The following is a 54462-nucleotide window of genomic DNA, read 5'->3' as shown; positions in this document are numbered from 1 at the left end:
TCGTCGGCCATCTGGGCGCGGGCGCGAGAAAGGTCTGCATCGTCGCGGCGCTGGTTGACGGTCCAGGCGTCGCCGGCATGGGGCGTCGCGGCGTGGCTGTGGGCAAGCGGGAGGGCACCGTCGCGGCGCGTGTAGATCGGCCGGATTTCGAGGCCGTCATCGCTGCGGGAGATGAGCGTCGCGTCGAAGTCTGCGCCCTTCAGCGCCTTCTCCGCCAGCTTGCGCCATCCTGCCTCGTCGACGGGCGCAAAGCCAGCGTCCTTCAAGATACTCGCGTCCATCCCGTCGCGTACTCCGTTTTCCGGCATTTCTATCCATCCGGGATACAGCGTAAAGCGCCACTTTGGTAGAGTGGCCCATCGGCGACAGCGTTTTGGAAATTGTGGCGCGCAAGCCTGGGGTCAGCCGCAATTGCCACAATTGGGGCAGGGTTATGGACCTAACTGGCCTTTCGTTAGTTAGTGATTCAGTCTCTCGCCCCATTCTAGGCTTCCGCCCAACGGATTTCGACGCACCCCATGACCGATACCGCGCTTTCCCGCCGCCGCTTCCTGCAGTTCTCCGGGCTCGCCATGGCGAGCGGCCTTGCCGGCTGCACCTCTTCGATGAACACCGATCGTTTCCGCGAGGAGACGCGTCCCTATTTCCGCAATCCTGCGCTGGAAGGCCGGCCCGAGATCATCGCCGATGGGCGCGGCCCGATCAGCATTTATGGCCAGACACCGTCCGGCCTGATGCCGGATTCGTCGCGCTACGCCTCGATCTACGGCCAGGTTTACGATGGTGGCTACCAGGTGCCCGCCATCCCCTACCAGCAGATCGATGCGCGCTACTACCGGCAGGAGGTCGAGAGCCCGTTCGCCGAGCAGCCGGGCACGATCATCGTCGATACCGGCAACCGCTTCCTCTATCTCATCCAGTCGAACGGCACCGCCATGCGCTATGGTGTGGGCATCGGCCGGCAGGGTTTTGCCTGGTCGGGCCGCGGCGTCATCCAGTGGAAACAGGCCTGGCCGAAATGGACGCCGCCGGACGAAATGGTCGCGCGCCAGCCGGAGCTGGTGAAATACTCCGCCGCCAATGGCGGCATGCCCGGCGGCCTCAGCAACCCGCTCGGCGCCCGCGCGCTCTACATCTTCCAGAATGGCCAGGACACGCTCTATCGCCTGCACGGCTCGCCGGAATGGAAGTCGATCGGCAAGGCCGTCTCCTCCGGTTGCGTGCGCATGCTCAACCAGGACGTCATGGATCTCTATGACCGCGTGAAGGGCAAGGCGCCGATCCTCGTCATCTGATTTCGCGTCGGGGAACGGAAATGTCCCCCTCATCCGGCTGCCGCCACCTTCTCCCCGCTGGGGAGAAGGGGACTACCGCTTTGCCTCGTTTCCCTTCTCCCCAGCGGGGAGAAGGTCCCGGCAGGGGGATGAGGGGGCTTCATAGGCGGCTTGGACGTCAGGCCCCCAGCAGGTCTGCCATGATACGCAGATGGTCGGCCTGCAGCGGCTTTTCGAAGTAGCTCTTGACGAAGCTGTACTGCATCGCCCGCTCGCGGTCCTTGCCGAGATGGGAACTCGTCAGCATGGCGACGACGGGGGCGTGCACCTCGAATTCCTCGGCATAGCGGTCGAGGAACTCGAACCCGTTCATCACAGGCATGTTGATGTCGAGGATGATGGCGTTCGGCGTCTCGCGGTGCAGGATATCGAGCGCCTCCGCGCCGTCGAACGCCTTGATGATGCGGATCGACGGGTCGAACTTGCGGATCGTGTATTCGCAGATGAACTGATCGTTCTCGTCGTCGTCGACGATCAGGATCGAGTGGATCTTCATGGCAATTCCCCATCGGGCAGTTCGATGATGAACCGGCTGCCCTTATCTCTTGCTTCATAAAGTGCGGTGCCGCCGAGGGCCTCCACGCTTTTTTTCAATATGTAGAGGCCGAGCCCGCTGCCGAAAGACCGGTTGGGGTGCAGCCGTTTGAACATCTTGAACAACAAATGGCGGCTTGCGGGCGGAACGCCCAGGCCGTTGTCTTCCACCGACAGCCGCATCCTGCCGGCATAGCGGAAGGCGCGGACATCGATCGCCGGAGCGGCCTCCTTCGGATCATGATACTTGACCGCGTTGGACAGCATGTTGCCGACGATGACCTGGAATTTCGACGGCTTGCTGACGATTGTCAATTCTTCCGGCACGTGATTTTCGATGCGGATCCGCTTGAAATCCTCCAGGTGCGACAGGGCATCGATGGATTCGGAGACGAGCGCGCGCAGGTCGATGACTGCGTCGTCCTCGTCCATCAGCCGGTTGCGCGTGATGGTGATGATGTTCTGGATCAGGTGGTCGAGCCGGCTGAAATTCTTCTCCATGCGCTGCATCGTCTGGCCAAGCGCAGTCAGTTCGCCTTCTTCCAGCATGTCGCGTGAAATGGTCAGCAAGCCCATGGACGAGGCGATCGGCGAGCGCAGGTCGTGCGATGTGCGGTAGGCGAATTCCTCGAGTTCGGCATTCGCCTCGATCAGCGCCTGCTCATTCGCCTTGCGCTCGGAAATGTCGCGCACGATGCCGCTGTAGATGATGCCGCCGGCAAGCTCCAGCCGGGCGATGGCGAGGTCGAGCGCAAAGATCGATCCGTCCTTGCGCCGCCCTTCCGCCTCCCGGCCGATGCCGATGACCTTCGCCTCGCCGGTGCGGTGATAGTTGGCAAGGTAGCCGTCATGGGAGCTGTGATAGGGTTCCGGCATCAGCATCTTGATGTTGCGGCCGTTCATCTCGTCGGGCGGGTAACCGAAGATGCGCGTGCAGGCGGGGTTGACGGAAAGGATGACGCCGCGCTGGTCGATGGTGATGATGCCGTCCACCGCGTTGTCGATGATGGCGCCGAGCCGGCCCCGGCTTTCCGCAAGGTCCGCCGCCATGCGGCTGGCGCGGCGGGAGGAGAAATACAGATGGGCGATCAGCCCGCCATAGAGGGCGCCGGAAATCAGGACGAGCGACGACAGGGTGGAGCGCGCATTGTTGCCGCTGTTGGAGAAGGTGATGCCGAACGAGGCTTCGTAGCGCGCCAACTCGTAGTAGGACATGCCGAGGAGGATGAGATAGGTGAGCAGCCCCAGGATGCCGGCAAGCGTCAGCCGCTGGAACCCGGTCGCCTCGGTGCCGACGAAGACGATGGCAATGGCAAGCGCCACGAAGCAGCTGGCGCTCTGGAACGACATGCGGGTGAAGCGGATCCAGTCATGGGCAAAATCGAGCGCGATCGCATAACCGGTGAGCGCTGCTGCCGCGACGATGAAGGTGGTAAAGCCCAGCGCGACCTGCACCATGCTGTTCTTCTGGCTGAGCGCGCGCAAGGTGAGCGCGCTGCTGACGAGCATGAAACAGAGTGCGGTATTGGGCGCGATGCGGCCCGGCAGGCTGGTGCCGATATCGACGAAGGGCGTGTTGAGCAGCGTGTCGATGCCGGCATCGATGCCGAACAGGTGCTGGGACAGCGCCAGCGCGCCATAGACGAAGACCGGCCCCATCATCAGCGCCGGCAGACGCCGGAAACCGCGCGTGGCAAGCAGGAGCGCCGCGCCTATGACGGTAACGGCGAGCGCCGCATTGAATTTCATGCCGAAAAGTGACGGATACTGCTCCGCCAGGTCGACGGGTTTCGAAAGCCAGAGCGTCATCATGGCAACGCCCACGGCGATGCACCAAAGGCTCGCCGCGACGTTCGCCTTTTGCCAGGACCAGTGCAGTGTCAATCGTGCCCCCTCGGCGGTTCCGTTCCGCCGGAGCGCATCTTAGCGCGAAGGTTGAATCGCGAACAGGTCCCGTAGGGTGAGGTTACGGTAAAATCCACCTTTTCAGGCGGCGTCGTCCCGCGCCTGGTCGGCTTCGAGCTGCTCGGTCAGCATGTGGAGGTCGCTGGTCAGCGCCTGCAGGGCATCGATCGAACAGCCCGTCGCCTTGCCGATCGCCATGCGTATGGCGACGGCGTCTTGCTTCATCGCGTGGCCCTTGTCGGTGAGCGTGATGAGCACCTGCCGCTCGTCGTTCCTGTCGCGGGCTCGGTGGATGTAGCCGGCCGCCTCGAGGCGCTTGAGGAGAGGGGAGAGTGTGCCGGAATCGAGCCCGAGTTTTTCCCCGAGCGCCTTCACCGTGCGGCCGTCCTCCTCCCAAAGCGTCATGAGCGCGATATATTGCGGATAGGTCAGGCCATAGGGGTCGAGCAGGGGCTTGTAGGTACGGTTCAGCGCATGCGCCGCCGCATAGACGGCGAAACAAAGCTGCTGGTCGAGCGCCAGCATGCCCTTTGGAATATCCCCTGTCTCGGCTTCGTCACTTTTGTCGATCATGCTGGCATTGTCGCAGAAAAAGAAAAAATTGCAATTTGCAAAATCATATTGCGCGCAATCTAATTTCGCGCTATCTAGTTTCCATCATCAACGACGACAGCCAGGAAGGAACCATCCCATGCCCATTCTCTACAGAACCAAAGCATCCTCCACCGGTGGCCGCGCCGGCCACGGCGCCACCGAAGACGGCACCGTCGACGTCACGCTGACGGTCCCGAAGGAACTCGGCGGCGACGGCGCGACCGGCGCAAACCCGGAAAAGCTCTTTGCGGTCGGTTACTCCGCCTGCTTCCTCGGCGCGCTGAAGTTCGTCGCCGGCAAGGAAAAGGTAAAGATCCCGGATGACGCCAAGGTCACCGCGACGGTCGGCATCGGCCCGCGTGAGGATGGCGGCGGTTTCGGCCTCGAAGCCTCGCTCGAAATCTCCGTGCCCGGCGTCGACAAGGCCGTGGTCGAAGACCTCGCCAAGAAGGCGCATGTCGTCTGCCCCTACAGCAACGCCACCCGCGGCAACCTCGACGTCAAGACGACCGTCGTCTGATCATCCAGCCGATAGAACTGAAAAGGCCGCCCGGAGTGCATCCGGGTGGCCTTTTTGCGTTCACGCCTATTTTGTGCTTCTGCCGCCCCTCATCCGGTCCTTCGGGCCACCTTCTCCCCGAGGGGAGAAGGGAATGAGGCGTTTGTGGCTTCCTCCCCTTCGCCAACGGGAGAACGTGCCGGCAGGCGGATGAGGGGGCTCAAACGCCTGTACGAGGGTTGTCAAAACTCCTCCCAGTTCTCAGTCTTCAGCGCCGCATTGCCAGCAAAGCGGGGGCGGGCTTGCGCCATCCGTTGCGGTGTCGGCTGCACCTGGCGGGCGGGCTGGCCGAGCGTGAAGCGGTCGATCAACGTGCGCAACCGGTCGGCCTGCGTCACCAGCGTGGCCGACGCCGCATTGGTCTCCTCGACCATGGCGGCGTTCTGCTGGGTCGTCTGGTCCATCTGGTTGACGGCGGTGTTGATCTCCGAGAGCCCGACGGATTGTTCGCGGGCGGAAACGGCGATGGCCTCCATGTGCTGGTTGATCGTCGCGACATGGCCGCCGATGGCTTGCAGCGCTTCGCCGGTCTCGCTGACCAGCTTCACGCCATTGCGCACCTCCGCTTCCGAATTGCGGATCAGTCCCTTGATCTCGCGGGCCGCCTGGGCGGAGCGCTGGGCAAGTTCGCGCACCTCCTGCGCAACGACCGCAAAACCCTTGCCGGCCTCGCCGGCGCGCGCCGCTTCCACGCCCGCGTTCAGGGCAAGCAGGTTGGTCTGGAAGGCGATTTCGTCGATCACGCCGATAATGCTGGAAATCTGGCTCGACGATTGCTCGATACGTTGCATGGCGTTGACGGCATTGGCGACGACCGCGCCGGAATGGACCGTGGAACCATTGGCTTCGGCCGCCACCGCGCGGGCCTCCTCCGCCCGGCGTGTCGAGTTCGCCACGTTGGCGGTGATTTCGTCGAGTGCGGCGGCAGTCTCCTCCAGCGAGGCGGCCTGCTGCTCGGTGCGCTTGGAAAGCGCGTCTGCACCGATGCTGATTTCCCGCGTGCCGGTGTCCATCTCGTCGGCGGACTGGGCAACGGCGCGCAATGTCTCTCCGAGCTGGCCGACCGCCGAATTGAGGTCGCTGCGCAATTGTTCGAAATCCGCCGCGAAGGGGTCGTTTAGCTGGAAATTGAGGTCGCCGGCCGAAAGTCGGCGCAGACCGACGGCAAGGCCCGATGTGGCCTGCTGCACCCGCGACTGTGCGGCCGCTTCCGCTTCCTCCTGGAGGCGCACGCGGTCGGCTTCGGCCTGAAGGCGCGCGGCCTCGGCCTGCTGCTCGAGCGTGCGCTTGTCGATGGCTGCCTGCCGGAAGATCTCGACCGCGCCGGCAATGCTGCCGATCTCGTCCTTGCGGGCGCGGAACGGCACGGAAAAATCCGTCACGCCGCCGGCAAGACGCTGCATCACCGCGGTGATGGCATTCAGCGGGCGCGAGACGCCGGCGAAGATGATCCAGAAGGAGAGGCCGGCAAGGGCAAGGGCGACCGCGCCAAAGGCGGCAAGGAGGATGTGATAATCATGCTCCTGCGTCTCTGCGGCGGCGAACTCTTCCTGGCCGACACGGATCTGCAGGTCGATCAGCGCCGCCACATAGGTGCCGATCGGGTCGATCGTCGGGTAGAGCCGGGTTTCGACATAGGCGTCGAGCGCGGCCTGGTCCTTCTCCTGCATGATGACCAGTAGGTCGTTGATGCTGCCGGCCTGTTTTTGCATCTCGGTGGTCATCTGTCCGGAAAGCGCGCGCTCCTCGTCGGTCAGGTAGGTCGCGGCATAGGCATCCCACAGTTTCTGGATGGTCGCCACCGCGTCCGTGTTCAGCTTGTGGCCTTCTTCCCAGGAAAGTGCACCGCTGCGCACCTTGTGCGCGGTATCGACGATGTTGACCGCATAAAGGTCGCCGACCTTCTTGAGGTTTGCCGCCGGAACCAGCCGGTCGACGACGATGGTGCTCATCGAGGCGGACATGGCGTTGAGAACGAGATATGTGGAAAAAATGGCGCTGGCGAGAAGCAGCGTCAGGATGAGCGTCACCGCACCGAGTTTCGTCGAAATTTTCATGGCAAGGCCTTGCTGTTCGGACTCCTGGATGGTGTCTGAACAGTAGAGTTATTTTATTTAGCTGTTATTAAAATTAGAATTATCTAATTATGGTTGAGTTGGGCAAGTCAGGTCGCTCAGCCGGTGTGGCGACGCCGGATTTGCGCTCTGCTGTACCCTGTTCCATGCGGAACAGCGCGGTGCGGGGCGATGTGGGAAAGTCTGATCACTGGATGAGAGAGGTTCATCCCCAACCAGAGATCAGGAGAGACCCCATGCGCAAGTTCATCGTTTCCGCCACCGTTGCCCTCGTCGCCGCCGTGTCCTTCGCCGCCCCTTCGCAGGCCGGCTATTACAGCTACGGCTACGAGCCCTACTGCTTCATCAAGAAGGTGAAGTCCTACGACTACTATGGCAACGTCATCATCAAGAAGATCAAGGTCTGCAAGTAAGCTGCAGCGTTACTGACCTCCCCGAGGCCCTGGATGTACCCTGCATCCGGGGTTTTGCCGTTCTGGTCATGCCGTGCGGCGTGGATCCTCGGGTCGAGCCCGAGGATGACGGAGGGGAGGGCATGGTGTGGATCAATTCAACGGCGCGGCAGGGGGTGCCGTCTCCAGCGGCTTCTCACCCCACTTCTTTCGTCATCCTCGGGCTTGACCCGAGGATCCACTTCGTTCGTTCGCGTCAGCGCCGCAAGCTGCCGAGAATGCCGCGCACCAGCGCGCGGCCAAGCGAGGAGGCGACGGTGCGGGCGACCGATTTCATCGCAGCTTCCGTCACCGTCTCGCGCTGGTAACCGGCGCGGGGCTTGGGCTGCTTGGGAGCAGGCTGTGCGGCCGGCTCGTCGTCGCCGAAGCCGGGCAGGGTCCAGCGGCTGCCGCCGGCGGGTTTTTCCTCGGGCTGGGCGTCCGCCTGTTCCTGGGCGGCGGCGGAATCGGCGGCCTTCTTGGCGCGCGCCATGAGGATTTCGTAGGCGGATTCGCGGTCGAAATCCTCGTCATAGAGGCCGGCGACCGGGCTGACCTTCATGATGTCCTGCCGCTCGGCCTCCGTCACGGGGCCGAGGCGGGAGGCTGGCGGGCGCACTAGCGTACGCTCGACCATCGAGGGCGCACCCTTGCCTTCGAGCGTGGAGACCAGCGCTTCGCCGGTGCCGAGCTGCGTGATGACGTCGGCGCAGTTGAATTCCGGGTTGGGGCGGAACGTGTCGGCGGCCGTCTTCACCGCCTTCTGCTCGCGCGGCGTATACGCGCGCAACGCATGCTGCACGCGGTTGCCGAGCTGGGCAAGCACGGTTTCCGGCACGTCGAGCGGGTTCTGCGTGACGAAATAGACGCCGACACCCTTGGAGCGGATGAGGCGCACGACCTGCTCGACACGCTCGGTCAGCACCTTTGGCGCGTCGTTGAACAGGAGGTGCGCCTCGTCGAAGAAGAACACCAGCTTCGGCTTGTCCGGGTCGCCCACTTCCGGCAGCACCTCGAACAGTTCGGAGAGCATCCACAGCAGGAAGGTGCCGTAGAGGCGCGGGTTCATCATCAGCTTGTCGGCGGCGAGCACCGAGATCGCGCCGCGCCCGTCATTGGTCGTGCGCATGATGTCGGAAATCTTCAGCGCCGGCTCGCCGAAAAACTGTTCGGCGCCCTGCTGTTCGAGGATCAGCAGCTCGCGCTGGATCGAGCCGACGGAGGCTTTCGAGACGAAGCCGAACTGGTTGGACAGCGTCGAGGCATTCTCGCCCATATAGTTGAGCAGCGCCTGGAAATCCTTGAGGTCGAGCAGTGGCAGGCCGCCCTGGTCGGCGATCTTGAAGGCGATGTTGATGACGCCTTCCTGCGCATCGGTGGCGTTCATCAGGCGCGACAGCAGCAGCGGTCCCATCTCGGAGATGGTGGTGCGCACCCGGTGACCCTTCTCGCCATAGAGATCCCAGAAGATCACCGGGAATTCCTGGAACTCGTAGGGTGTCAGTCCGATCTGGTCGGCGCGCTTCTGGAGAAAGTCCTTCGGCTCGCCGATCGCGCCGATGCCGGAAAGGTCGCCCTTCACGTCGGCGCAGAACACCGGCACGCCGGCATTGGAAAAGCCTTCGGCCAGCACCTGCAGCGTCACCGTCTTGCCGGTGCCGGTCGCACCCGTCACGAGCCCGTGGCGGTTGCCGAACTTCAGGTCGAGATATTCCGGCTTGTTGTTGGTATCGTCCGGCTTGCGGCTGGTGCCGATGTAGAGTTTGCCGTCCTGAAGAATCGATTCCGTCACGTTGAAACTCCCTGAAGCCGATCTGCCGCGATTCGGGGCCGAGCGTCGCTTCGACCATGTTTTCATTGAATCGTCTCAAGCAGGTTATAAGGATAGTCCGGCACGGGAACAACACGCTTTCAAGGGCCGCGGCCCGGCTGTCGAAGACGCGCAAAGCCGGCTTGAGTTTGCCGGTGAATTCAATTACCTTGACGTTAACGTCAATTCCTTCGGAGGATTTTCCATGAACGATCTCGTCACCCGCGTTGCCGATGCCGTCGGCATCGAGCCGGCTCTTGCTGAAAAGGCCATCGGCATGATGCTCGGCTTCCTGCAGCGCGAAGCCGCTGACGGCCCGGTCGCCCGCATGATCGAAGCCATTCCCGGCGCCTCCGAACTCGTTGCCCAGTACAATGGCGAAGGCCAAGGCGGCGGCGGCCTGCTTGGCGGCCTGATGAGCGCCATCGGCGGCGGCGGCGTCATGGGTCTCGGCCAGCAGTTGATGAGCCAGGGCCTCGGCATGGGCGAAATCACCGGCCTCGCCAAGGAAACCATGGCGGTCGCCCGCGAACATGCCGGCGCCGACGTGGTCGACGAAGTCGTCGCCTCCGTTCCCGGCCTCAGCCAGTTCGTCTGAGATTAGCCTTTGCCATCCCGCGTCCGCGCGGGATGGCCTCCTCACGCCTTTGCGTGAGACTTCAGCCATTTGCGCAGGCGTCCGCGCGCATTGGCATAGGGCGATGACGTGTTGAACTGGATCATCCGGCCCATCGTCCATTTTTCATACCAGGGGCGGCCGTAAAGTGCCGCATCGTCTCGCCGGCCAACGGCCGCGACGATTGTCTCGTTCGCCGCATCGAGCCGCGCGACGAGTTCCGGATAGGGCATGCCTTCACAATCGCGGTAGAATTTCCGGGCGAGCTTTCCAAGTTCGTTCCACTTGAAGCCCGTTTCGGGAAAATCGATCGGCTGGCCGGCCGCGTCACGGTCCAGCCATTTCAGCACCAGCTCGTTCCAGCCGACAAGGTAGGCGACGAGATCGAAGGGGCTCATCAGCGTGCCCTTCGCGTGGCCCTCCATCGTCCGCTCGCGCACAAAATCCGCGTGGACATCGTCCAGCGTTTTGCGGAACTTGCCGAACTCCAGGGCGATTGCTGCCAGCAGCTCGTCCTTGTTCTGCGGAACGGCCATGCGCCTTTAGCGCCTCTGCACAAAGACCAGCAGGGCCGTGAAGGCGGCAAGGCCGAGCCCGACCGAGAGCGGCCCGGCCTGCGGTCCGCCGGCCTCCATGATGGCGCCGGTGAGGCCCGAGCCGGTGGCGCTGCCCGCCGCATAGACCAGTGCGAAGGCGGCAGAGCCGGCGACGAGCATGGCGCCGCTGTAGCGCTCGCCAAGCATGGTCAGCGCGCAGGTATACAGTGAGAAGACGGCCACGCCCATCAAGGCGAAGATACCCAGGATCGCGGCTTCCGACGTCATCGACGGCAGAATGAGATAGCTCACGGCGGCAACGCCGACGGCGGCGAGCGCCACGCGCTCACGCGGCAGCTTGTCGAGCAGCACGCCGATGAAGGGCTGGGCGAGCGCCGTCGGCAAGGCGAGCACCGTCACGCTGATGGCGGCAAAGGCCTCGCTATAGCCCATCTTCACGAAGTAGACCGGCATGGCGGAGATCGCGGCGATATCGGCAAAGCCGAAGACGAAGACCATGCCGACCAGGATGGGCGCCGCCTTGAAGAAGCGGAAGACATCGGCCGTCGAGGAGGGTTCGGGCACCGTCTTGGTCGAGAACATCAGCATGGCCGTCGCGAAGGCGACGATCGCGAGATAGACGGCGGTCAGCGCAAAGCCGAGCCCGCCCGCGCTGCCGAACAGCGGAATGGCAAGCGGTCCGGCGGCAAAACCCGCACAGATGCCCATGCCGTAGAGGCCGGAGACACGGCCGCGCAGGCGATCCGGGCAGGCGGCGTTGAGCCAGGCTTCGCCGAGCATGAAGATCATGCTGGCAAAGAAGCCGAGCAGGAAGCGGGCAGCACCCCATATGGCAAAGGAAGACGAGGCCGCGAAGGTGGCGAGACACAGCGAGCAGATGACGAGGCTGAAGATAATGAGCCGGTCGGGCCGCCAGCGCGCGGTAAGGCTTCCGACGAGCAGCGTCGAGGCACCCATGCCGCCGGCATAGGCGATCGCGTTGAGACCGATCATCGAGGAGGAAAAGCCACGCGCCTCCAGCGTCAGCGAGACGAGCGGATAGGTTAGCCCCTGCGCCACCGAAAAGGCTGTCGCGCCGAGAACGACGGCGGCAATGGCCGGCCAGTCCGGCGAAAGGACGGTTGACGACGAGGACTGCATGAAGGGCTCCCTGCCGCAAGCGGGGCGGCGCGACACCCATACATGTCCGGCAGCATTTTGGAAAGCTGGCCTCGCCTTTCGGCAAGGTCGGGGCGATCGCATAGGAGGCAAGGCGTTGCCTTTTTCCCCTTCTTCCACGCGGGGAGAAGGTGGCCCGAAGGGTCGGATGAGGGGGCTCGCACGCCGCCTCCCGCCTCCGCCTTATCCCGCGTCGCGACCTTCTCCCCGCGGGGGAGAAGGGGCAGGAGGCACCCTCCAAATGCCATAGGCGAGTGCCGAGGCATGCTCGGCGGGCCGCAGGGCGCCCCGCCCGATGTTCAGGCTGCCTGGTCCCAGGCGGGTGCCAAGCCATCCGGGCTGACGATGCGGCCGTCCGGGCGGGCGAGCTTGTGGATGCGCATCATCTCGTCCGGGGTGAGCACGAAGTCGAAGAGGGCGAGGTTTTCGGCAAGCCGTGCTTCCGTCGCCGTCTTGGTGAGCGCCACCACGTCCGGCTGCTGGATCAGCCAGCGCAGCGCGACCTGCGCCGCAGACTTGCCATGCGCCGCGCCGATTTCCGTCAGCACCGGATCCTTCGGCACCTTGCCGTCGGCCATCGCATAGTAGGCGGTGAGCGCCATGCCGTAGGTCTCGGCGGCTTCCAGCACCTTCATCTGGTCGAGATAGGGGTGGTACTCGACCTGGTTGGTGGCGAGCGGCGCGGCGCTGAGACGCACGGCCTCCGCCATCAGGTCCGTGTTGAAGTTGCTGACGCCGATATGCCTTGCAAGGCCACGCTCGCGCACGGCGTTGAGTTCGGCGATCTGCACTTCTAGCGGTACCGCGTCGTCCGGCCAGTGCAGCAGGAGAAGATCGACATGGTCGGTCTTCAGCTTGCGCAAGCTCTCTTCGACGGATGCGGCGAAGGCATTTTTGGCATAGTTCGCGACCCAGACCTTGGTGGTGAGAAAGATTTTGTCGCGGGCGACGCCGGAGGCCTGGATGGCCGCGCCGACGGCGGCCTCGTTTTCATAGATCTGGGCGGTGTCGACATGGGTGAAGCCTTGGGCGAGCGCCTTCGGCAGGATGGCGAGGACGTCGACTTCCGGCATACGGAACGTGCCGAAGCCGAGCTGGGGAATGTGGGCGCCATTGGCGTTGACGGTTTTCATTGGATGTCTCCTTTTGGATTGATGGCCCGCCGGAGCTGAAGGGGTAGCGCCCCGGCGGACGAAGGTTTCAGGCCGGCTGGCAGGCGGCGTCCGGTGCGCTGCGTTCGCGGCGGTCGAGGGCGCCGCTCACCAGCGTCAGGCCAAGGGCCGCAGCGACGAGGATGGCGCCGACCCAGGGCGTTGCACCGAGGCCGAGTGGCGAGGCGACGACCAGCCCGCCGATCCACGCACCTGCGGCGATGCCGAGGTTGAAGGCGGCGATGTTGAGCGCCGAGGCAACGTCCACGCCGGCCGGGCGGTGGCGCTTGGCCATCTCCACGACATAGAGCTGGAGGCCGGGCACGGTGGCGAAGGACAGGAAGCCAAGCGCGGCGAGCGTGATCAGCACAAGCACCGGCGAGGGGGCGGTGAAGGTGAGAAGCACCAGCACAGCAGCCTGCAGGGCAAAGAGCACGGCCAGCGCCTTGACCGGTTCGCGGTTCGCCACCTTGCCGCCGACGATGTTGCCGAAGGCGATCGCCGCACCATAGAGCACCAGCACGAGGCTGACCGTATTGGCGCTGAGGCCGGTGATGTCCTGCAGGAGCGGCGACAGGAAGGTGAAGGTCACGAAGGTGCCGCCATAGCCGAGCGCCGTCATGGCGAAGACGATGAGCAGGCGGCCGGAGCCGAGCACGCGCACCTGTTCCATCAGGCCCGCCGGCTTTTCGCGGTTGAGGTTCGACGGCAGCAACAGGGCGATGGCGGCGAAGGCGATGAGGCCGAGACTGGCAACGGCCCAGAAGGTGGCACGCCAGCCGAACGTCTGGCCGATGAACGTGCCGAGCGGCACGCCGGTGACGATGGCGACGGTGAGCCCCATGAACATCATGGCGATGGCCGAGGCCCGGCGATCGGGGGCCACGAGATCGGCCGCGATGGTGGCACCGACGGAGAAGAAGACGCCGTGCGCGAAGGCCGACAGCACGCGGCCGACGAGCAGCATGCCGTAGCTTGGTGCCAGTGCGGCCAGCACGTTGCCGGCGATGAACAGCGCCATGAGGCCGACGAGCAGCGGCTTGCGGCCGAGCCTGCCGGTGAGCGCCGTCAGGATGGGCGCGCCGAAGGTGACGCCGAGCGCGTAGACGGAGACGATGAGGCCGGCAAGCGGCAGGGTGATGTCGAGGTCGGTCGCGACGGTCGGCAACAGGCCGACGATCACGAATTCGGTGGTGCCGATCGCGTAGGCCGCGACGGTAAGCGCAAAGAGAGCGAGAGGCATGGCAGGATCCTTGGCCTCCCGGCTTGGGATCCGGGCGGCTTGGCTTGGTTGCGATGTTGGTTCGGAGCGGAATATGGGGCAGGACCACTTGCGCGTTAATCCGGCGAAGTGGATAAGCATATATGAATTGAATTCAAAGGTGCTGTATGGACAACCGGGCCGGTGAAATGGAGGTCTTCGTGCTGGCGGCGGAGCTGAAGAGTTTTTCGGCCGCCGGCCGCAAGCTGCACCTGTCGCCATCAGCGGTGAGCAAGCTCGTCACCCGCATCGAGGACCGGCTCGGCGCGCGGCTCTTGGTTCGCACCACACGCCGGCTGGAACTGACGCCGGAGGGCGAGGTCTATCTCGGCAGGGCGCGGCGCATCCTGTCGGATATTGCCGAGACGGAGCGCATCGTGGCGGAGGGTTCCCGCGTCGTGCCGCGCGGGCCGCTCAGGGTCAATGCCTCGGTCGGCTTTGGCGAGCGCTGCATTCTCCCGCTCGTGCCGGCCTTCCTCGCGCGCTATCCGGATATCGAGCTGGACCTGACGCTGACGGACGGTGTCATCGACGTGATCGGCGAACGCACCGACGTCGCCATCCGCTCCGGCCCCTTGCGCGATTCCTCGCTGAAGGCGCGAAAACTGCTGGAAAGCCGCAAGGTCGTCATCGCCGCACCGGATTATCTCGCACGGCATGGCACGCCGCAGCACCCGGCCGATCTCGCCGCCCACAACTGCCTGCGCTTCAACTTCCGCCGCAGCATGGACGACTGGCCGTTTCTTGCAAGTGATGGGCAGACGACCGAAGCCTACGAGATCACCGGCAACATGCTGGTCTCCAGCGGCGCCATCCTGCGCCAGCTCTGCGTGGATGGCCTTGGCCTCGGCCGCATCGGGCGCTTCCACGTCGAGCCGGACATCGCCGCCGGAACGCTGGTGCCCGTGCTGGAGGATTTCAATCCGGGCGACATCGAGACCGTGCACGCCGTCTTCGCCGGACACGAGCATCTGGCCGCGCGCATAAGGGCATTCATCGACTTTCTGGCGGAAAAGATTTGAGCGCACTCAGGCTTTTTGACCGCGACTGCTGTCTATCCAGAAGTGCGGACAACCACGACGCCTTCGTGTTCAGGTCGACCGCTTCTCACGGCGTTAATTCGAAAAAAAATGCTCCATTGCGCTTGCCTTGCAGGCATGGGTCATTCCGATAACGGCGGCGTCTCGGCGCGTAACATCCGACTTCCCCCATAGTGCTTTCCCAGTCTTGCGATTTGGAGACGTTATTGACCGGAGAGTAGAGGGCAGGCTGTGATTCAAGCAGCCGATTACCAGTGCACGCACCGCTTTCAATCCGCATTCGCCCCCGCGCGCGTTAAGGAGGCCTCGCTTTATTTCACTAAGCTTTTGATCAACACCCCTCAAAAGAAAGAGATTCTCTTCTTTTGAAAAACCGCTCGAGGACAGCAACCTGCTTAGATTGGCGCGCTCTGCTGAAAATTGGATTTTTTGGCAAGCATCGATAGCGCGGGCAGACCATGCACTGGAGAGGAGAATGATGCCGGCAGCAATCGTGAATTTCTGGAAGTAGGAATTTGACATCTAAATTACTGTTCGAAGTGCGAATACTTCAAGCTCTGGTGGATTTGGAAGTCTGCTCGAAACCGATGAAGGATTTCGGCACCCAAATATGTGTTCGCGTAGCCGAGATATTCACGCCTTCACCGCCACGATGAACAGCCGTGGGAACCGCAACAGCCGCCGTCCATCGGCCATCGGCGCATAGGCCTTGGCGATGCGGCTTTCGTAGTCGGCGAGGAAGCCGTCGCGCTGTTCTGCCGGGATGCGCTCGACATAGGGACGCAGGCCTGTGCTTTTCACCCATTCGACGATCGCTGCCGCATCCGCCATCGGGTGGTTGTAGGCGGTGTGCCAGACGTCGACGCGCGCCGCCTTGGGGCCGAGCGCGTCCATATAGGCAGCCGGTGCGGGCAGCGGTTTGCGGCGCGGCGTGCCGTCGGCGAAGGCGGGGCGCCACGGGCCGGCCATCGCGCTTTCCTCCATCAGCAGATGTGACGGTTCGGAAAGATTGTCCGGCATCTGCACGGCGAGCACACCGCCGGGACGCAGGCTGTCCATCAGCTTCACCAGCACCGTCACATGGTCGGGAAGCCATTGAAACACGGCATTGGCGTAGAGCAGGGCGGCCGGCTCGGGCGCCTGCCATTTCGCCAAGTCGCACTCGACGAAATCCACGCCCGGCAGGCGGTTTCGCGCGGCCTTCAGCATGTCGCTCGCATTGTCGACGCCCTTGACGCCGCGGCCCGGGAACCGCTCCACCAGCAGCTCCGTGGAATTGCCCGGTCCGCAGCCGAGGTCATAGACCGTCCCGGCCGGAAGATCGGCCGGCACCTGCGCCAGCAGGTCGCGGGCAGGGCGCGTGCGTTCGTCTTCGAATTTCAGATATTGCGCGGCAGACCAGGCCATGGATTTTCCTCAGAGGCTGTCGAGCGAGGGCAGGATCAGCGCCGGGCCGAGGTCGAAATATTCGTCCGGCATATTGCTGCGGTTGATCCAGACGGTGCGGAAGCCGAATTTCGTGGCCCCCGCAATGTCCCAGCGATTGGAGGACTGGAAGGAGACGGCGTTCGGATAGAGCCGGTAGTTGGTCGTCACGAGGTCGTAGACGGCGGGCGCCGTCTTGTAGGTCTTCAGCGCGTCGACGGAAAAGATGTCGTCGATGACGGTGTCGAGCGCGGCGTTCTTCACGGCGGAGGCCAGCATGGCGGGCGAGCCGTTGGAGAGGATGGCGATATGCGCGCCCCGCTGCTTCAACGCCTTCAGGACAGCCGGCACTTCCGGGTAGCAGTCGAGCTTCCAGTAGGCGTCGAGCAATTTCTGGCGCAGCGCAGGGTCGACGCCGCCGATGCGCTGGAAGGTGAAGTCGAGCGCCTGTTCGGTGAGCTGCCAGAAGTCGGCATAGGCGCCCATCAGCGCGCGCGTCCAGGAATATTCGAGCTGCTTGGCGCGCCAGACTTCCGAGAAAAGCTGGTAGTTCGGCCCGACATCGCCCGCATGGCGGCGCACTGCCGCATGCACGTCGAACAGCGTGCCGTAAGCGTCAAAGACATAGGCGGCGTGGGACATGGGCGGCGATTCCTTTCGGGCATTGTCAAGCGAGATTGACGGCTATCGCGCAAGGAATGTCAATCACATAGCACGGCCGGCGGCCCGCCCTCAGAACCGCGTGATCACGCTGATGCCGAGGTCGGTCGCCTTGTCCATCGCCATCAGCGCCGGCACCGCCTCGTCGAGGCTGATATGGCGGCCGATCAGTTTTTGCGGGGCGAGCTTGCCGCTTTCGATCATTGCCAGCATGGCGTCGTAGCGCCAGGCCTGCATGCCGTGGCTGCCGTAGATTTCCAGTTCATGGCCGATGACCTGCGCCATGGGGATCTGCGGCGTCGCATGGTCGGCGAGCATCAGCCCGACCTGCACATGCCGGCCGCGGCGGCGCAGGTTCTTGATCGAGTTGAAGCAGGTGACGGGCGAGCCCAGCGCATCGACGGAGGCATGCGCCCCACCGCCGGTAATATCGCGCACGGCCTCGGCGACATCCGCGACCTCGCGGGCATTGACGGTGGCGACCGCGCCCATCTTCTTCGCAAAATCCAGTTTTTCGGCGGAAATGTCGATGGCGATCGGGTTGGCGCCGAGGGCTGCGGCAATCATGATTGCGGAAAGGCCTACGCCACCGCAGCCATGCACCGCCACCCATTCGCCGCCCGTCACCCGCGCTTGGTCGACCACCGCGCGGAAGGAGGTGGCGAAGCGACAGCCGAGGCTGGCGGCGGTGGCATAGTCGATCGCCTCCGGCAGATGTACGAGATTGTGGTCGGCATAGTCGATCGCGACATATTCCGCGAAGGAGCCCCAATGGGTGAAGCCCGGCTGGAACTGTTCCTCGCAGATCTGCTGGTTGCCCGAACGGCACTCGCCGCAATGGCCGCAGCCGGAGACGAACGGCACCGTCACGCGCTGGCCTTCGCGAAACCGGCGCACCTCCTTGCCGACGGAAAGCACCGTGCCGGCCAGTTCATGTCCCGGCACATGCGGCAGGCGGATATCCGGGTCGTGCCCCATCCAGCCGTGCCAGTCGCTGCGGCAAAGCCCCGTCGCCTCCACCTTGATCACCACGCCGCCCGGCGTCGGGGTCGGGTCGGGCAGGGTCCGGATTTCCGGTGTCACCTCGAAGGCTTCGTAATACATCGCGCGCATGCTGTTTCTCCCTTTGTATCTGTATCGCATGCACCCCACGGCCCCTCAACCATGCGACCCATGATAAGGCCTGATACACCCATTCAACATCTTGAATGGACAAGCGGCGCCGGCTGTCGGAAGGCATTTCTGGCTTGACCAGCCGCAATGGTCGGGCCTTGATGGGCGAAAAGGAGTATAAAAATGCCAGTCGATACCTCACCACGCACGACGACCTGGACCTTCGTGGACGGCGAATGGATTTCGGGCAACCCGCCGCTCATCGGCCCCACCTCGCATGCCATGTGGCTCGGCTCGACCGTGTTCGACGGCGCCCGCTGGTTCGACGGCATCGCCCCGGACCTCGATTTGCATTGCCAGCGCGTCAACCGCTCTGCCGAGGCACTCGGCCTCAAGGCGACGATGAAGGCGGAAGAAATCGAGGCGCTCGCCTGGGAAGGTGTTGCAAAATTCGACGGCAAGACGGCGATCTACATCAAGCCGATGTACTGGGCCGAGCACGGTTCCGCCACCAGCGTCGTCGCACCGGACGCGGAATCGACCCGCTTCGCGCTCTGCCTGTTCGAGGCGTCGATGGGCGACCCGAAGGCCGCTTCGTCGATCACCGTCTCGCCCTTCCGCCGCCCGACGGTGGAATGCATGCCGACGGACGCCAAGGCCGGCTGCCTCTACCCGAACAATGCCCGCATGCTGGTGGAGGCGAAGAAGCGCGGCTTCGACAACGCGCTAGTGCGCGACATGCTGGGCAATGTCGCCGAGACCGCCTCGTCCAACATCTTCATGGTCAAGGATGGCGTCGTCTTCACCCCCGCCGCCAACCGCACCTTCCTCGCCGGCATCACCCGCATGCGCGTCATCGGCCTGTTGAGGGATGCCGGTTTCGAGGTGGTCGAGACCACGCTGACAGTCGCCGATTTCGAGACGGCCGACGAGATCTTCACCTCGGGCAACTATTCCAAGGTCGTGCCCGTGACACGCCTCGACGATCGCGACCTCCAGCCCGGCCCGATCACCGCCAAGGCGCGCGACCTCTATTTCGACTGGGCGCATTCCAACGGGGATGCCTGAGCACGGAATGCATGGATGACAAGAGCCGGTCGAGAGGTCGGCTTTTGCGTTAAGGGCATCGCCTTGGACGTACGTCTGGCGCACCACCTTTCCGCCGTCATCCTCGGGCTTGACCCGAGGATCCACCTCCACCGCACACGCTGTCCATGTGGCATGGATCCTCGGGTCAAGCCCGAGGATGACGACGGAGAGGGGTGCGTGCCATCGTTAGAGAACAGGCACCCTGTAAAGCGCAGCCTCACTCCTGACCGGCTGCATCCTCCGTCTTGTTGTCGCCCGTCGCGGCCTTCTCCTTGGCGATCGCCTCGCGTTCGCTTTCACGCACCACATGCAGGAATTCCGCGGCAATCGGCGGCGACACCTGCACCGTCTTCTTCTGCTTGTCGTAGATGCAGACATAGGTGATCTGGCTCTTCGATTCCGGCGACAGCCCCTCGATGGCGGCGATGCCGAAGGATTCGGTGCCGGTCGGCTCGACGAAGACGTTGGGCGTGCCGAGCGCCTCCGGCAGGCTCGCCAGGCAGCTCTTTTCCACATCGGCGCGGAATTCCTCCCAGGCATCCGGCGAGGAGGCGTGGGCCGCCGGGGCGGCGAGCGAAAGGGCAAGGCAGGCGAGGGGGATGGCGCGCATGGGAGGCTCCGTGTTGCGAGGGTGTCGGACAAAATGTCTCGAATCGGATTTCGTTCCGCTTCGTCATTGATCTGACACGCAAAACCGGAATGATTTTGTCGCCTGTCAGGAAAATTTGGAACCCGGGCGGTTGCCTCTTCCGGTTGCCGCTCCTATGTTCCGCTCACGGATTTCCTTGAAAAAAATTCCGTCGCCGGAGCAGTTCCAGCAAAGCGAAACAGTTTTGCGTGTTGCGAATTGCGCCTAAACAATGAGGAGACATCACGATGGCTTTCGAACTTCCGCCGCTTCCCTATGATTACGATGCGCTTTCGCCCTTCATGTCGCGCGAAACGCTCGAATATCACCACGACAAGCACCACAAGGCCTATGTCGACAACGGCAACAAGCTGGCGGAAGAAGCCGGCCTGGCGGATCTGTCGCTCGAAGAGATCGTCAAGAAGTCCTACGGCACCAACCAGGGCCTCTTCAACAATGCCGGCCAGCACTACAACCACGTCCATTTCTGGAAGTGGCTGAAGAAGGACGGCGGCGGCAAGAGCCTGCCGGGCGTCCTGCAGAAGGCGGTCGATTCCGATCTCGGCGGCTACGACAAGTTCAAGGCAGACTTCATCGCTGCCGGCACCACGCAGTTCGGCTCCGGCTGGGCCTGGCTCTCCGTCAAGGACGGGAAGCTCGCCATCTCGAAGACCCCGAACGGCGAAAACCCGCTGGTACACGGCGCAGAGCCGATCCTCGGCGTCGACGTGTGGGAACACTCCTACTACATCGACTACCGCAACGCCCGCCCGAAGTACCTCGAAACCTTCGTCGACAGCCTGATCAACTGGGACTACGTCCTGGAGCGCTACGAAGCCGCTACGAAGTAAGCTTTTTTGCTTGCTTGAGTTTGCGAAACCCCGGTCGGCAACGGCCGGGGTTTTCGTTGTCCTGTGCAAGGCCGATGGAATGTGTTAGTTTGTACACAACGCAGCACAGGTGATGGATATGAGCAGCACGACGATGACCATCCGTGTCAGCGCGGATCTCAAGGAAAAGCTCGACAGGCTCGCGGTGGATACGCGGCGCAGCCGCTCGTTCCTCGCAGCCGAAGCCGTTTCAGCCTACGTCGCCAAGGAACTTGCGATCGTCGAGGGCATAAACGAGGGGCTGGAGGACATTCGCAACGGGCGAACGGTTTCGCACGGCGATGCCATGTCGGACCTGTCCTCCATCATAGACGTGGCTGAACGCGCTCGGTCATGAAACGACCCGTCCGGTGGTCCCGCGCCGCCCTTGAGGACCTGAAACAACAGATACGCCATATCGCCCGCGACAATCCCGCCGCCGCGCGCTCGGTCGCCGAGCGGATTGATGCCCTGGTTGTTGCGCTCGGGAACCGCCCAATCGGGCGGCCGGGTCGGGTTGGGGGAACCTACGAGAAGTCGGTGGTTGGACTTCCCTACATTATCGCCTACTGCATCGAGACGGTCGAAGGGAACGAGACATTGTTCATTCTCCGGGTCCTTCACACGGCGCGCGATTGGCCGCCTGACGAGTGGCCGGGCTAGAGGCGTGCTGCTTGCGCGTTCTCCGCCCAGCCTGAAATCCACATCTGCCGCAACCGATCCCCTTCGCCGTGGAAATGCGCCCCCGTCGCCGCGCAGACGGCCACCCGGTCGGCGCGGAAATTGCGCATTGCCTCGCGCAATTCGCACCAGCCGACGATGTTGGCCGTCTCCGAATAGTAGATGAGGGCGATGGGGCGGATCGCGCGCTCGGTGGCGCGGCCGTATTCGTCACGGTAGTCGATGAGAAGCTTTTCCTCGTCGCGGATGGCGCGGCGCACGGTCGCGAGGTCGATGCCCTCCGGCTGGCGCGGCGTCGTGCCCCAGGCGTGCAAGGCGCGGGCGGAAAGCGTCTGGCGCAGCGGCGGTGGCACCGCGCCGGCGATCTTGTCGCCGACCCTGCGGGCGGCGGCCTGTAGTTCGGTGTCGCCGGTGCGCTCCAGAAGCGCGAGCGCAAGGACGATGGCTTCGGTCTCCTCGATGGAAAACATCAGCGGCGGCAGGTCGAAGCCTGGGCGCAGGATATAGCCGATGCCACGCTCGCCCTCGACCGGCACGCGCATGGCCTGCAGGGCTCCGATATCGCGATAGATTGAACGCACCGTCACCTCCAGCCGCTCGGCGATGTCAGCCGCCGTGACCGGGTTGCGGGCGAGCCGCAGGATCTGGATGATCTCGAACAGCCGCGAGGCCTTGCGCATGGCTTTCCTCCATCACAACTGACACAGCCCTGTCAGTTGGCCTTCGCTATACCACACCTCAAGCGCTTGAAACAAAAGGTGGCATAAGGCTGCGGCGCAAGGAAAGACACGGGCAACTGACATGACCTACAGCGAAAACCTCTGGCTCTTCTTCCTGCTTGTCTCGGGCATCATCATCGTGCCGGGCATGGACATGGTCTTCGTGCTGGCGAGTTCGCTCTCCGGCGGGCGCAAGGCCGGGCTCTCGGCGACCTTCGGCATCATGGCCGGCGGGCTGATCCACACGCTCTATGCAGCGCTTGGCGTCGGCATGCTGCTACATTTCGCGCCCAAACTCTTCAACGTGCTGCTCGTCCTGGGGGCTGTCTATGTCGCCTATATCGGCTGGCGCCTTTTCCGCTCGTCGATCGTCGTCGATGCCGTCGACAGCCTCGACCGGCGCGGGCTTGTCACCCGGTTTCGCCAGGGCGCGCTGACCAGCCTGATGAACCCCAAGGCCTATCTTTTCATGCTCGCCGTCTTCCCGCAGTTCCTGCGCCCGGAATTCGGCCCGCTCTGGCGCCAGACGATCGTCATGCTGCTGATGATCTGGGTCACGCAGCTCGCCGTCTATGGCGGACTGGCGCTCGCGGCGGCCCGCAGCCGCGACGCCTTGATCGGCAACCCCGCCGCCACCCGCTTCATCGGCCGCGCCGCCGGCGTGCTCCTGGTGGCAATCGCCGTGGTTACGGTGTGGAAGGGGTGGGGGAGCGTGTAAGACGCGGCAGGGCACCCTCCTGGTGGAGAAGTACAAGCCATGCCAGCAGAATGACGAGCGGCGCGATCGGCCAACCGACAATGCCCAGTATGGGCATCAGCAGCGGCATGGAAACAAGAACGATCAGCCCGATGCGTTGCGCTGGTGAAAACCGGCCGTGATCAACCCAGAGCACGGCCGCGACGGCAAGCGCGACGATGTCGTAGCTGAGAAGGTAGGGCACGACGAGCGGCGTCGCGAAGACGGTACTCGCAGCGCGCGCCGGGCCGCGGGCAAGGCGCGGGAGGCTGAAGCCATAGAGCGCCAGCACCGCCAGGGCGAACGGAACATGGAAGGCGAATGCCGTCGTCGCATCGCCGCCGAGGCTGCGGACGGATCCGAACACCGTGGGCATCATATAGAGGAACAGCCCCTCGAACTGCCGCATGATGACGGTCTGATAGGGAACGACATGGGCGATGTAGCCGGCCCATGCCTCCACCCCGTAGACCAAGGCCGACACCAGGACCAGCACGGCGGTGGTGAGGCAGGCGCTGATGATGACCCGCCACTGGCGTTCATACAGAAGCAGAAAGGGAAGGAGCACGCCGAGCTGCGGCTTCACGGTCAATAGCCCCAGGCAGATGCCGGCGATGACCGGGCGTTTGTCGCGCAGGGCAAGCCCTGCCAGCATGAACGCGCCGAGCAGGAAGCCGTTCTGCGCGGTGATGGCGTTCGTCAGAACCGCCGGCAGCAACAGCACAAGTTGCCACCATCCGAGCCGCCGGCAGGCGATATGCACCGCGCCACACAGGATGAGGGCCGTCCCGAACAGGAACGCGAGATATGCGACCTTGTAGGGGAGAAGTCCGAGCGGCTGCATGAGAAGTAGGTAATGCGGCGGATAGCTCCAGGAATGCCAGGGATAATCCGCCCCGAAGAATGCTTGCATATGCGCGAAATAGGTCTCGTGCGGCGCGAAGACCTCAAGCACGCGGCCTTCGAACGCGAGCCGGGGAGCAACCCAGTAGTTGGCAAAATCCTTGTTGGTCCAGTCCATGGTCAACTGGCCGGGCTGGAGGCCGACGATTGTTATCCAGGCAGCGCCGGCAAGAGCGGCGGCAATCGCGACGCACCACAGAGGATCGACGGCTTTTTGCATGCGGGGCAGGCTCTCCGGGGCGGCGATCTCCAGAAGGTGTCACGGCGGAGTAAAGGAACGCTTGACGCTCGGCCTGCGCAAACCATCAAAAAGAATTTACTGCCTGGAATCGTTCAAAATGCAATCATGCCCCCGCATCGTAAACCGGCGGCGCGGCGAAGACCGGCCGCCAGCAATCGGGAGAACTCGATGAAGTTCAGGATTTTGGCGGCCGCAGTCGCGCTTGCGGCCATTGGCGCAGGCGCTGTCGTTGCGGCGGATGAGCCGCAGGTTGTCCGTCAGGACATGATGAAGAAGGTCGGTGGCGCCATGGGTGCGCTTGCCGGTATCGCCAAGGGCGAAAAGCCCTACGATGCGGAGATCGTCAAGGCATCGCTGACGACGATGAGTGAAGTCGCAAAGGCTTTCCCGGACCAGTTTCCGGCCGGCTCCGAGACGGGCCATGAAACCGAGGCGAGCCCAAAAATCTGGGAAGCGATGGACGACTTCAAGGCGAAGGCTGCCAAGTTCGGCACCGATGCGGATACCGTGCTTGCCGGCCTTCCGGCAGACCAGGCGGCCGTTGGTGCAGCACTCGGCGTGATCGGCCCCAACTGCGCAGGCTGTCATGAGGTCTACCGCGTCAAGAAATAAGCGGTAGGCCGGCTCCACTCGAAGAAACGCCATCGTCCCGGCCCAGCCTGCCGGGGCGATGGTTTTACGTCAGTATGCCGCTGGAACACGATTGCGGCTGGCGAGAGGGAACGTTCATGGCACTCAAGAAACTCCTCGGCGGCCTCGTCGTGCTGGGCGCGATCGGCGCAGGCGCCTTTCTCTTCATCACCGCACCGGAACGACTGCCGGCGGAAGTCTGGGCGTCGGCAGGCGAGCCGGACCTCGCCAATGGCGAGCGCATTTTCTACGCGGGCGGCTGTATCAGCTGTCATGCGGCACCGGGTGCTGCGGACGACCAGAAGCTGGTGCTCGCCGGCGGCCTTGCCCTGAAGAGCCCGTTCGGCACCTTCCACGCCCCGAACATTTCGCCCGACGAGACGGCCGGCATCGGTGCCTGGACGCTGGCGGAATTCGGCGATGCGATGAAGCGCGGCACAGGCCGCGATGGCGAACATCTCTACCCCTCCTTCCCCTACGCCTCCTATGCGCGCATGACGGTGAAGGACGTCGGCGACCTCTACGCCTACCTGAAGACCTTGCCGAAAAGCACGAATGTCGCGCCGGAGCATGACCTGCCGTTCCCGTTCAACATCCGCCTGGCGCTCGGCGGCTGGAAGTTCCTGTATCTCAACGACGCTCCGCGCGTGGAACTGGCGAACGCCGACGATCAAGTGAAACGCGGCCAGTATCTCGTCGAAGGACCGGGGCACTGCGGCGAGTGCCACACGCCGCGCGACATGCTCGGTGGCCTGAAGACGGATCAATGGCTGGCGGGCGGACCGAACCCGGAAGGCGAAGGCCGCGTGCCCAACATCACGCCCGCCGAAGGCGGCTTCGGCAGCTGGAGCGCCGGCGACATCGTCAGCTACCTCGAAACCGGCTTCACCCCCGACTTCGACAGCGTCGGCGGCGCCATGGTGTCGGTGCAGAAGAACATGGCACGGCTGCCCAAGGAAGACCGCGAGGCGATCGCGGCGTATCTGAAGGCGGTGCCGGCGCGGTGAATTGATTGCGCGGTTTCCGATGAGCCGCGCCGCCTTCCTGCGGGGGGCGGGAAAGCGGGCTATCGGCCCGAAGCGGTCATTGCAGGACGGGGTTGGGTTTGTTTGAGATGGGGTGGAGAGCGGTCTGACCGCTTTCAGGCTGACGGGGGATGAAGCGGCCATTCGGCATCGCAAAGGTCGGTCGCGTAGGACCGACTTTTGCACCTGACCTTTGCGACGGAAATTCCACTGAAAATCCAGCGCGGCTGGCCTGCTCGCAAAACGTGGGAATTGTGCAACAGCTTCGTTCCAGTTTTCAATGCGATTTGTCAGCGCACTCTCAGAAGGTACTCCAAGCCCTGCGTGAAGCCACGCGGCGCGACGGTGAGGTGATCCTCGTCGTCCAAAACCGCCGACTTCAATTGGAGGTTCGGATACTTTCGGCTCTGCAACGCTACTTCTAAAGCGCGGTTGTCGGCGACCATATCTACCGTCTGGTTGTAGCGCCGGTCGCCTTTGCGCTGCGCCTCATAGGCGCCGACATAAAGATAGACCTTCGCCGGCAGGTCCTTGTTCTGCATGGCGTAGTCCGTTTCGAGCTTGAAGGTGTGGCGCTTGTCGTACCAGAGAGAGGGGCTACCGAGGATATAGCCGCTAAACAAGCCAGGTTCGGTGAACAGGATCTGTGCGCCAAGCAAAGCACCGTAGGAGTGGCCAAGGAAGAGCGATCTGGCGGGATCGGTACGGTAGCGGGCGGCGATAGATGGTTTCACCTGATCACCCAAGTATCGCTGATAGGCCCGTCCCTGCCCATGGATCGCACCAGCAGGTGCGCTCCTTGGACCGTTCGACGTGGGGGTGTAGTCGCGCTGACGGCTGACCTTGCCATCCTCACCCTTTCCATAAGACAAACCGACAAGAATGAACTCCTCGATCCGGGGCCCTTCGACGTTCAGACGGCGGCCGATCTGCCGGATGATCGGGAAAGCGTAATCAGCATCGGTGACGTAAAGCACGGGGTAGCGCCGCTGAGGTTCCTTCGCATAGGACGGTGGTAAAGCGACGAAGACTTGGTAAGTGCGACCGGAAACTGGATCGGGCACATCCCAGACTTCGCTATCGATGATCTCGTATGCGCGCCCCTCTCCCAACTGGGCTTTTGGAGTCGACTGAGCGTACGTGTGCGTCGGACCACTAGGGACGCTGAAGCCGACGATGACAGCTATCAGTAAGGTATTCAGAAAACATCGTCGCATGTGAAGTCTCCGCGCGTGGGATTACCATGGTGTCGACCACTAATGGCGTACCCGCGCGGCATTAAGACTAAAATTTTATCGAATGAATTCGTACTTAACAAAACGTGACGGCTGAGATTGGTGGTTTCGGCTTTCAGCCAGCCAAGCTATAAGGCTGTCCGTAATTTGTCGCAAAAATCCTGAAACCTGCAGCAGATATGATTCAATACGACAGGGACCATATCGTCCGCTTTAGTCGTCTTCGTCTCATATCATCGACGGCCGCAATGGGGGCGGGAGCAGACCTCTATGACGCTTCGAGGAGTGTCCGCAGTTGGCGCGAAGCGGACCCTTCTGTCGATGCCAAATCCGCCGCTTACCCGGTCGTCAGCCACCCACCTTGCGGTGCTCGTCACCATACATGCCGAGATAGTCGGAAAGTTCCGCTGAACCCAGCCCGATGGCATCCAGGATTTCCCGCGCAAACGACACCGGTGCCGCACCTGACGCGGTGATGACGCCCTGGTCGCTGACGGCCTGCGGCTGGTTGCGGTAGAGTTCGGCCCCGCGGTAGGTGGGTACGACGTCCTTGAGCTGGCTGGCGTAGTTGCCGGTATGGGCGCGGGTATCGAGCAGGCCGAGGCCGCCGAGTGCGAGCGTGGCGTCGCAGATGGCGGCGACCGGTTTGCCGGCCGCGATGAAACGCCCGACCGGAGCCGAAAGGTCGGGCACGTCATCGGATTGCCAGATCGTGCCGCCGCAGAGCACCAGCACGTCGTAATCGGCGGGGGCGGCATCCTCCGCCTTGCCGGCAGACCTGATGGAAACGCCGCCGAGCGAGGTGGCGTCCTGGCCAGCCGGGGTGAGGATGACAGTCTGCGCGCTGCATTCGTGGCGCGCGGTCGCCATCAGCAGCCCGCATTCCCAGTCGGCATAACCCTCGGTCAGCACGATGGCCAGTCGCTTCGTCATGTCGGTGTCCTCCTTGATTCGGCGGTCAGCCCAGGGCGTGAACGTAGCGCATGCCCGTGACGGGACCAGCCCGGAAGTTCATCTGTTCGTAGAAGCGATGCGCGCCGAAATTGCCGGTGGCCGCGCTGACCGACAGGTAGCCGCAGCCGGCGATGCGGGCGTGTTCACGGGCGCGCGAAACGAGGTGGCGGCCGATGCCGTGGGCGCGGTGGTCGGCACGCACGAACAGGTGGTGCAGGTCCATGCCGCGCAGGCCTTCCGTTGCCCGGTAGGTCGGCACGAGCAGGGCGTAGCCGATCAGCCGGCCGTTCGCTTCGGCAACGAGTGCCGTGATCCAGGGATTGGCGCCGAACAGGTCGCGGTCGAGATCGACGGCAGCGATTTTTGCGATGTCGCCGTGGCATTCGGCCAGCAGCGTGATCATGTCGAGGATCTGCTGCAGGTCGCCCGGACGTGCGGCGCGGATGGTCAGCATCGGCGGGCGTTCGAGAGCGGGCGGTTCAAGCTTGATGACGGTAGTGTGCATTTCGGGCTCCTTGGGTTTTCTGCCATCAGGTGCCCTAAAACAACAAAGCCGCCTGATGGCGGCTTGTTGACATGATCAAACAGCCGCTCCTATCGGAACAGCCAAAAATACGTTGCGGCGATGTGCGTGCTCTTGATCATGGTCGCGATATTCTCGAAATCGCGACGTTTGTCAATCGGATTTCTATCCGAAGGGAAGGGATGAAAGCGAAGGCGGTTACGCCTCCGCCTCCGTCGTGCCGGCGACGGGTTGCCCTTCCGCCGTGCCTGCCTGCTGTGTCTGGTCGACGCCGAGCTGTTCCTTGATGGCGCGGCGGATCTCTTCCTCGACGGCCGAACGCTCTTCCGGCGGCATCGCGGCGAGGCTTTCCTCGGTCAGTCCCATGCCGTCGAGCAGCTCCTTTCGCAGGCGCTCGACCGGCGTCATCTTGGAAAGCTCCATGAATTCGGCAAGCAGGCTGTCGCTTTCGTCCTGCGCCTTGTCGAGCTTCGCGCTGGTCATCCACAGCGCATTGGCAAGGCCGGACGGCATTCCGCTCGTCGGCGCCACAGTCGGGATGTTGCGGGCGCTCGAACCGCCGCCGCCACTGCTGTAGAGGCTGTCGTCGCTGGTCGTGCGCGGCTTGCCGAGCGTGTAGTTGGGAAGCATGCTGCCATCGATCTTCATGAAAAAGGCTCCCTCAAAATGACTTTGACGGAACCTTTAGGATATGCAGCTTTTGCGAGACTTGCGGCAGCCTATGCGTCGCTTTCGACGCGGCCGGACCCGAGGCGAACGACGTGATCGGCGGGCGCGATGACGCTTGTGCGATGGGTGACGGCAAGGATCGTCACGTCGCCGGCAAGGCTGCGGATATGCTGCATGATCTCTGCCTCGGTGGCCTCGTCCAGCGCCGAGCTCGCCTCGTCGAGGAAGAGGAATTGCGGATCGGCATAAAGCGCGCGGGCAATCGCGATGCGCTGCCGTTCCCCGCCGGAAAGCTTCATGCCGCGTTCGCCTACCTTCGTCTCGAACCCCTCCGGCAGCCCGTCGATGAAGGGACGGATCGCGGCCTTCTCGGCGGCCCGCCGCAGCCGTTCGGGGTCCATCGCGCGGCCGAGCGCGATGTTGACGGCGAGCGTATCGTTGAGCAGCACCGCTTCCTGCGGCACGATGCCGACGGCGCCGTACCAGTCCCGCTGCGAGACGGTGTCGAGATCGACGCCGTCCACGCTGATCCGGCCGGAAGCGGGGGTGATCGATTTCAGCGCCAGCCGCAGCAGCGTCGATTTGCCGGAGCCGGTTTCGCCGACGAGATAGGTGATGCGCCCGCGCGCGGCAGTAAGGCTCACATCGTTCACACCGCGGCCGTTTTCATGGACATAGGAGACGTCCTCGAAGGCAAGCCGGCCAGCTGCAGGGGCGAAACCGCCGGTGGTCGCGCCATCCGGTTCCTCGGGAGCGGCCCAGATGCGGGCGAGCGGCAGCAGCGAGGCGCGGGCGCGCATCACGTCGTCCAGCGCATGGCCGATCATTTCGAAGGGCTGGTTCAGTTGCAGGAGCAGGGTGTTGAACAGCACGACGTCGCCGACGCTGAGGTCGCCGGCCCGGTAGCGCGGCAGGATCAGCAGGAAGGTGACGGCGAACTGAAAGGCGAGCCCCGCGCCGAGCACCGAGGAATAACCGATGCGGCGGCGGCAGAAGGCGGCCCAGTTATCACGCTCTTCGCCCGCCTTTTCGGCAAACCGCGCCTGCATCCAGCCATGGCTGCCGAAATGGCGCAGCGTCTCCATGGCGGTCATGGCGTTGCCGACGAATTTGGCGTTCTCCTGGCCGGCGGCGATCGCAGCGTCGAGAAAGCGCCGCGTGCGGTGGTTGGCAATGGCCGTCAGCGCGATGAAGCCGCAGCCATAGGCGAGCACGATCAGCACGATTTCGAGATTGATCGTCGCGCCCAGCATGCCGAGTGCCAGCGCGATCTGTGTGGTGCCTGGAATGAAGACGATGAGTGCGAGCTGCACGAGCGTCATCATCGCGCCCTGTCCACGCTGGCCGGCGCTTTCGATTTCGGCCGGGTTGTGCTCGACGAAGAAGGCGGCGCGCTTCTTCAGCAGCCGCGCAAACAGGCTGGTGCCGGCAATGAAGCTGAGATTCTCCGCGCTCATGTAGGAGAGGTATTGCACCATGTACTGAAGTGCCGCGGCCGCGCCGATGAGGAGAGCATAGACGACGAAGCCAAGCGCCAGCGTCTCGGCGAAGCGGTCTGCGGTCAGCTGGTCGATGAGGCGTGAAAACAGGTAGGGTGCTGCGATCGACGCAATCGCGGACAGGAACACGATCGCGGCCACCAGCGCCAGCAGGCCACGCGAGGCGTGCCAGTAGTCGGCAAGAATATGCTTCACCGGCGCGGCGATCAGCCGCCAGTCGTCCTTCATGGCGAATCTCCCGGGGAGGATCTGGAGAGGGGCATAATGGGAGGGGCATGCCGGCGAGGCAAGCCGTGAACCCGGCCAATGTCGAGCGAGCCTTATGAGATCTAGGGGACGTCGTGCAAAAAAACGGCGCGGGACATCGCCCGCGCCGGCTTTTCACCCTGTGGCGCCCTTACGGCAGCGTATAGGCGATGACGTAGTCGCCCGGCTTGGTGCCGACGGAGCCGTGGCCGCCGGCGACGATCAGAACGTATTGCTTGTCGCCAGCCGTGTAGGTCATCGGCGTTGCCTGTCCACCGGCGGGCAGGCGGCCTTCCCAGAGCTGGCGGCCGCTCGTCACGTCATAGGCGCGGATGTAGTTGTCGACGGCCGCACCGAGGAAGGCGACGCCGCCCTTGGTGATGATCGGCCCGCCGATGCCGGGCACGCCGACCTTGAAGGGCAGCGGCAGCGGCGTCATGTCCATGACCGTGCCGTTCTTGTGCTTGTAGGCGATCTTGCCGGTCGCAAGGTCTGCACCCGCGACATAGCCCCATGGCGGTGCCTGGCAGGGAATGCCGAGCGGCCCGAGGAACGGACCCATGAAGACGCCGTAGGGTGCGCCGTCATTGCGGTTCAGGCCCTGTTCGGAACCCTTCTCGTCCTGCCCCTTCGGCGGGATCTGGTCACGCGGCACGAGGCGGGAGGTGAAGGCGAGGTAGGTCGGCATGCCGAACATCACCTGCCGTTCGGGATCGACCGCGACCGAGCCCCAGTTGAAGGTGCCAAAATTGCCCGGATAGACGATCGTGCCTTGCAGCGACGGCGGCGTATAGCGGCCCTCGTATTTCATCGACAGGAAGTCGATGCGGCACGCCAGCTGGTCGAACATGGTGACGCCCCACATGTCCTTTTCCGTCAGTGGCGGAGGCGAGAAGGTGAGATCGGATATCGGCTGCGTCGGGGCGGTGAAGTCTTCCGGGATCGCCCCAGTCGGTGCCGGTATCTCCTTGACCGGAATGATCGGCTCTCCGGTGCGCCGGTCGAGCACGTAGATATCGCCCTGTTTGGTCGGGCCGACAAGCGCGGGGATGGTCGCGCCGTCCTTCGTGATGTCGATCAGCGCCGGCTGGGCCGGTACGTCCATGTCCCACAGGTCATGGTGCACGGTCTGGCGCACCCAGCGCACGGCACCGGTCTTGATGTCGAGTGCGGCGATGGACGACGAGTATTTTTCGACATGCTCGCTGCGGCCCATGCCGAGCTGGTCCGGCACCTGGTTGCCCAGCGGCACATAGACGAGGCCGAGCGCGTCGTCATAGCTGAACACCGACCAGGAATTCGGCGAGTTGACCGTATAGACCTGGCCTTCCGGCAGCGGTGTCGTGACGTCAGGATTGCCGGAATCCCAGTTCCACAGCAGTGCACCGGAATTGACGTCGAAGGCGCGGATGACGCCCGACTGCTCCTTCGTCGAGTAGTTGTCGTTGACCGCCCCGCCGATGATGATCTTGCCGTCGGTGATGACGGGCGGCGAGGTGGAATAGTAGTAGCCGGCCGGGTTGTACGGCATGCCCTTTTCGAGGTGCAGCACGCCGTTGTCCGCGAAGGTCGTGCAGACGTCGCCGGTTGCCGCGTCGAGCGCGATCAGGCGGGCGTCGGACGTCGGCAGGTAGACGCGCGTCGCGCAGGTCGTGCCTGATGTCGCGGCCGGATCGGCATAATAGGTCACGCCGCGGCATGTCTGGTGCTGTCGGTCCGGGTTCATGCCGGAGTTGGAATCGTATTTCCACTTCTCCTTGCCGGTCGCGGCATCGAGCGCGATCGCCCAGTTGTGCGGCGTGCACATGTAGAGCGTGTCGGCAATCTTCAGCGGCGTCACCTGGTAGGTGGTCTCGCCCACGTCATCGGGCAGCTTCACGTCGCCGGTCTGGTACTGCCAGGCGACCTTCAGCGTCGAGACATTGTCGGTGTTGATCTGGTCGAGCGGAGAATAGCGCTGGCCGTATTGCGTGCGGCCATACTGGTGCCATTCGCCGGCCGGCACGTTGCCGCCGAGCGCCGGCGTCGCGTTGACGATGTCGGTCGGCAGCGTGCCGGCCACGTCATGCGGGTCCTGTGTCAGCGAATAGCCGGCGACACCGATGGCAACAACGACGGCGATGGCGAGCGGCAGCGCCGACGCCGGATAGGGCGTGCCGGTCGGGCTCGCAAAACCGAGCGGGCGGCGGATGGCGGGCAGCATCAGCCACAGGCCCAGCAGCACGATGATGCCGCCGCGCGGTCCGAGCTGCCACCAGTCGAAACCGACCTCGTAGACCGCCCAGCCGAGCGAGCCGAGAATGATGAGGGCATAGAGCCAGATCGCCGCTGCGGAGCGGCGCAACAGCAGGATGGCCGTGACGAGGAAGGCAAGGCCCGTGACGAGATAATAGGGGCTGCCGCCGAGCGACAGCAGCCAGCCGCCTCCGCCCGTCAGCACCAATCCGATGATGGCGATGAGGGCGGCGGTGAGGGATAACAACATGATGGTCTCCGTTTGCGATGCCAACCCGATGGGAGGAGAGGGGCCGGCATGACGTCCGGCTCAAGGAGGGACGCTGGAGAAATTAGGGCGAAAACGTGACGCTTCAATGCCTGAAGTTGGTTCAGGTCCCGCAAAATGTCGCTGTGATTTCTTCGCCGGGCTTGGGCGGCTCGGCGTAGGCGGCGAAGGCCGGCTGGTCCTCGTAGGGCTTTGCCAGCACATCGTTCAGGGCCGCAAACAGCGAGAAATCGTCGTGGTCGATGGCTTCCGTCAAAGCCTCTTCGACCTTGTGGTTGCGCGGGATGAAGGCCGGATTGACGCGCCGCATTGCCGCCGCGCGGTCCCGTGGCGGCGCGGCGTCCTGCGCCAGCCGCTCGCGCCAGGCGGCAAGCCAGGGTGTGAGGGCATCCGGGTTTTCGAGGAGGCGGCCGAGTGCTGCATCCGCGTTGCTGTTTTCGGCCGAATCCGAGAGCCGGCGGAAGGCGAGCGTATAATCGGCCTTCTGCTCGTAGAGCGTCACCAGCAGGTCGCGGATCAGCGTCTGGTCGCCGTCGTCTTCGTCCTCGCCGAGGCCGAGCTTGGCGCGGATGACGGCCTTCCAGTGGTCCTGGAACCGCTCCATGAAGCGGGCGACGGCCGCGTTCGCAGCCTCCACCGCCTTGTCCTGGTCCTCGTCGAGAATGGCGAGCATCGCCTCGGCGAGCCGGGCGATGTTCCACTGGCCGATCATCGGCTGGTTGCCGAAGGCGTAGCGGGCGTTCTGGTCGATCGAGGAAAAGACGGTGCGCGGGTCGTAGTGGTCCATGAAGGCACAGGGGCCGAAGTCGATCGTCTCGCCTGAGATCGTCATGTTGTCGGTATTCATCACGCCATGGATGAAGCCGACGCCGAGCCATCGCGCAATCAGCGAGGCCTGCCGGTCGGCCACCGCGTCGAGCAGCGCGAGATAGGGGTTTTCGACGCCGCTCAGCTCCGGATAGTGCCGCTCGATGACGTGATCGGCCAGCACGCGCACGTTCTCCGTCTCGCCGCGTGCGGCAAAGAACTGGAAGGTGCCGACGCGGATGTGGCTTGCGGCAACACGGGTGAAGACGGCGCCGGGCAGCACCCGGTCGCGATAGACCGGCTGGCCGGTGGTGACGGCGGCCAACGCCCGCGTGGTCGGGATGCCGAGCGCATGCATGGCTTCGCTGATGATGTATTCGCGCAGCACCGGCCCGAGCGCTGCCCGCCCGTCGCCGCGCCGCGAATAGGGCGTCTGGCCGGCACCCTTCAGCTGGATGTCTCGGCGCTTGCCGTTGCGGTCGATCACTTCGCCCAGCAGGATGGCGCGCCCGTCGCCAAGCCGCGGCACGAACTGGCCGAATTGGTGGCCGGCATAGGCCATGGCGAGCGGCAGCGACCCGGGCAGGGCAACGTTGCCGGAGAAATAGCCGGCGCCACGCCGCTCCAGCATGTCGGCATCGAGGCCAAGCTCTTCGGCGAGTGCCCGGTTGAAGGCGATCAGCCGCGGCGCCTCCACCGGTGTCGGATCGACCGGCGCGAAGAAAATATCGGGCAGCCGCGCATAGCTGTTGTCGAAGGGGATGGTGCGGGCCGTGCCCGCGGCTGCCGTCGTCGCGCTGCTCATGATCGTTCGTCCTTGCTCTCTGCCCTAAAGATAGGGTCTCGGGCCGGCAAACGAAAGGCGCTTCAGGCGATCATCAGGAAAAGCGCGAAACTCTGGCCGAGCCGTGCGAGACGGCGCAGCTGGTGGGGCAGGCGCTCGTAGATCTGCTTCAGGCCGGGACGAAGCCACGCCGTCCAGAGGCCCGCATAGGCCCGCCCGGCCAGCGTGACGGGGAGCGCATAGGCCGAAAGATCCAGCGTGCGGTTGCTCCAGCTCTCCTTGTAGTCGGCGGGGTGGCCGAGCAGGTCGTAGGTCTTCACGCCCTGATCGATCAGCCAACAGACGGTCATGTCCATCTGCGCCTTGCCGGGAGAGGCATCGCGCAGGTCCCAGTCGAAGGCGCCGAGATAGGCGTGGTAGTGGCCGTGGTGCAGGAATCCGAGTTCGCCCGCCACCAGCCGATCGCCGGCCTTGAGCACGGAAAGGCAGGCGCCGGACAGGTCGTCCCGCCTGCCGGGAAGGCTGGCCAGGAAGTCGTCAAAGCCCGCGAAGGCGAAGCCGGTGCTGCGTCGGCCGGTTTCGCGCAGCCAGGTGCGCTTGAAGTCGAGGCACGTCGCGATCGCGTCGGCAAAACCGTCCTCGCCGGGAAAGAGCACGCAAAATGACAGCGGGCCATGCCGCGAAAGCGCATTGCGCCGGCGGTTGCGGTTGCGCCGCTGGGTCTTGCTGAGCGCGGCTGCATAGGCATCGGGGGACGCGAAGACGGAAAGATCCAGCATGGCCGCACTGTTGCCACGGCCGGACAGCGGCGACGTGTCCTGAAACAGCGCGGTGAGGGCGGAGCCCGCCGGCACGCTTTCCATCACGGCGACGTCATGTTTTGTGTTCGCAAGGCCCCCGAGCAGTCGGCGCGCGGCCTCTCGACCGTCGAAGGTCGGATCGATCAGCAGATTGGCATATTGGCTGTGCGGCCAGCCGAGCGGTTCGAGCCGTTTCACCGCCGTGCCGGACAGCATCAGCGGCCACACGGCAACGAGGTTTCCACCCTGCCGCAGCGTGTGGATTTCCGGCCGGCAGCGCGCGTCGGCAACGACGTCGAGCCAGCGCTGACACCAGTCGAAACTCTGGAAATAGGTGAGCGGATCGGCGGCGCGGGCATCGAGCGCGCGCCAATCTGCCGCCACGGCGTGCATGGCGGAGCGATCGCGCAGCACGTGATGCTGCACCGCGGCGTCATCAGCCGTGCCGGTCCCCTCCATAGCCATTGCCCATCCGTTTTCCTGCGCGGTGACGCTAGCAGCGGCGGCTGAATAAAACCTTTCCCGCTTTTGTCCCCGTTTGGCTCTTGCAGGGTGAATGAAGATGGAATTTCATAACCTTCTGAATAAGCGAACGGTTTCGTCCGTCCCTTTCTCAGCAGAAATGCGTGCGTGAATTTCCGGTTGCCGGCCATGCCGGCGGGCCTCGATCGTTTCCTTGGGAGGGTATCGTGCAGCGGAATGTCCATCGGATGATCGGGGCGCTCGCCGCCTGTCTTCTCTTTTTCGCAGCACCCGCGGCCTTCGCCGCCGAACGCTATGCGCTCCTCATCGGCAATGCCGAATACGAGGATGCAGAACCGCTGGAAAACCCGCTGAACGATATCGACCTCGTCGGCGAGGCGCTGGAGCGGGTCAATTTTTCCGTGACGCGCGCCACCGATGTCGACCATCTCGGCATGCTGTCCGCCCTCAACAATTTTACCCGCGTGGCGGAAAAGGCGGAGAACCCGGTGCTCTTCGTCTATTTCTCCGGCTATGCCGTGCAGATCGGCGGCGACAACTTTCTCCTGCCGACCGACGCTTCGGGCCGCACGCTGACCGGCCTGCGCAATCGCTCGCTTGCCGTCTCCGAGGTCACCGAAACCCTGCGCAAGCTCGGCACCGGCCTCAAGGTCGTGCTGTTCGACGCGGCCCATGAAAACCCGTTCCTCACGCTGCGCGACATCCCGGATGGCCTTGCCGAGCCGAAGAATGCCGAGGGCATCCATTATGCCTATGCGTCGGCGCCGGGCACGGCCTACGACTACGAGGGTACGCCGATCAGCCCCTTCGCCTCCGCCTTCGTCGACGCGATCAGCATTCCCGGCATCGTGCTGGAGGACGCCTTCCGTAAGGTGGGCGAGATCGTGAAGGAGCGCAGCAAGGGCAAGCAGGAAACCTGGCAGAGCGATGCCGACTACGGCAAGTTTGCGCTCAGCCCCAAGGACGACAAGGTTGATCCGGCGGAAATCGCCTTCTACGAATTCGCCTCGCTCGCCGACAACCGCGAAGCCTATGACCGCTATCTCAGCCGCTATCCGGAAGGCATCTTCGCCTATATCGCGCAGCGCAAGATCGATCTGCTCGGCAAGCGTTTCGAGGGCGACCACGAAGACACGGGCAACCTGCCCTATCTCAGCATCGCCAACGACCGCCACGATCCCTGCGGTCGCCTGACCTTCGGCGGCAGCAAGAGCGACCGCCGCCTTTCCGATCTCTACAAGGACGGCCAGCTCGTGCTCGTCGATTTCAGCTTCTGGTATCCGCCGGAAAGCTGCGACTACATCTCCTATTTCTCGACCGTCTATTCGCATGAGCGCCTGCGCAATATCATCACCTCGGCAAGCATTCCCGAGCGCCGCATCTATGTCGCGAGCCAGGACGACCTGAGCCCGAGCGAAGAGCGCGCGATCTACGACTATTTCGACGAGGATCGCCGCGGCTACGCCCAGTCGCTGATGTTCCGCGCCATCAACGAGGAGCGCCGCCACGGCCTCGGCATCGCGGTGAAGACGCCGGACGACAATGCCCGCGAATATGTCGATGAGGTCGCGTGCGGCGACGGCTGCCTGCGCTTCCGCGGCCTGGTGCGCTTCCGCGACAACAGCGGGCGTTCGCTGGAGGATTACGAGTTCGAATTCGTCGACGTGCGCCGCCTCGGCTTCTACGATAAATACCGCGATGCCCTGCGCGATTTCCCAAGCGACGAACACGCTTCGAACGACAGCGCGAGCCATGAGACGAAGACGGATGGTTACGCCGACACCGCTTCATCGAGCCATGACGACGGCTACGGCTCGGATGCCGATCCCTACCGTTCGTCGCGTTCGGTCGGCGGCTGGGACATCGTCGCGGATTTTTCCGGCGACCGCTTCCTCAACTGCCGCGCCACCCGTCGTGGCGATGGCGACCGCACCACCGCCTTCCGCTGGTACGACGACGGCCACGTAACCTTCGGCTTCCAGGACAAGGGTTACGATTACGGCAACGACTATGCGAGCGACGCGAAATACTGGATCGACGACGGCCAGGGCTACGATATCCACGGCAAGGCCTATGGCGGCCAGGAAATCGCCTACGATCTCGGCCGCGACCGCTCGGTCATCGATGCCCTGAAACGCGGCAACCACATCCGCATCGGCGATATCAGCACCAGCCTCAAGGGCTCGAGCGCGATGCTGGACGATTTGCAGGAGTGTGTGGGGGCGTTTCGGTAACGCAGCCGAGTGCGGCGGATTGAGCCATATCAGTGCTTTCCGATGCGGCTTTTAGTTGTGGGGTGTGATGCGTTCTACTGATGGCCAAAGAGGGCATGGCATGCGTCGGCATAAACGTGAGATCAAAAGCTTGCTCGAAAGAGTCCGCATTCTCGCACGACAGGACGGGCAGGACCTTTTGCAATACATCGTGGCAATGGCGCTCTGTGAAAACTGCCCGGCTTACGATGGCGAGGATGCCGCGCATATCGCGCTCAATGACAACGGCCGCACCTAAAGGGCGGTCGTTGTCTAGAGGCCGGAAGCATTTATGCCCATTGAGCGAAAGGCCTACACCTTCCCCGCCACCTTGATCGCGAACGCATATTCGAACGCGATCTCCTCCAGCCGCTGGAAGCGTCCGGAGGCGCCGCCGTGGCCGGCGCCCATGTTGGTCTTGAGGAGGATGGGTTCGCTGCCGGTGGTTTTTTCGCGCAGTTTGGCGACCCACTTGGTGGGCTCCCAGTAGGTGACGCGCGGGTCGGTGAGGCCGGAAAGTGCCAGGATCGCCGGGTAGGCCTTCGCCTCGACATTGTCGTAGGGCGAGTAGCTGGCCATCAGCTGGTAAAAATCCCTACTGTCGATCGGGTTGCCCCATTCCGGCCATTCCGGCGGGGTGAGCGGCAGCGTGTCGTCCAGCATGGTGTTGAGCACGTCGACGAAGGGCACGGCGGCGATGATGCCGCCGAATTTTTCCGGCGCCATGTTGGCGATCGCCCCCATCAGCATGCCGCCGGCCGATCCGCCTTCCGCGACGATGTTCGCGTAGGAGGTGAACTTCTCTTGATTCAGATAGTCGGCCGCCGCGATGAAGTCCTTGAACGTATTGGTCTTCCTGTCCATCTTGCCGTTTTCGTACCAGGCAAAACCCTTGTCCTTGCCGCCGCGGATATGGGCGATGGCATAGACGAAGCCGCGGTCGACGAGCGACAGGCAATTGGTGTTGAAGGACGCCGGGATGGTGATGCCGTAGGCGCCGTAGCCGTAGAGCAGGCAGGGCGCGGAACCGTCGAGCGGCGTATCTTTCCGGTAGAGCAGGGTGACGGGCACCTGTTCGCCGTCCCAGGCCGGCGCGAAGACGCGACGGGTGACGTAGTCGTCCGGGTTATGGCCGGAGGGCACTTCCTGCGTCTTCAGGAGCGTGCGCTCGCGCGTCGCCATATTGTAGTCGAAGAGCTGCGCGGGCGTCGTCATCGAGGAATAGGAGAAGCGGATGACGTCCGTATCGTATTCGGCGGCACCGGAAAGGCCGAGCGAATAGGCCTCCTCATCGAAGGCGATGGCGTGTTCCTCGCCCGTCTTGCGATCGCGCACGACGATGCGCGGCAGGCCCTCATGGCGCTCCAGCCAGACGAGGTGGCGGGCAAAGGCCATGTGGTTGAGGATCAGCGTACCGGCACGGTGCGGCACGACCTCGGTCCAGTTCTCGCGACCCGGCGCCGTCACCGGCGTTTCCATGATCTTGAAGTCCTTGGCGCCGTCGGCATTGGTCAGGATGTAGAAGACGTCGCCGCCTTCCGTCATCGCATATTCGAGGCCGGTCTGGCGCGGCGTGACGATGACCGGATTGGCCAGCAGGTCCTTGGTGGAGAGCAGGCGGTATTCGCTCGTCTCGTGGTCGTGGATGTCGATATAGATAATATCGTCGAGCAGCGAGCCGCCGACCGACATGAAGAAGCCCGCATCCTTCTCCTCATAGACCAGCCGATCGTTCTCCTGGCGATCGCCGAGGATGTGGTGGAAGATTTTTGACGGGCGGTGGTTCTCATCGAGCGCGGTGTAGAAGAAGCTTCTGGCATCCGGCGCCCAGACGCCGTCGCCGCCGGTATTGACGAGCGTGTCGGTGCGGTCCTCGCCGGTCGCAAGGTTGCGCACCTTCAGCGTGAAATATTCCGAGCCCTTGTCGTCATAGCCCCAGATGCCGACCGAATGATCCGTCGAATGGTCGATGCCGGAGAGGCGGAAATAGTCCTTGCCGGCGGCCTCCTTGTCGCCGTCCAGCAGGGTGATGCGTTCGCCGCCGTCGCGGGGCTCGCGGAAATAACGCGGCTGCTCGCCGCCGGTGACATAGGCGGTGCCATAGGCAAATGGGCCGTCCTTCATCGGAACGGAGCTGTCGTCTTCCTTGATGCGGCCGCGCATCTCGGCAAACAGCGTCTTCTGCAGCGCCTCCGTGTCGGCCATCGCGGCCGTCATGTAGGCGTTTTCCGCCTCCAGATGCGTGCGGATTTCCGGCTGGAGGATCGAAGGGTCCTTGAACATCGCCTGCCAGTTCTCGTCGCGGAACCAGGCGTAATCATCCGTCCGGGTGATGCCGTGGCGGGTGTCGGAGATCGGCTTCTTGGCAGCGACGGGAGCGGCGGGCAGGTTTTTGAAGACGGACAAGATTTCACTCCGGCAAATCGGTAGGCGGGATCAAACAGATAGAGAGCCCGGCCCGCCGCATCAAGCGGCTTTGCCACTGGCTGCCGTTCTTAATCACCCTGGCAGGCTGCGGCGGGCCTTGCGCTTGGCGGGACGCAACTCGTCGGCGATCGTCATGCCGATGATGGAAAGGGGAAGGGCCAGCATGGCGCCGGCAGCGCCCCACATCCAGGTCCAGAAGATGATGGCGGTGAAGATGATGAAGGCGTTGACCTCCAGTCGCTTGCCCATCACCGCCGGCATGACCAGGTTTTCCATGGCAAGGTGCACGAGGAAGAAGGCGAGGGCCGGCAGCAGGCCCATCACCATCGTCTCATGGGTCAGGAGGCCGGCGGTGGCAAGCGCGATCGTCATCAGCGCCACGCCGAGGAACGGCACGAAGCTGGAGAGAAACGCGAACAGGCCCCAGAGCGCGGGCATGGCAAGCCCGCCGCCCCAGGCGATGAGGGCGGTGACGATGCCGAGCGAGCCGTAGACCAGCGTCGCGGTCGCGAAATAGAAGCCGAGTGCCTTGTCGACGGCGTTCATGATGCGGATGGTGGTCAACCGCTGGCCGCGGCGCGGAAAGGCCAGGATGATCATCTGGCGCAGCTTCAGGCGCGCCGAAAGGAAGAGCACGAGGGCGGCGAAGAAAATCATCGCCTGCAACAAAGCGGGGGTGAGGCTGGCGGACAGGATGCCGAGAATGCTGCCGGTGTTTTCCAGCACCTTTTCCATCGACATCTGCGTGCCCTGGAAGGTTTCCGGGCTGATGTTGAGCCAGCCGAGGCGGGAAAACAGCGGTGTTACGCGATCATAGGCGCCGCGCACCAAGTCCGGCGCATCCGCGGCGAGCTGGCTGATCGGCTCGGCCAGCATTCCGGCGATGAAGAAGACACCGACGCCGAACAGGCCGGCCAAAAGCAGCGCCGTCGGCAGCGGGGGGATGCCGAGGTCATGCAGCTTTTCCGCAGCCACGCCGAAGATGAGGCCGGTGACGACGGCCAGCGATAGCGGAATGAGGATCGGCGCCATGAGATAGACGACGCCCATGGCCATGATGGCGAAAATGCCGATCGCCGCCCAGGCGGCGGCTATGTCGAGACCATAGCGACGCGGCGCATGATCGACTAGGTCTTTTTCCAGGTCGAGGCCGCTTCGCAGGAGCCTCCGTTCAGCCGGTTGTCCCGACAGGTCATGCATGGCGTGTTCCCCAATTCGGCCGCAAAACGCGTGACGGGGATGGAAGTTCCGCCGCTGTTGCTTGAAACCCTGGGTCGGTTGCCACCCGTCGTCAAATCGACATATTGCCGGTCAACCCCGAATTAGGACGTCGGCAATGACGCCACGAAGAGGAGGCCGATAGTTGAAACGGCAGGCAACCGGGCTTGTATGCGCCCTTTGCACCCTGGCGCTCGCGCCGCTCGTCGCATCCCCCGCAAAGGCGATCGACGCCCGCATCCGCAGCCAGCTCCAGAAGCTGACGCCGGAAGAGCGGCTGGAGCAGCGCTGCGATATGGAAGCGATGGACAAGATCAGCGGCGACAAGGACGGCTTCCGCCCGGACAAGGTGATCGCCTACGCCTTCGGCGATCCCAAGCTGGATGGCACGACCTTCAAGACCCGTGGTGCGGTCTTCCGCAGCGGCGGCGAATGGTACCGCCTGTCGTACAAATGCGAGGCGAGCGCCGACCGGCTGGAGGTCAACGCCTTCAAGTACAAGATCGGCGACATGGTCCCGCGCGAGGACTGGGCGGCGCATTATCTTTATGACTGAAGGCGTCGCGCCTTAGCACACCGCGTCTTCTGCTGGAAAAACCCGAGAACCTCTCCTGAGTCATGGTCGGGCTTGACCCGACCATCCATGCGTGGGGCGCGGCGATGGATCCTCGGCTCGAGGCCGAGGATGACGACGGTGGGTGGGGCGAAGTCAGCGGGAAGCTCCCGCATTGTTCATGGGCTCAGGCAGAAAGCTTCAGCCCGATGCCCCACGGATCGATGAGCGAGACCGTATCGTCCGACCGGGTGGTCGGGATGGCAAGCGTCTCCAGCTGCTTGAGGGCCGTCTCCAGCCTGGCCGGATCGTTGAAGCGGATCGTGTAGTCGGCAAGGCCGGTCATGCCGTCCTGCCGCTTCGGCTGGCCCTGCGAATTCCAGACATTGGCCGCCACATGGTGATGATACTTGCCGGTCGCGAAGAAGCTCGCGCCGGGATAGCTCGTCATGATGTCGAGGCCGAGCACGTCGTGGAAGAAGGCGTTTGCCTCCGGCATGTCCGAAACCTGGAGATGGATATGGCCGATGACGGTGCCATTCTCCTGGCCGGTCCAGCCATCCTTAGGCGCTTCGTCATAGAGCGCCTGCAGGTCGAGCCGGAGCGTTGCCATCTTCACCTTTCCATCCGCCACATAGGTCCATTCGGACCGGTCGCGGTCGCGATAGATCTCGATGCCGTTGCCTTCCGGGTCGTCGAGATAGATCGCTTCGCTGACGAGGTGGTCGGAGGCGCCGGTGAGCGACACGTTGTTGTGTGCGGCATGTGCCAGCCAGCGGCCGAGTTCCTTGCGGTTCGGCACCAGGAAAGCGGTGTGGAAGAGGCCCGGCGCGTTGCGCGGCGCGCGGGCGGCATTGCTGCCGGTCGTCAGTGTCAGCAGCGGGCGGCCGGACACGCCGAGCGTCTCGCCGGAGGCAGACGTCTCGAGCACCGTCAGGCCCATAACCTGCTGGTAGAAGGCCGACAGCATCGGCAGGTCGATCACCGTCAGATGCGAGTGATCGACGAAGGCTGGCATGTCGACGGCGTGGGTCTCGGTCATGGTGGCAGTCTCCGCGTGCGTGGGGCCGGCCTTGGCGACAGCGATGCCAGCGGCGGCAGCGCCGAGAAATGTCCGTCTGTCGAAGTCGGTCATGGTATCATCCCGTTTCGGTTTCCCCTGGAAACCGTTCTGTTGGGGGCAATATGGCGGAGCCGCTTCGTTCACGAAAGGTGGTGTTTCGGCGATTTACTGTCAATGCGGCGTTGACGATGGCTGGCTTGGAACTTGACCCGGATCAATGCCGTTGAACGGCGACGATGACAATTTCGCTGCAGATCGTGAAACAAAGGAGACCGGTATCGTGACGGACATGGCGCATTACAAGGATATTCTCCTCGGCCGCAAGCGCGAACTCCATAGCCGTTTGCAGAGGATCGAGACGGATCTCGACACGCTGAAAAGCGGTGACAGCGCCGACCGGGCGACCGAGCGGGAGAACGATGAGGTGCTGGAGGAATTCGGCACCAACGGCCTCAAGGAAATCGAAGCCATCGACGCCGCCCTCGACCGGATCGCCGCCGGCACGTTCGGCACCTGCGCCAAGTGCGGCGGGCCGATTTCGCCCGCGCGCCTTGCCGCCGTTCCCCATGCGGCACTGTGTGAAGAGTGCATCGCGCAGCAATGAGATGACAGGCGGCAAACTTTCGTGATCCCCGCAAGCGGCCGTTCCCCTTGCCCGCGCGAGGCAAACACGCCACCATGGGCGGCAGATGAAATGCAGGGCCGGTCGCGGTGGAAATCAAGGGCATCAAGTGGAACTATGACCGCTACGAGGTCATCGCCGATGGCATCGTGCATGGCGTCGGCTTGGTCTTGGCGCTGATCGGCGTCACGGCGCTGATCTTCTATGCCACCGTCTGGGCGTCGAGCGGCCAGCTGGCTGCGGCCTGGGTCTATGGCGTCGGCCTGGTGCTCGTGCTCGCCACCTCCTTTGCCTACAATCTCTGGCCGGTCTCCAACGTAAAATGGCACCTGCGCCGCTTCGACCATTCGGCGATTTTCATCCTGATCGCCGGCACATATACGCCGTTCCTGCAACGCGGCATCGAGGACCCCTTTCTGGCCGGCATGCTGGTCTTCCTCTGGCTGATGGCGGCGGCCGGCGTGGCGCTGAAATTCCTCTTTCCCGGTCGCTTCGACCGGCTGGCGATCCTCATCTATCTCGGTATGGGCTGGAGCGGCGTGCTCGCCTTCGGTCCGCTGATGACGCATCTGTCCACCGCGACGCTGACGCTGATCGTGGTCGGCGGGCTGCTCTATTCGGTCGGCGTCATCTTCCATATCTGGGAGAAGCTGCGCTTCCAGAACGCCATCTGGCATGGCTTCGTGGTGGCCGCGGCCGCCGTGCACTACTCGGCGGTCGTCACCAGCGTCGTTTCCAGCATCTGACCGATCCCGCTATCGTGCGGCCGGGGCCGCGCCCTGCGCATTCGTGCAGCCTTCGGCGGGGTGCAGCGACTTCACCAGTCTGCCGACGAGCGGCGAAATCTCTGCCTTCATCGATTGCGGATAGTCCAGCACGAAGGAGGCGACGGCATCGCCGCACAGCGCGATGACCCGGTGATAGAGAATCCGGTCGCTGCGCGTGCCCGAAAGGCTCGCCCAGCCGGTCGTCTGCCGGTCATAGCTCAGGTCCCAGCCTTGCTGGCCGTAGGTCACGCGCCGGTCGGCAACCTCTTCCGCGAAATCACCGGCCGTCAGATAATTTGCCCAGACGGCGAGCGTCGCGCCGCCATTGCCGTAGGTTCGCCCGTCACCATTGTCCGCTTCGCGCACCAGCGCAAAGCCAGGCGGGATATCGACCGCAAAGCCGAAGCGGGCGTTGGCATAGGGCTCCCACCCGGCGGCAAGGGCAGGGGCGGGGAGGATGAGGAGAAGCAGAAAAAGCAAACGTTGCATGGTGGCCACTCGCTGATGCGTCAACGACAAGACGGACAAAGGCGGGCCTTTCATCGCCAGCCCTGCGAGCAGGCTGGACAGCTTTCCCGCTCCTCCTGTATGGCATGAGGCAAAACCGGGGGGAACCATGGACATTACAATACGCGATGCCGCGGAGGGCGATCTTCCCGCCATCATGGACATCTACAACGATGCCGTCGTCAATACCACGGCGATCTGGAACGAAGCCGTCGTCGACCTCGCCAACCGCAAGGCCTGGTTCGCCGCCCGCCGCGAGCGGGATTTTCCGGTGCTTGTCGCCGTGCGCGGCAAGCAGGTGATCGGCTATGCCTCCTATGGCGATTGGCGGGCCTTCGATGGCTTTCGCCATACGGTCGAGCATTCCGTCTATATCCGCGGCGAGGCGCGCGGCACGGGAACGGGCAAGCGCCTGATGAAAGCCCTGATCGACCGCGCCAGCTTCAACGGCATCCATGTCATGGTGGGCTGTATCGAGGCGGAGAACGTCGCCTCGATCAAGCTGCACGAAAAGCTCGGCTTCCGCATGGTCGGCCGGTTCAGCGAGGTCGGCATCAAGTTCGGCCGCTGGCTCGACCTCGCGTGTATGGAACTGAGGGTGCCGAAGCGCTGATCAATCCGGATCGAAGCTGAGCGCCACGCCGTTCATACAAAAGCGCAGGCCGGTCGGCGGTGGGCCGTCGGGGAAGACGTGGCCGAGATGGGCGTCGCAATCCGAGCAGCGGATTTCCGTGCGCGTCATGCCGTAGGAATGGTCCGAGTGGTCCGTTACCGCACCGGGCTCGATCGGCTCGTAGAAACTCGGCCAGCCGGTGCCGGAATTGAACTTCGCCTCGGACCTGTAGAGCGGCCTGTTGCAGCAGATGCAATGATAGGTGCCCTTTTTGGAGAGGTCGAAATCGGGGCTGGAGAAGGCGCGCTCCGTGCCGTGTTCGCGCGTGATGCGGAACTGTTCCGGCGTCAGGATCTGGCGCCACTCTTCCTTCGTCTTGTTGACCTTCAATGTCGTCGTGTCGCTCATGGCGTCCTCCTGTTGTCCCAATAGATAGGACGGCAAATGTGGCAAGACAATCCGTGCGGCATCTCTTCGCCGGACGCGCGATTTCCTCGGCATCGGGTGCGGCAGCAAGGTCGAGTTCCGGCGGGTCGCAGACGGCAGCGTCGTCGTCATGCCATTTGGCAAGCCGCGGCCGGAATGCCGGTTCGTGCACTCACGCGGCCAGCCGGCGCGGGCATGACGACGGACGAGTTCATGGCGCCGACCCGCGGCGAAGATTGAGCATGGTCCTGCTCGACACGAATGTTCTGCTTGGTCTTGTGACGGCCATCGGTGCGCATAAAGCTGTTGCGGGATGGACGTTGATCACCTGCGATGCCGGGCGTTGTCGCACGTATTTCCCCGGTCTCGATTTGCGAAAGCCGGACGAGAAGAGCGATCAAAGCGCGTGAAAACGCCGCGCCTTTGCGCTTCAAGGGTGGTGATTTTGGCCCTGCCGACGTAGAACCAGCGCTCCGACGATGAAATCACGCCAATGGAGAGCGAATGACACCAGACACGATGGGCCTGACCTTCCTTGCCTTCTGTCTGCCGTTTCTCGGCGCGCTGGTCGCGCCGGCGCTGACGCGTCTGCTCGGCCACAACGCCGCCTGGCCGTTGGCGCTCATTCCACTCGCCGTCTTCCTGCATTTCCTCGGGTTCAACGCGGAAGTATCGCGCGGCGAGATCGTCACCGGCGGCTATGCCTGGGTGCTGTCCTACAATGTCAGCTTTTCCTGGCTGATCGACGGCCTGTCGCTCGCCTTTCTGCTGTTGATCTCCGGCATCGGCACGCTGATCGTGCTCTATGCCGGCGGTTACCTGAAAGGACACGCGCATCAGGGGCGGTTCTTCTCGTTCATCCTGATGTTCATGGGGTCGATGCTCGGGCTTGTAGCCTCCGACAGTTTCCTGATGCTCTTCGTCTTCTGGGAGCTGACCTCGATCACCTCCTTCCTGCTAATCGGCTTCGACCATGCGCGCGAGGCTTCGCGCCGGGCCGCACTCCAGGCGCTGATCGTGACCGGCGGTGGCGGGCTGTTCCTGCTCGCCGGCCTGCTGCTGTTCTGGAATGTCACCGACGTGACACAGCTGTCGCTTCTGATGTCCTTCGGCGCGGAGGTGCGAACGAGCCCGTTCTATCTGCCGATGCTCTTCCTCATCCTCGGCGGCGCCTTCACCAAGTCGGCGCAGTTCCCCTTCCATTTCTGGCTGCCCAACGCCATGGAGGCGCCGACGCCGGTTTCCGCCTACCTGCATTCGGCCACCATGGTGAAGGCCGGCGTCTATCTCCTGATGCGGCTCAATCCGGTGATGGGCGGCACGCCCGCCTGGGAAACCATCCTGCCGGCCTTCGGCGGGCTGACGCTGCTGGTCGGCGCCGTGCTCGCCATCCGCCAGACGGACCTGAAGCTTATGCTCGCCTATACGACGGTCGCCTCGCTCGGCCTGCTGGTGATGCTCACCGGCTTCGGCTCCGAACATGCGGTTGCCGCCGCGGCGCTCTATCTTGTGGCGCATTCGCTGTTCAAGGGCGCGCTCTTCATGGTCGCCGGCCTGATCGACCACGAGACGGGAACCCGCACCATCACGAAACTTGGTGGCCTGCGCCGCGCCATGCCGGTCACCTTCCTTGCCGCCCTGCTGGCCGCGCTGTCGATGGCCGGCCTGCCACCGTTTTTCGGCTTCCTGGCGAAGGAGGAGATCTATGGTGCGCTTGCCGGCGGCAGCCTGCGCGCCATCGCCTTCACGGCGGCTGCGGTCATCGGCAACGGCCTGATGTTCGCCGTCGCCTTTGCCGTCGCGCTGAAACCCTTCCTCGGCGCGCGCATCGAAACGCCGAAACATCCGCATGAAGGGCCTGCCTTGCTGTGGATCGGACCGATGCTGCTCGCGGTCAAGGGGCTGACGATCGGCATCTTCTCCGCCGTGGCGCATGCCCTGCTGACCTCGCCGCTCGCCTCCGCCATTGCCGGCAAGCCGGAGACCGTCACCATTTCGGCGATCCCGCATTTTGGCGCAGCCCTGCTGCTTTCCCTTCTCACCGTGGCCTTCGGCATCGTCGTCTTCCTGATGCTCGACAAGGCGCGCGCTGCGGCGAATGGGCTGGTCGAGGACATCGGCTGGGGGCCGGACAGGGGCTTCGACCAGGCCATGCGCGGGCTCGTGCGCTTGGCTGTGTTCGTCAACCGCCTGACCCAGTCGGGCCGCATGGAAGTTTACATGACCGCGACCTTCGTGGTGGTCGCGCTGGCGCTCCTCGTGCCGCCGGTCGTCTATGGCGAATGGCCGCGCGCACCGGTCTGGCCGGCCAACATGCCGTTCTATGAGCTGGCGGTGATGCTGCTGGCGGCACTTGGCATCGGCGCCGTCCTGGCGGCGAAAAATCGCCTGACGGCCATCGTCGCGCTTGGCGTGCAGGGCTTTTGCGTTGCCTTGCTCTTCCTGCTGTTCGGTGCACCGGACCTTGCCTTCACGCAGTTCATGATCGAGACGCTGTCGGTCGTCATCCTGGCGCTCGCCATGACGCGGCTCCAGCTCACGCCGCGCGACCGCCGGCCGCTCAAGGAAAAAATCCCCGATGCCGCAATCGCGATCGCCTGCGGTCTCGGCTTTGCGCTCTATCTGCTGCGCGTGACGCAGGGTCGCTTCGACACGGCGCTCAGCGATTTCTTCAACCTCTATTCCAAGACGATCGCGCACGGAGCCAATGTGGTGAACGTCATCATCGTCGATTTCCGCGGCACGGACACGCTGGGCGAAATCGCCGTTGTCATGGTGACAGGGCTGGCCATCCTCTCGATCATCCGCATCCGCAAGGGCGGCAAGGTGGAGGAAAAGATCTGATGGTTTTTGTCTGTGGCTGCCCCCCTCATCCGCCTGCCGGCACCTTCTCCCCGCGGGGGAGAAGGGGACTATCGCTGACGTCTCGTTTCCCTTCTCCCCGACGGGGAAAAGGTGGCCCGGGAGGGCCGGATGAGGGGGCAGTCCACGCCGCTTCTGTGAAGGGGACCCGCCGATGAACACGCTGATCTTCCGCACCGTCGCACCGTTCCTCACCGCGCTCATGGTGCTGTTTTCGCTCTTCGTGCTGCTGCGCGGCCATAACGAGCCGGGCGGCGGCTTTATCGGCGGGCTCATTGCCGTCTCGGCGCTGGCGATCTTCGGCATTGCCAATGGCGTCGACGCCGTGCGCAAGGCTCTGTGGTTCCATCCGATGGCGATCTCGGCCTTCGGACTGTTCATGGCCTGCCTGGCCGGTTTGATGTCGATGGTCTTTGCCGTGCCTTTCATGACGGGGCTCTGGGTCTATCCGGTGATCCTCGGCGTGGAAATTCCGCTCTCCAGCGTCATGCTGTTCGATGCCGGCGTCTATCTCGTCGTGGTGGGGGCGATCACCTCGATTGCACTGGCGCTCGAAGCGGGAGACGACCTGTGATGGAACTGCCGCTCGTCATGCTCATCGGTGTGTTTTTCGCCGCCGCCGTCTATCTGATGCTGTCGAAGTTCCTGGTGCGCGTGCTGCTCGGCGTGGTGCTGCTCGGCAATGGGGTAAACCTCCTGCTCTTCACCAATGGCCGCATCCTGCGCGAGGTGCCGCCGATCATCCCGGCCGGCTACGACGTGCCGGTGACGCTGACCGCCAATCCGCTGCCGCAGGCGCTCATCCTGACGGCCATCGTTATCTCCTTCTCCTTCTTCGCCTTTCTTCTCGTGCTCGTCTACCGTGCCTATCAGGACCTCGGCACCGACAACGGCAACGAGATGCGCGTGGCGGAGCCGGAGAACGATCCGCTCCCGCCGACCGGCTACTGACAGGAATCGCCCCGCCAATGGCCGTAACGCCCACAGACCTTTCCGCAGCCCTCGTCATGACGCCGGTCGCGCCCGCCGACTGGCTCGTCGTGCTGCCGCCCGCCTGGTGCCTGCTGACCGGTGCGCTGCTGCTGATGCTGCGCAAGTCGCTGCACCTGCAGGGCTGGCTTGCCGTTCCGGCACTCGCCGTGCTCGTGCTGATCGACGCGGCGCTGCTGGCGCATGTCTCCGCCAATGGCCCGGTCACCATGGTGATGGGACGCTGGCTGCCGCCCTTCGGCATTGCCTTCACCGCGGACCTGACCGGCGTGCTCTTCGCGCTCGTCGGCGCGGTCGTCGCCCTTGCCGGCGCGGTGCATGCCCTGAGCGATATCGACGGCCGCGGCCGGCGCTACGGCTTCTATCCGTTCCTGCTTTTGCTGATGGCCGGTGTCTCCGGTGCCTTTCTGACCGGCGACATCTTCAACCTCTATGTCTGGTTCGAGGTGCTGCTGATTGCGTCCTTCGGCCTCATCACGCTCGGCTCCGAGCCACGCCAGATCGACGGCGCGATCAAATACGCCTTCCTCAACCTTGTTGCGACGACGCTGTTTCTCGTCACGACAGGTTATCTCTACGGCATCTTCGGCACGCTCAACATGGCCGACATCGCCGTGAAGGCGGCAGCGGCGCGCGCCGACCTGCCGCTGATGACGCTCGCCACGCTCTATCTGCTTGCCTTCGGCATGAAGGCGGCGGCCTTTCCGGTGAATTTCTGGCTGCCGGCCTCCTATCACACGCCGCGCGTCGTGGTCTCCGCGCTCTTTGCGGGGCTTCTCACCAAGGTCGGTATCTATGCGCTGCTGCGCACGCTGATCATGCTGTTTCCGGTCGAGCGCGAGGAGCTGAGCTTCGTCATCGCGCTCGTCGGCGCGGCCACCATGATTGTCGGTGCACTGGGCGCAATCGGCCAGAGCGATATCCGCCGGCTGCTCGGCTATGCCGTCATTTCCGGCATCGGCATCATGCTGGCCGGCCTGTCGCTTGGCAGTCCCGGTGGCGTCGGCGGGGCGATCTTCTACGCGCTGCACTCCATGGTCGTCATGACCGCGCTCTACATGGCGGCGGGGCTGGCGGGACGGCTTGCCGGCAGCTTCGATCTCAACCGGCTCGGCGGACTTTACACGCGCTCGGCGCTGTTTTCCGCCCTGTCGCTGGTGCTGTTCTTCGCCGTCTCCGGCCTGCCGCCGTTCTCCGGCTTCTGGCCCAAGGTCATGGTGGCAAAGGCCGCGATGGATATCGGCGCCTGGTGGCTGGTGGCGGTGGTTCTCCTCACCGGCTTCCTCACGACCATCGCCTTCGGTCGTGTCTTCGCGCTCGCCTACTGGCGCCCTGCGGCCGATGTGCTGCCGGCTGAAACCATTCCGCCGAGCGCGCTTCTGCCGCTCGCCGCGCTGACGGCGCTGACGGTGGTGTTCGGGCTCTTCCCGGATGCGCTCCTGTCGCTGGTCCAGCATGCGGCACAGGGGCTTGCCGATCCGCGGGCCTATATCGGCTCGGTCTTTCCGGGGAGGACCTGACCATGCGCCCAGCCGTCATCATCGCCGTCTTCACGGTCATCTGGCTCGCCGTCTCCGGCAGCTTCACCATCCCGAACCTGTTGCTCGGTGCCGTCGCCGGTGCGCTGTCGCTGGCGCTCATCCGCGGGCATATCCAGCCCGACGGGCGGCACATCCGGCCCTTGAAAGTGCTGTCGCTGCTGCTGCTCTTCTTCAAGGAACTGGCGCTGTCGGCCTGGAAGGTCGCGGTGCTGGTGGCGAGCCCCAGAATGGCGCTGAAGCCCGGCATCTTCGCCTTTCCGCTGACGGTCGACCGCGATTTCGAAATCACGCTTCTCGCCAATCTCATCACCTTGACGCCGGGCACGCTCTCCGTCGATGTTTCCGAGGATCGCAGAGTGCTCTACGTCCATGCCATCGACTGTTCCGATCCCGTCGGCACGCGGCGCGACATCGCCAACGGCTTTGAGAAGAAGATCCTGGAGGCCTTTCGCTGATGGGTGCTGAAACGATCGTCTCCACTGCCGCAAACATCGCGCTCTTGCTGATGTGCGCCGCCTTCTTCCTGACGGCCTACCGAGTCATCAAGGGGCCGACGCTGCCGGATCGCATCGTCGCGCTCGACATGCTGACGGGCATCGCCATCGGCTTCATCGCCGTCGTCGCCATCAAGACCGGCTTCAACCTCTATATCGACATCGCGATCGCCCTTGGCCTCGTCGGATTTCTCGCGACCGTCGCCTTCGCGCGGTTCGTCCTGACCCAGGGCATGCAGGTGGGCGAAGACAACGCGCCGGAGACAGACCTGCCCCGCAAGGGTGCGCGCCACTTCAAGCAACGCAACAAGGGGAGGGCACGCTGATGCTGGATTTCGCTCTCGCGCTTGTCGTCGGCATCATGCTGGTCGCCGGCGGCATTTTCACCTTCCTGGCGGCTCTCGGCATCGTGCGCCTGCCGGATGTCTATACCCGCATGCACGCGGCCTCGAAGGCCGGCACGGTCGGTTCGGGGCTCATGTTGCTTGCGGCCGGCATCCATTCGCTGGATGTGGCGATTTTCACGCGGGCGCTTGCCGGCTTCATCTTCTTCGTGCTGACGGCGCCGGTGGCGGCTCATCTCGTCGCCAAGGCGGCGCATGATGCCGGTTATCGCCTGACGCGCCTGACGGCAATCGACGAATTACGCGACGCGCAGAATCGCAACGCCAAGAAGCGTTGAAATTTGGTTGAAATGCCTATCCCCAGAATTTGCAGTATCCGTCGAATTTTAGTGGGAAATTCTGGCCGTTCAAAGCTATCTCCCAGCGTTTCCAAAATAATACTGGACATTGAATCGAGGAATGATATCTCAAGCAAAGTAAAGCATTCGGGTTGATTTAGCTTGTGTGCGGATTTCCTGTTTAAGTTGAATTTGAGTCGTAGTCGCGCTAGCGCGGTATATATCGCGGCCGCGGATTCAGCGGAAAACGGTCGCCGCTGTGGTGAAGAGTTATATTGACGCGAAATGCCGGTGTTTCGATGCATGTGGTCTTGGTGCGCAATAGTGCGCCGCACAATCGCTCGACGATGGCGCTTTATCCGCAATTCAAGAGCCGGGGCGATGGATAGGGCCATCGACCTTTGTGTTGTTTGACAGGAGAAAGAAATGACAGAAACTACCCTTGGTGCCGGCGGCAGTCTGCTCGTGGAACTCACCGCAGAAATCGTCGCCGCCTATGTCGGCAACCATGTCGTGCCGGTCGCCGACCTGCCGGGCCTGATCGGTGACGTGCATGCTGCGCTCAACAACACGACGGCCCCCGCTGCCGTTGTTGAAGTGCCGGTCGTTGCCGAGAAGCCGAAGCCGCCTGTACCGGTGCGCAAGTCCGTGCAGAACGATTACATCATCTGCCTGGAAGACGGCCAGAAGTTCAAGTCGCTGAAGCGCCACCTGATGACCCACTACGGCATGACCCCGGAAGAGTACCGCGAAAAGTGGGACCTGCCGGCCGACTACCCGATGGTTGCTCCGGCCTATGCCGAAGCCCGCTCGCGCCTTGCCAAGGAAATGGGCCTCGGCCAGCGCCGCAAGGCCAAGTAATTACCGAATTTTGGTTGAAGACGGAAAAGCCGGCCTCGAGAGGGGCCGGCTTTTGCGTTCAGGCCGGGATGTCGGGCGAATCGTTGCCGGGTCTACCGCGTCCCGCTCCGGTTTTTCGGAATTGTCATGAGGAAATAATGCCTATATAGGGGATTATTGTCGTAATTTTATCAAGATATTCAAGGGGTGGTTGCAGGAAGGCACTTCCTTCATCCCCGCCTGTGCTCTAGGGTGTATGAATAAATTCCTATAAACGGAGTGACCAGTCATGCACCAGTTCATCGTTCCCCATCGGCGGTCGTCCTCGGAATCGGCGCCTCCCGTCGCCCTGGCGCCG

Annotated in this window: 58 protein-coding genes (2 of these 58 only partly in view); 27 read left to right on the top strand and 31 right to left on the bottom strand. The window is 63.7% G+C overall.

Translation table 11 applies throughout. From position 1 onward, the window contains the following. Positions 1-281, bottom strand: the beginning of a protein-coding gene (locus tag BSY16_RS09725) for a methylmalonyl-CoA mutase family protein (protein WP_069059472.1). Its footprint begins 1117 nt before the window's first position; the window shows 281 of its 1398 coding nt (coding positions 1-281); its start codon is at positions 279-281; its stop codon lies beyond the left edge, outside the window. Positions 282-518: 237 nt separating this feature from the next. Here BSY16_RS09725 and BSY16_RS09720 point away from each other — a divergent pair, with 237 nt between their 5' ends. Next, positions 519-1295, top strand: a complete 777-nt coding sequence (locus BSY16_RS09720; protein ID WP_069059471.1) for a L,D-transpeptidase — start codon at positions 519-521, stop codon at positions 1293-1295. A 157-nt stretch (positions 1296-1452) separates the two neighbouring features. Here BSY16_RS09720 and BSY16_RS09715 read toward each other — a convergent pair whose 3' ends face one another. The 3 genes from BSY16_RS09715 to BSY16_RS09705 all read right to left on the bottom strand — a co-directional run bounded on the left by BSY16_RS09715 (position 1453) and on the right by BSY16_RS09705 (position 4346). Beyond that, the gene (locus BSY16_RS09715) at positions 1453-1830 is read right to left on the bottom strand and encodes a response regulator (RefSeq protein ID WP_069059470.1); all 378 of its coding nucleotides are present in this window, start codon (positions 1828-1830) and stop codon (positions 1453-1455) included. Then, positions 1827-3752 (bottom strand): sensor histidine kinase, encoded by a 1926-nt coding sequence (locus tag BSY16_RS09710; protein ID WP_069059469.1) that lies wholly within the window; start codon positions 3750-3752, stop codon positions 1827-1829. Before BSY16_RS09710 ends, BSY16_RS09715 begins: the two co-directional genes overlap by 4 nt. 102 nt (positions 3753-3854) lie before the next feature. Further along, positions 3855-4346 (bottom strand): MarR family winged helix-turn-helix transcriptional regulator, encoded by a 492-nt coding sequence (locus tag BSY16_RS09705; protein WP_069059468.1) that lies wholly within the window; start codon positions 4344-4346, stop codon positions 3855-3857. Between the two features lie 118 nt (positions 4347-4464). On the opposite strand from BSY16_RS09705, the gene BSY16_RS09700 reads away from it, so the two are divergent. Continuing rightward, complete coding sequence (locus tag BSY16_RS09700; RefSeq protein WP_069059467.1) at positions 4465-4887, top strand: organic hydroperoxide resistance protein; 423 nt, start codon at positions 4465-4467, stop codon at positions 4885-4887. A 221-nt stretch (positions 4888-5108) separates the two neighbouring features. Here the strand turns inward: BSY16_RS09700 and BSY16_RS09695 are convergent, their stop codons facing one another. Continuing rightward, complete coding sequence (locus BSY16_RS09695) at positions 5109-6983, bottom strand: methyl-accepting chemotaxis protein (protein WP_069059466.1); 1875 nt, start codon at positions 6981-6983, stop codon at positions 5109-5111. Between the two features lie 254 nt (positions 6984-7237). On the opposite strand from BSY16_RS09695, the gene BSY16_RS32370 reads away from it, so the two are divergent. Next, positions 7238-7414: a hypothetical protein gene (locus BSY16_RS32370; protein WP_171902403.1), complete on the top strand. Its 177-nt coding sequence runs from the start codon at positions 7238-7240 to the stop codon at positions 7412-7414. Between the two features lie 235 nt (positions 7415-7649). Here BSY16_RS32370 and BSY16_RS09690 read toward each other — a convergent pair whose 3' ends face one another. After that, the gene (locus BSY16_RS09690) at positions 7650-9212 is read right to left on the bottom strand and encodes a helicase HerA-like C-terminal domain-containing protein (protein ID WP_069061470.1); all 1563 of its coding nucleotides are present in this window, start codon (positions 9210-9212) and stop codon (positions 7650-7652) included. 235 nt (positions 9213-9447) lie between these two features. On the opposite strand from BSY16_RS09690, the gene BSY16_RS09685 reads away from it, so the two are divergent. After that, the gene (locus BSY16_RS09685; RefSeq protein WP_069061469.1) at positions 9448-9840 is read left to right on the top strand and encodes a hypothetical protein; all 393 of its coding nucleotides are present in this window, start codon (positions 9448-9450) and stop codon (positions 9838-9840) included. 41 nt (positions 9841-9881) lie between these two features. On the opposite strand, the gene BSY16_RS09680 is transcribed toward BSY16_RS09685, so the two are convergent. The 4 genes from BSY16_RS09680 to BSY16_RS09665 form a co-directional block, all read right to left on the bottom strand. Beyond that, positions 9882-10394, bottom strand: coding sequence for a ClbS/DfsB family four-helix bundle protein (locus tag BSY16_RS09680; RefSeq protein WP_069059465.1), 513 nt, complete (start codon positions 10392-10394; stop codon positions 9882-9884). Positions 10395-10400: 6 nt separating this feature from the next. Continuing rightward, positions 10401-11555 (bottom strand): MFS transporter, encoded by a 1155-nt coding sequence (locus tag BSY16_RS09675; protein ID WP_069059464.1) that lies wholly within the window; start codon positions 11553-11555, stop codon positions 10401-10403. Between the two features lie 317 nt (positions 11556-11872). Beyond that, the gene (locus tag BSY16_RS09670) at positions 11873-12706 is read right to left on the bottom strand and encodes an aldo/keto reductase (RefSeq protein WP_069059463.1); all 834 of its coding nucleotides are present in this window, start codon (positions 12704-12706) and stop codon (positions 11873-11875) included. A 67-nt stretch (positions 12707-12773) separates the two neighbouring features. Then, the gene (locus BSY16_RS09665) at positions 12774-13967 is read right to left on the bottom strand and encodes an MFS transporter (RefSeq protein WP_069059462.1); all 1194 of its coding nucleotides are present in this window, start codon (positions 13965-13967) and stop codon (positions 12774-12776) included. Between the two features lie 146 nt (positions 13968-14113). Here BSY16_RS09665 and BSY16_RS09660 point away from each other — a divergent pair, with 146 nt between their 5' ends. Then, complete coding sequence (locus BSY16_RS09660) at positions 14114-15007, top strand: LysR family transcriptional regulator (protein ID WP_069059461.1); 894 nt, start codon at positions 14114-14116, stop codon at positions 15005-15007. 93 nt (positions 15008-15100) lie between these two features. Here the strand turns inward: BSY16_RS09660 and BSY16_RS31920 are convergent, their stop codons facing one another. The 4 genes from BSY16_RS31920 to BSY16_RS09645 all read right to left on the bottom strand — a co-directional run bounded on the left by BSY16_RS31920 (position 15101) and on the right by BSY16_RS09645 (position 18223). Continuing rightward, the gene (locus BSY16_RS31920; protein ID WP_150129918.1) at positions 15101-15547 is read right to left on the bottom strand and encodes a hypothetical protein; all 447 of its coding nucleotides are present in this window, start codon (positions 15545-15547) and stop codon (positions 15101-15103) included. Positions 15548-15658: 111 nt separating this feature from the next. After that, complete coding sequence (gene tam / locus BSY16_RS09655) at positions 15659-16432, bottom strand: trans-aconitate 2-methyltransferase (protein ID WP_069059460.1); 774 nt, start codon at positions 16430-16432, stop codon at positions 15659-15661. Positions 16433-16441: 9 nt separating this feature from the next. Further along, positions 16442-17092, bottom strand: coding sequence for a haloacid dehalogenase type II (locus BSY16_RS09650; protein ID WP_069059459.1), 651 nt, complete (start codon positions 17090-17092; stop codon positions 16442-16444). Between the two features lie 90 nt (positions 17093-17182). Beyond that, positions 17183-18223: a zinc-dependent alcohol dehydrogenase family protein gene (locus BSY16_RS09645; RefSeq protein WP_069059458.1), complete on the bottom strand. Its 1041-nt coding sequence runs from the start codon at positions 18221-18223 to the stop codon at positions 17183-17185. 183 nt (positions 18224-18406) lie between these two features. Between BSY16_RS09645 and BSY16_RS09640 the strand changes: the two genes are divergently transcribed. Beyond that, positions 18407-19291: a branched-chain amino acid aminotransferase gene (locus BSY16_RS09640; RefSeq protein ID WP_069059457.1), complete on the top strand. Its 885-nt coding sequence runs from the start codon at positions 18407-18409 to the stop codon at positions 19289-19291. Positions 19292-19529: 238 nt separating this feature from the next. Here the strand turns inward: BSY16_RS09640 and BSY16_RS09635 are convergent, their stop codons facing one another. Next, the gene (locus BSY16_RS09635) at positions 19530-19922 is read right to left on the bottom strand and encodes a hypothetical protein (RefSeq protein WP_069059456.1); all 393 of its coding nucleotides are present in this window, start codon (positions 19920-19922) and stop codon (positions 19530-19532) included. 266 nt (positions 19923-20188) lie between these two features. On the opposite strand from BSY16_RS09635, the gene BSY16_RS09630 reads away from it, so the two are divergent. The 3 genes from BSY16_RS09630 (at position 20189) to BSY16_RS09620 (ending at position 21472) form a co-directional block, all read left to right on the top strand. Further along, the gene (locus tag BSY16_RS09630) at positions 20189-20791 is read left to right on the top strand and encodes a superoxide dismutase (RefSeq protein ID WP_069059455.1); all 603 of its coding nucleotides are present in this window, start codon (positions 20189-20191) and stop codon (positions 20789-20791) included. A 118-nt stretch (positions 20792-20909) separates the two neighbouring features. Beyond that, positions 20910-21167, top strand: coding sequence for a CopG family ribbon-helix-helix protein (locus BSY16_RS09625; RefSeq protein WP_069061468.1), 258 nt, complete (start codon positions 20910-20912; stop codon positions 21165-21167). Next, complete coding sequence (locus BSY16_RS09620) at positions 21164-21472, top strand: type II toxin-antitoxin system RelE/ParE family toxin (RefSeq protein ID WP_069059454.1); 309 nt, start codon at positions 21164-21166, stop codon at positions 21470-21472. The genes BSY16_RS09625 and BSY16_RS09620 overlap by 4 nt, the downstream gene beginning before the upstream one ends. Here the strand turns inward: BSY16_RS09620 and BSY16_RS09615 are convergent. Further along, positions 21469-22170 carry a helix-turn-helix transcriptional regulator gene (locus tag BSY16_RS09615; protein WP_069059453.1) on the bottom strand — a complete coding sequence of 234 codons (702 nt, stop codon included), beginning with the start codon at positions 22168-22170 and terminating at the stop codon, positions 21469-21471. The two genes, BSY16_RS09620 and BSY16_RS09615, sit on opposite strands and share 4 nt — an antisense overlap. 121 nt (positions 22171-22291) lie before the next feature. Between BSY16_RS09615 and BSY16_RS09610 the strand changes: the two genes are divergently transcribed. Beyond that, on the top strand, positions 22292-22927 hold the full coding sequence (locus tag BSY16_RS09610; RefSeq protein ID WP_069059452.1) for a LysE family translocator: 636 nt from the start codon (positions 22292-22294) through the stop codon (positions 22925-22927). Here BSY16_RS09610 and BSY16_RS09605 read toward each other — a convergent pair. Continuing rightward, positions 22896-24068, bottom strand: coding sequence for a glycosyltransferase family 87 protein (locus tag BSY16_RS09605; protein WP_069059451.1), 1173 nt, complete (start codon positions 24066-24068; stop codon positions 22896-22898). The genes BSY16_RS09610 and BSY16_RS09605 overlap by 32 nt on opposite strands. A gap of 189 nt (positions 24069-24257) precedes the next feature. On the opposite strand from BSY16_RS09605, the gene BSY16_RS09600 reads away from it, so the two are divergent. Both BSY16_RS09600 and BSY16_RS09595 read left to right on the top strand, forming a co-directional pair. Then, positions 24258-24701: a c-type cytochrome gene (locus BSY16_RS09600; RefSeq protein WP_069059450.1), complete on the top strand. Its 444-nt coding sequence runs from the start codon at positions 24258-24260 to the stop codon at positions 24699-24701. Between the two features lie 116 nt (positions 24702-24817). Then, positions 24818-25726, top strand: a complete 909-nt coding sequence (locus tag BSY16_RS09595; protein WP_069059449.1) for a cytochrome c — start codon at positions 24818-24820, stop codon at positions 25724-25726. Between the two features lie 308 nt (positions 25727-26034). On the opposite strand, the gene BSY16_RS09590 is transcribed toward BSY16_RS09595, so the two are convergent. From BSY16_RS09590 to BSY16_RS09555, 8 genes are all read right to left on the bottom strand, one after another. Beyond that, positions 26035-26961 carry an alpha/beta hydrolase gene (locus tag BSY16_RS09590; RefSeq protein ID WP_083242874.1) on the bottom strand — a complete coding sequence of 309 codons (927 nt, stop codon included), beginning with the start codon at positions 26959-26961 and terminating at the stop codon, positions 26035-26037. 366 nt (positions 26962-27327) lie between these two features. Beyond that, positions 27328-27912, bottom strand: coding sequence for a DJ-1/PfpI family protein (locus BSY16_RS09585; protein WP_069059448.1), 585 nt, complete (start codon positions 27910-27912; stop codon positions 27328-27330). 25 nt (positions 27913-27937) lie between these two features. Next, the gene (locus BSY16_RS09580; RefSeq protein ID WP_069059447.1) at positions 27938-28438 is read right to left on the bottom strand and encodes a GNAT family N-acetyltransferase; all 501 of its coding nucleotides are present in this window, start codon (positions 28436-28438) and stop codon (positions 27938-27940) included. A 216-nt stretch (positions 28439-28654) separates the two neighbouring features. After that, a complete protein-coding gene (locus BSY16_RS09575; RefSeq protein WP_083242873.1) occupies positions 28655-29104 on the bottom strand; it encodes a hypothetical protein in 450 nt (149 codons plus the stop codon). 71 nt (positions 29105-29175) lie between these two features. Beyond that, positions 29176-30852 (bottom strand): ABC transporter ATP-binding protein, encoded by a 1677-nt coding sequence (locus BSY16_RS09570; RefSeq protein WP_069059446.1) that lies wholly within the window; start codon positions 30850-30852, stop codon positions 29176-29178. Between the two features lie 169 nt (positions 30853-31021). Continuing rightward, entirely contained in the window at positions 31022-33355 is a 2334-nt protein-coding gene (locus BSY16_RS09565) for a glucose/quinate/shikimate family membrane-bound PQQ-dependent dehydrogenase (RefSeq protein WP_069059445.1), read from the bottom strand. 121 nt (positions 33356-33476) lie between these two features. Continuing rightward, on the bottom strand, positions 33477-34985 hold the full coding sequence (locus BSY16_RS09560) for a protein adenylyltransferase SelO (RefSeq protein ID WP_069059444.1): 1509 nt from the start codon (positions 34983-34985) through the stop codon (positions 33477-33479). A gap of 62 nt (positions 34986-35047) precedes the next feature. Continuing rightward, complete coding sequence (locus tag BSY16_RS09555) at positions 35048-36229, bottom strand: GNAT family N-acetyltransferase (protein WP_083242872.1); 1182 nt, start codon at positions 36227-36229, stop codon at positions 35048-35050. Between the two features lie 224 nt (positions 36230-36453). Here BSY16_RS09555 and BSY16_RS09550 point away from each other — a divergent pair, with 224 nt between their 5' ends. Next, positions 36454-38481 carry a caspase family protein gene (locus BSY16_RS09550; RefSeq protein WP_150129916.1) on the top strand — a complete coding sequence of 676 codons (2028 nt, stop codon included), beginning with the start codon at positions 36454-36456 and terminating at the stop codon, positions 38479-38481. 130 nt (positions 38482-38611) lie between these two features. After that, entirely contained in the window at positions 38612-38758 is a 147-nt protein-coding gene (locus tag BSY16_RS32365; protein ID WP_171902402.1) for a hypothetical protein, read from the top strand. Between the two features lie 53 nt (positions 38759-38811). Here BSY16_RS32365 and BSY16_RS09545 read toward each other — a convergent pair whose 3' ends face one another. Continuing rightward, positions 38812-40905: a S9 family peptidase gene (locus BSY16_RS09545; protein ID WP_069059441.1), complete on the bottom strand. Its 2094-nt coding sequence runs from the start codon at positions 40903-40905 to the stop codon at positions 38812-38814. Between the two features lie 93 nt (positions 40906-40998). Beyond that, on the bottom strand, positions 40999-42126 hold the full coding sequence (locus BSY16_RS09540) for an AI-2E family transporter (RefSeq protein WP_069059440.1): 1128 nt from the start codon (positions 42124-42126) through the stop codon (positions 40999-41001). Between the two features lie 163 nt (positions 42127-42289). On the opposite strand from BSY16_RS09540, the gene BSY16_RS09535 reads away from it, so the two are divergent. Further along, positions 42290-42700 carry a DUF930 domain-containing protein gene (locus BSY16_RS09535; protein WP_502696004.1) on the top strand — a complete coding sequence of 137 codons (411 nt, stop codon included), beginning with the start codon at positions 42290-42292 and terminating at the stop codon, positions 42698-42700. Positions 42701-42884: 184 nt separating this feature from the next. Here the strand turns inward: BSY16_RS09535 and BSY16_RS09525 are convergent, their stop codons facing one another. Continuing rightward, complete coding sequence (locus tag BSY16_RS09525) at positions 42885-43739, bottom strand: VOC family protein (protein ID WP_069061464.1); 855 nt, start codon at positions 43737-43739, stop codon at positions 42885-42887. Between the two features lie 310 nt (positions 43740-44049). Here BSY16_RS09525 and BSY16_RS09520 point away from each other — a divergent pair, with 310 nt between their 5' ends. Both BSY16_RS09520 and trhA read left to right on the top strand, forming a co-directional pair. Further along, on the top strand, positions 44050-44364 hold the full coding sequence (locus tag BSY16_RS09520; RefSeq protein WP_150130041.1) for a TraR/DksA family transcriptional regulator: 315 nt from the start codon (positions 44050-44052) through the stop codon (positions 44362-44364). A 107-nt stretch (positions 44365-44471) separates the two neighbouring features. After that, a complete protein-coding gene (gene trhA / locus BSY16_RS09515; RefSeq protein WP_069059438.1) occupies positions 44472-45128 on the top strand; it encodes a PAQR family membrane homeostasis protein TrhA in 657 nt (218 codons plus the stop codon). Between the two features lie 9 nt (positions 45129-45137). Here trhA and BSY16_RS09510 read toward each other — a convergent pair whose 3' ends face one another. Next, positions 45138-45638, bottom strand: coding sequence for a hypothetical protein (locus BSY16_RS09510; protein ID WP_069061462.1), 501 nt, complete (start codon positions 45636-45638; stop codon positions 45138-45140). Positions 45639-45765: 127 nt separating this feature from the next. Here BSY16_RS09510 and BSY16_RS09505 point away from each other — a divergent pair, with 127 nt between their 5' ends. Continuing rightward, a complete protein-coding gene (locus BSY16_RS09505; protein ID WP_069059437.1) occupies positions 45766-46269 on the top strand; it encodes a GNAT family N-acetyltransferase in 504 nt (167 codons plus the stop codon). Here the strand turns inward: BSY16_RS09505 and msrB are convergent, their stop codons facing one another. Both msrB and BSY16_RS33080 read right to left on the bottom strand, forming a co-directional pair. Then, positions 46270-46677, bottom strand: a complete 408-nt coding sequence (gene msrB / locus BSY16_RS09500) for a peptide-methionine (R)-S-oxide reductase MsrB (protein WP_069059436.1) — start codon at positions 46675-46677, stop codon at positions 46270-46272. 146 nt (positions 46678-46823) lie between these two features. Continuing rightward, positions 46824-47129, bottom strand: a complete 306-nt coding sequence (locus BSY16_RS33080) for a hypothetical protein (protein ID WP_171902401.1) — start codon at positions 47127-47129, stop codon at positions 46824-46826. A gap of 70 nt (positions 47130-47199) precedes the next feature. Here BSY16_RS33080 and BSY16_RS09495 point away from each other — a divergent pair, with 70 nt between their 5' ends. The 9 genes from BSY16_RS09495 to BSY16_RS09455 form a co-directional block, all read left to right on the top strand. Next, a complete protein-coding gene (locus tag BSY16_RS09495; protein ID WP_083242869.1) occupies positions 47200-49539 on the top strand; it encodes a putative monovalent cation/H+ antiporter subunit A in 2340 nt (779 codons plus the stop codon). A gap of 172 nt (positions 49540-49711) precedes the next feature. Beyond that, positions 49712-50131 carry a Na(+)/H(+) antiporter subunit B gene (locus BSY16_RS09490; protein WP_069059434.1) on the top strand — a complete coding sequence of 140 codons (420 nt, stop codon included), beginning with the start codon at positions 49712-49714 and terminating at the stop codon, positions 50129-50131. Further along, positions 50131-50508, top strand: coding sequence for a Na+/H+ antiporter subunit C (locus BSY16_RS09485; protein WP_069059433.1), 378 nt, complete (start codon positions 50131-50133; stop codon positions 50506-50508). The genes BSY16_RS09490 and BSY16_RS09485 overlap by 1 nt, the downstream gene beginning before the upstream one ends. A gap of 5 nt (positions 50509-50513) precedes the next feature. Beyond that, positions 50514-52067: a Na+/H+ antiporter subunit D gene (locus BSY16_RS09480; RefSeq protein ID WP_502696005.1), complete on the top strand. Its 1554-nt coding sequence runs from the start codon at positions 50514-50516 to the stop codon at positions 52065-52067. A gap of 2 nt (positions 52068-52069) precedes the next feature. Beyond that, complete coding sequence (locus BSY16_RS09475) at positions 52070-52543, top strand: Na+/H+ antiporter subunit E (protein WP_069059431.1); 474 nt, start codon at positions 52070-52072, stop codon at positions 52541-52543. After that, positions 52543-52908 carry a cation:proton antiporter gene (locus BSY16_RS09470; protein ID WP_069059430.1) on the top strand — a complete coding sequence of 122 codons (366 nt, stop codon included), beginning with the start codon at positions 52543-52545 and terminating at the stop codon, positions 52906-52908. The genes BSY16_RS09475 and BSY16_RS09470 overlap by 1 nt, the downstream gene beginning before the upstream one ends. Next, positions 52908-53264: a monovalent cation/H(+) antiporter subunit G gene (gene mnhG, locus BSY16_RS09465; protein WP_069059429.1), complete on the top strand. Its 357-nt coding sequence runs from the start codon at positions 52908-52910 to the stop codon at positions 53262-53264. Before BSY16_RS09470 ends, mnhG begins: the two co-directional genes overlap by 1 nt. A gap of 426 nt (positions 53265-53690) precedes the next feature. Beyond that, positions 53691-54125 carry a Ros/MucR family transcriptional regulator gene (locus BSY16_RS09460; RefSeq protein ID WP_069059428.1) on the top strand — a complete coding sequence of 145 codons (435 nt, stop codon included), beginning with the start codon at positions 53691-53693 and terminating at the stop codon, positions 54123-54125. Positions 54126-54393: 268 nt separating this feature from the next. Beyond that, positions 54394-54462, top strand: the 5' portion of a protein-coding gene (locus BSY16_RS09455; protein ID WP_353652374.1) for a helix-turn-helix domain-containing protein. Its footprint extends 402 nt past the window's final position; the window shows 69 of its 471 coding nt (coding positions 1-69); the start codon lies at positions 54394-54396; its stop codon lies off the right edge, out of view.

The sequence above is a fragment of the Sinorhizobium sp. RAC02 genome, from assembly GCF_001713395.1.
In the GTDB taxonomy this organism is placed as follows: Bacteria; Pseudomonadota; Alphaproteobacteria; order Rhizobiales; family Rhizobiaceae; genus Shinella.
This window is presented reverse-complemented; position numbering and strand designations above follow the sequence as displayed.

What these genes read in the sequence shown, in the direction of transcription:
- BSY16_RS09720 (WP_069059471.1), top strand. Translation starts at nt 519, where the DNA reads ATGACCGATACCGCGCTTTCCCGCCGCCGCTTCCTGCAGTTCTCCGGG.
- BSY16_RS09715 (WP_069059470.1), bottom strand. Translation starts at nt 1,830, where the DNA reads ATGAAGATCCACTCGATCCTGATCGTCGACGACGACGAGAACGATCAG.
- BSY16_RS09705 (WP_069059468.1), bottom strand. Translation starts at nt 4,346, where the DNA reads ATGATCGACAAAAGTGACGAAGCCGAGACAGGGGATATTCCAAAGGGC.
- BSY16_RS09700 (WP_069059467.1), top strand. Translation starts at nt 4,465, where the DNA reads ATGCCCATTCTCTACAGAACCAAAGCATCCTCCACCGGTGGCCGCGCC.
- BSY16_RS09695 (WP_069059466.1), bottom strand. Translation starts at nt 6,983, where the DNA reads ATGAAAATTTCGACGAAACTCGGTGCGGTGACGCTCATCCTGACGCTG.
- BSY16_RS32370 (WP_171902403.1), top strand. Translation starts at nt 7,238, where the DNA reads ATGCGCAAGTTCATCGTTTCCGCCACCGTTGCCCTCGTCGCCGCCGTG.
- BSY16_RS09685 (WP_069061469.1), top strand. Translation starts at nt 9,448, where the DNA reads ATGAACGATCTCGTCACCCGCGTTGCCGATGCCGTCGGCATCGAGCCG.
- BSY16_RS09680 (WP_069059465.1), bottom strand. Translation starts at nt 10,394, where the DNA reads ATGGCCGTTCCGCAGAACAAGGACGAGCTGCTGGCAGCAATCGCCCTG.
- BSY16_RS09675 (WP_069059464.1), bottom strand. Translation starts at nt 11,555, where the DNA reads ATGCAGTCCTCGTCGTCAACCGTCCTTTCGCCGGACTGGCCGGCCATT.
- BSY16_RS09670 (WP_069059463.1), bottom strand. Translation starts at nt 12,706, where the DNA reads ATGAAAACCGTCAACGCCAATGGCGCCCACATTCCCCAGCTCGGCTTC.
- BSY16_RS09665 (WP_069059462.1), bottom strand. Translation starts at nt 13,967, where the DNA reads ATGCCTCTCGCTCTCTTTGCGCTTACCGTCGCGGCCTACGCGATCGGC.
- BSY16_RS09660 (WP_069059461.1), top strand. Translation starts at nt 14,114, where the DNA reads ATGGACAACCGGGCCGGTGAAATGGAGGTCTTCGTGCTGGCGGCGGAG.
- BSY16_RS31920 (WP_150129918.1), bottom strand. Translation starts at nt 15,547, where the DNA reads ATGTCAAATTCCTACTTCCAGAAATTCACGATTGCTGCCGGCATCATT.
- tam (WP_069059460.1), bottom strand. Translation starts at nt 16,432, where the DNA reads ATGGCCTGGTCTGCCGCGCAATATCTGAAATTCGAAGACGAACGCACG.
- BSY16_RS09650 (WP_069059459.1), bottom strand. Translation starts at nt 17,092, where the DNA reads ATGTCCCACGCCGCCTATGTCTTTGACGCTTACGGCACGCTGTTCGAC.
- BSY16_RS09645 (WP_069059458.1), bottom strand. Translation starts at nt 18,223, where the DNA reads ATGCGCGCGATGTATTACGAAGCCTTCGAGGTGACACCGGAAATCCGG.
- BSY16_RS09640 (WP_069059457.1), top strand. Translation starts at nt 18,407, where the DNA reads ATGCCAGTCGATACCTCACCACGCACGACGACCTGGACCTTCGTGGAC.
- BSY16_RS09635 (WP_069059456.1), bottom strand. Translation starts at nt 19,922, where the DNA reads ATGCGCGCCATCCCCCTCGCCTGCCTTGCCCTTTCGCTCGCCGCCCCG.
- BSY16_RS09630 (WP_069059455.1), top strand. Translation starts at nt 20,189, where the DNA reads ATGGCTTTCGAACTTCCGCCGCTTCCCTATGATTACGATGCGCTTTCG.
- BSY16_RS09625 (WP_069061468.1), top strand. Translation starts at nt 20,910, where the DNA reads ATGAGCAGCACGACGATGACCATCCGTGTCAGCGCGGATCTCAAGGAA.
- BSY16_RS09620 (WP_069059454.1), top strand. Translation starts at nt 21,164, where the DNA reads ATGAAACGACCCGTCCGGTGGTCCCGCGCCGCCCTTGAGGACCTGAAA.
- BSY16_RS09615 (WP_069059453.1), bottom strand. Translation starts at nt 22,170, where the DNA reads ATGCGCAAGGCCTCGCGGCTGTTCGAGATCATCCAGATCCTGCGGCTC.
- BSY16_RS09610 (WP_069059452.1), top strand. Translation starts at nt 22,292, where the DNA reads ATGACCTACAGCGAAAACCTCTGGCTCTTCTTCCTGCTTGTCTCGGGC.
- BSY16_RS09605 (WP_069059451.1), bottom strand. Translation starts at nt 24,068, where the DNA reads ATGCAAAAAGCCGTCGATCCTCTGTGGTGCGTCGCGATTGCCGCCGCT.
- BSY16_RS09600 (WP_069059450.1), top strand. Translation starts at nt 24,258, where the DNA reads ATGAAGTTCAGGATTTTGGCGGCCGCAGTCGCGCTTGCGGCCATTGGC.
- BSY16_RS09595 (WP_069059449.1), top strand. Translation starts at nt 24,818, where the DNA reads ATGGCACTCAAGAAACTCCTCGGCGGCCTCGTCGTGCTGGGCGCGATC.
- BSY16_RS09590 (WP_083242874.1), bottom strand. Translation starts at nt 26,961, where the DNA reads ATGCGACGATGTTTTCTGAATACCTTACTGATAGCTGTCATCGTCGGC.
- BSY16_RS09585 (WP_069059448.1), bottom strand. Translation starts at nt 27,912, where the DNA reads ATGACGAAGCGACTGGCCATCGTGCTGACCGAGGGTTATGCCGACTGG.
- BSY16_RS09580 (WP_069059447.1), bottom strand. Translation starts at nt 28,438, where the DNA reads ATGCACACTACCGTCATCAAGCTTGAACCGCCCGCTCTCGAACGCCCG.
- BSY16_RS09575 (WP_083242873.1), bottom strand. Translation starts at nt 29,104, where the DNA reads ATGAAGATCGATGGCAGCATGCTTCCCAACTACACGCTCGGCAAGCCG.
- BSY16_RS09570 (WP_069059446.1), bottom strand. Translation starts at nt 30,852, where the DNA reads ATGAAGGACGACTGGCGGCTGATCGCCGCGCCGGTGAAGCATATTCTT.
- BSY16_RS09565 (WP_069059445.1), bottom strand. Translation starts at nt 33,355, where the DNA reads ATGTTGTTATCCCTCACCGCCGCCCTCATCGCCATCATCGGATTGGTG.
- BSY16_RS09560 (WP_069059444.1), bottom strand. Translation starts at nt 34,985, where the DNA reads ATGAGCAGCGCGACGACGGCAGCCGCGGGCACGGCCCGCACCATCCCC.
- BSY16_RS09555 (WP_083242872.1), bottom strand. Translation starts at nt 36,229, where the DNA reads ATGGCTATGGAGGGGACCGGCACGGCTGATGACGCCGCGGTGCAGCAT.
- BSY16_RS09540 (WP_069059440.1), bottom strand. Translation starts at nt 42,126, where the DNA reads ATGCATGACCTGTCGGGACAACCGGCTGAACGGAGGCTCCTGCGAAGC.
- BSY16_RS09525 (WP_069061464.1), bottom strand. Translation starts at nt 43,739, where the DNA reads ATGACCGAGACCCACGCCGTCGACATGCCAGCCTTCGTCGATCACTCG.
- BSY16_RS09520 (WP_150130041.1), top strand. Translation starts at nt 44,050, where the DNA reads ATGGCGCATTACAAGGATATTCTCCTCGGCCGCAAGCGCGAACTCCAT.
- BSY16_RS09510 (WP_069061462.1), bottom strand. Translation starts at nt 45,638, where the DNA reads ATGCAACGTTTGCTTTTTCTGCTTCTCCTCATCCTCCCCGCCCCTGCC.
- BSY16_RS09505 (WP_069059437.1), top strand. Translation starts at nt 45,766, where the DNA reads ATGGACATTACAATACGCGATGCCGCGGAGGGCGATCTTCCCGCCATC.
- msrB (WP_069059436.1), bottom strand. Translation starts at nt 46,677, where the DNA reads ATGAGCGACACGACGACATTGAAGGTCAACAAGACGAAGGAAGAGTGG.
- BSY16_RS09495 (WP_083242869.1), top strand. Translation starts at nt 47,200, where the DNA reads ATGACACCAGACACGATGGGCCTGACCTTCCTTGCCTTCTGTCTGCCG.
- BSY16_RS09490 (WP_069059434.1), top strand. Translation starts at nt 49,712, where the DNA reads ATGAACACGCTGATCTTCCGCACCGTCGCACCGTTCCTCACCGCGCTC.
- BSY16_RS09485 (WP_069059433.1), top strand. Translation starts at nt 50,131, where the DNA reads ATGGAACTGCCGCTCGTCATGCTCATCGGTGTGTTTTTCGCCGCCGCC.
- BSY16_RS09475 (WP_069059431.1), top strand. Translation starts at nt 52,070, where the DNA reads ATGCGCCCAGCCGTCATCATCGCCGTCTTCACGGTCATCTGGCTCGCC.
- BSY16_RS09470 (WP_069059430.1), top strand. Translation starts at nt 52,543, where the DNA reads ATGGGTGCTGAAACGATCGTCTCCACTGCCGCAAACATCGCGCTCTTG.
- mnhG (WP_069059429.1), top strand. Translation starts at nt 52,908, where the DNA reads ATGCTGGATTTCGCTCTCGCGCTTGTCGTCGGCATCATGCTGGTCGCC.
- BSY16_RS09460 (WP_069059428.1), top strand. Translation starts at nt 53,691, where the DNA reads ATGACAGAAACTACCCTTGGTGCCGGCGGCAGTCTGCTCGTGGAACTC.